57 protein-coding genes and 1 tRNA gene (2 of these 58 running past the window's edge) are annotated in these 55124 nt (G+C 63.5%); 22 read left to right on the plus strand and 36 right to left on the minus strand.

Going from position 1 to position 55124, the window contains the following annotated elements:
- The 3 genes from ACGK9R_RS15495 to ACGK9R_RS15505 all read right to left on the minus strand — a co-directional run.
- On the minus strand, positions 1-41 hold the start of the coding sequence (locus ACGK9R_RS15495; RefSeq protein ID WP_394582921.1) for an isochorismatase family protein. Its footprint begins 625 nt before the window's first position; 41 of the gene's 666 nt are visible here — the first part of the coding sequence; it begins with the start codon at positions 39-41; its stop codon lies beyond the left edge, outside the window.
- A 63-nt stretch (positions 42-104) separates the two neighbouring features.
- Positions 105-998 carry an oxaloacetate decarboxylase gene (locus tag ACGK9R_RS15500; RefSeq protein WP_394582923.1) on the minus strand — a complete coding sequence of 298 codons (894 nt, stop codon included), beginning with the start codon at positions 996-998 and terminating at the stop codon, positions 105-107.
- A 10-nt stretch (positions 999-1008) separates the two neighbouring features.
- On the minus strand, positions 1009-1431 hold the full coding sequence (locus tag ACGK9R_RS15505; protein WP_394582925.1) for a nuclear transport factor 2 family protein: 423 nt from the start codon (positions 1429-1431) through the stop codon (positions 1009-1011).
- 215 nt (positions 1432-1646) lie between these two features.
- Here ACGK9R_RS15505 and ACGK9R_RS15510 point away from each other — a divergent pair, with 215 nt between their 5' ends.
- From ACGK9R_RS15510 to ACGK9R_RS15535, 6 genes are all read left to right on the plus strand, one after another.
- Positions 1647-2438 carry a GntR family transcriptional regulator gene (locus ACGK9R_RS15510; RefSeq protein WP_394582927.1) on the plus strand — a complete coding sequence of 264 codons (792 nt, stop codon included), beginning with the start codon at positions 1647-1649 and terminating at the stop codon, positions 2436-2438.
- A 245-nt stretch (positions 2439-2683) separates the two neighbouring features.
- Positions 2684-4114: a 3-isopropylmalate dehydratase large subunit gene (leuC, locus tag ACGK9R_RS15515; RefSeq protein WP_394582930.1), complete on the plus strand. Its 1431-nt coding sequence runs from the start codon at positions 2684-2686 to the stop codon at positions 4112-4114.
- The gene (gene leuD, locus ACGK9R_RS15520; protein WP_394582932.1) at positions 4111-4734 is read left to right on the plus strand and encodes a 3-isopropylmalate dehydratase small subunit; all 624 of its coding nucleotides are present in this window, start codon (positions 4111-4113) and stop codon (positions 4732-4734) included. Before leuC ends, leuD begins: the two co-directional genes overlap by 4 nt.
- 100 nt (positions 4735-4834) lie before the next feature.
- Positions 4835-5833 carry a TRAP transporter substrate-binding protein DctP gene (gene dctP / locus ACGK9R_RS15525; RefSeq protein ID WP_394582934.1) on the plus strand — a complete coding sequence of 333 codons (999 nt, stop codon included), beginning with the start codon at positions 4835-4837 and terminating at the stop codon, positions 5831-5833.
- A gap of 80 nt (positions 5834-5913) precedes the next feature.
- The gene (locus ACGK9R_RS15530; protein WP_394582936.1) at positions 5914-6420 is read left to right on the plus strand and encodes a TRAP transporter small permease; all 507 of its coding nucleotides are present in this window, start codon (positions 5914-5916) and stop codon (positions 6418-6420) included.
- The gene (locus ACGK9R_RS15535; RefSeq protein WP_394582938.1) at positions 6417-7730 is read left to right on the plus strand and encodes a TRAP transporter large permease subunit; all 1314 of its coding nucleotides are present in this window, start codon (positions 6417-6419) and stop codon (positions 7728-7730) included. Before ACGK9R_RS15530 ends, ACGK9R_RS15535 begins: the two co-directional genes overlap by 4 nt.
- Positions 7731-7782: 52 nt before the next feature.
- Here the strand turns inward: ACGK9R_RS15535 and ACGK9R_RS15540 are convergent, their stop codons facing one another.
- Positions 7783-8745 carry a LysR substrate-binding domain-containing protein gene (locus ACGK9R_RS15540; protein WP_394582940.1) on the minus strand — a complete coding sequence of 321 codons (963 nt, stop codon included), beginning with the start codon at positions 8743-8745 and terminating at the stop codon, positions 7783-7785.
- 147 nt (positions 8746-8892) lie between these two features.
- Between ACGK9R_RS15540 and ACGK9R_RS15545 the strand changes: the two genes are divergently transcribed.
- Positions 8893-9951: an SDR family oxidoreductase gene (locus ACGK9R_RS15545; protein WP_394582942.1), complete on the plus strand. Its 1059-nt coding sequence runs from the start codon at positions 8893-8895 to the stop codon at positions 9949-9951.
- A gap of 105 nt (positions 9952-10056) precedes the next feature.
- Here the strand turns inward: ACGK9R_RS15545 and zigA are convergent, their stop codons facing one another.
- Positions 10057-11277, minus strand: a complete 1221-nt coding sequence (gene zigA, locus ACGK9R_RS15550) for a zinc metallochaperone GTPase ZigA (protein ID WP_394582944.1) — start codon at positions 11275-11277, stop codon at positions 10057-10059.
- 205 nt (positions 11278-11482) lie between these two features.
- Entirely contained in the window at positions 11483-11845 is a 363-nt protein-coding gene (locus tag ACGK9R_RS15555) for a helix-turn-helix domain-containing protein (protein WP_394582946.1), read from the minus strand.
- A gap of 427 nt (positions 11846-12272) precedes the next feature.
- Here ACGK9R_RS15555 and ACGK9R_RS15560 point away from each other — a divergent pair, with 427 nt between their 5' ends.
- From ACGK9R_RS15560 to ACGK9R_RS15585, 6 genes are all read left to right on the plus strand, one after another.
- Positions 12273-15074, plus strand: a complete 2802-nt coding sequence (locus tag ACGK9R_RS15560; RefSeq protein ID WP_394582948.1) for an EAL domain-containing protein — start codon at positions 12273-12275, stop codon at positions 15072-15074.
- A 70-nt stretch (positions 15075-15144) separates the two neighbouring features.
- Positions 15145-15894, plus strand: a complete 750-nt coding sequence (locus tag ACGK9R_RS15565) for an NAD-dependent deacetylase (protein ID WP_394582950.1) — start codon at positions 15145-15147, stop codon at positions 15892-15894.
- 296 nt (positions 15895-16190) lie between these two features.
- On the plus strand, positions 16191-16496 hold the full coding sequence (locus tag ACGK9R_RS15570) for a nucleotidyltransferase domain-containing protein (RefSeq protein ID WP_394582951.1): 306 nt from the start codon (positions 16191-16193) through the stop codon (positions 16494-16496).
- Complete coding sequence (locus ACGK9R_RS15575) at positions 16493-16756, plus strand: hypothetical protein (RefSeq protein ID WP_394582953.1); 264 nt, start codon at positions 16493-16495, stop codon at positions 16754-16756. The genes ACGK9R_RS15570 and ACGK9R_RS15575 overlap by 4 nt, the downstream gene beginning before the upstream one ends.
- On the plus strand, positions 16753-16971 hold the full coding sequence (locus ACGK9R_RS15580) for a hypothetical protein (protein ID WP_394582955.1): 219 nt from the start codon (positions 16753-16755) through the stop codon (positions 16969-16971). The genes ACGK9R_RS15575 and ACGK9R_RS15580 overlap by 4 nt, the downstream gene beginning before the upstream one ends.
- A gap of 89 nt (positions 16972-17060) precedes the next feature.
- Positions 17061-17807, plus strand: a complete 747-nt coding sequence (locus ACGK9R_RS15585) for a tRNA-uridine aminocarboxypropyltransferase (protein ID WP_394582957.1) — start codon at positions 17061-17063, stop codon at positions 17805-17807.
- Here ACGK9R_RS15585 and ACGK9R_RS15590 read toward each other — a convergent pair.
- The 8 genes from ACGK9R_RS15590 to def form a co-directional block, all read right to left on the minus strand.
- A complete protein-coding gene (locus tag ACGK9R_RS15590) occupies positions 17804-18709 on the minus strand; it encodes a DMT family transporter (RefSeq protein ID WP_394582959.1) in 906 nt (301 codons plus the stop codon). The two genes, ACGK9R_RS15585 and ACGK9R_RS15590, sit on opposite strands and share 4 nt — an antisense overlap.
- Positions 18706-19953, minus strand: a complete 1248-nt coding sequence (locus ACGK9R_RS15595) for a TraB/GumN family protein (protein ID WP_394582960.1) — start codon at positions 19951-19953, stop codon at positions 18706-18708. The genes ACGK9R_RS15590 and ACGK9R_RS15595 overlap by 4 nt, the downstream gene beginning before the upstream one ends.
- Positions 19954-19984: 31 nt before the next feature.
- Entirely contained in the window at positions 19985-21433 is a 1449-nt protein-coding gene (locus tag ACGK9R_RS15600; RefSeq protein WP_394582962.1) for a TrkH family potassium uptake protein, read from the minus strand.
- A gap of 46 nt (positions 21434-21479) precedes the next feature.
- Entirely contained in the window at positions 21480-22853 is a 1374-nt protein-coding gene (gene trkA, locus ACGK9R_RS15605) for a Trk system potassium transporter TrkA (RefSeq protein ID WP_394582964.1), read from the minus strand.
- Between the two features lie 110 nt (positions 22854-22963).
- On the minus strand, positions 22964-23170 hold the full coding sequence (locus ACGK9R_RS15610) for a dodecin (RefSeq protein WP_394582965.1): 207 nt from the start codon (positions 23168-23170) through the stop codon (positions 22964-22966).
- 30 nt (positions 23171-23200) lie between these two features.
- Positions 23201-24544 (minus strand): 16S rRNA (cytosine(967)-C(5))-methyltransferase RsmB, encoded by a 1344-nt coding sequence (rsmB, locus tag ACGK9R_RS15615; protein WP_394582967.1) that lies wholly within the window; start codon positions 24542-24544, stop codon positions 23201-23203.
- A complete protein-coding gene (gene fmt / locus ACGK9R_RS15620) occupies positions 24541-25527 on the minus strand; it encodes a methionyl-tRNA formyltransferase (protein WP_394582969.1) in 987 nt (328 codons plus the stop codon). Before fmt ends, rsmB begins: the two co-directional genes overlap by 4 nt.
- A 115-nt stretch (positions 25528-25642) precedes the next feature.
- Entirely contained in the window at positions 25643-26155 is a 513-nt protein-coding gene (def, locus tag ACGK9R_RS15625) for a peptide deformylase (protein WP_394582971.1), read from the minus strand.
- 244 nt (positions 26156-26399) lie between these two features.
- Here def and ACGK9R_RS15630 point away from each other — a divergent pair, with 244 nt between their 5' ends.
- From ACGK9R_RS15630 to aroE, 6 genes are all read left to right on the plus strand, one after another.
- On the plus strand, positions 26400-27455 hold the full coding sequence (locus tag ACGK9R_RS15630) for a LysM peptidoglycan-binding domain-containing protein (RefSeq protein WP_394582973.1): 1056 nt from the start codon (positions 26400-26402) through the stop codon (positions 27453-27455).
- A gap of 38 nt (positions 27456-27493) precedes the next feature.
- Positions 27494-28615 (plus strand): DNA-processing protein DprA, encoded by a 1122-nt coding sequence (gene dprA / locus ACGK9R_RS15635; protein ID WP_394582975.1) that lies wholly within the window; start codon positions 27494-27496, stop codon positions 28613-28615.
- A 51-nt stretch (positions 28616-28666) separates the two neighbouring features.
- Positions 28667-29224: an L-threonylcarbamoyladenylate synthase gene (locus ACGK9R_RS15640; RefSeq protein ID WP_394582977.1), complete on the plus strand. Its 558-nt coding sequence runs from the start codon at positions 28667-28669 to the stop codon at positions 29222-29224.
- 1 nt (position 29225) lies between these two features.
- Complete coding sequence (locus ACGK9R_RS15645) at positions 29226-30068, plus strand: oxygenase MpaB family protein (protein WP_394582979.1); 843 nt, start codon at positions 29226-29228, stop codon at positions 30066-30068.
- 93 nt (positions 30069-30161) lie between these two features.
- Entirely contained in the window at positions 30162-31097 is a 936-nt protein-coding gene (gene hemF / locus ACGK9R_RS15650; protein WP_394582980.1) for an oxygen-dependent coproporphyrinogen oxidase, read from the plus strand.
- Positions 31094-31912: a shikimate dehydrogenase gene (gene aroE / locus ACGK9R_RS15655; RefSeq protein WP_394582982.1), complete on the plus strand. Its 819-nt coding sequence runs from the start codon at positions 31094-31096 to the stop codon at positions 31910-31912. The genes hemF and aroE overlap by 4 nt, the downstream gene beginning before the upstream one ends.
- Before the next feature lie 28 nt (positions 31913-31940).
- Here aroE and ACGK9R_RS15660 read toward each other — a convergent pair whose 3' ends face one another.
- The 16 genes from ACGK9R_RS15660 to ACGK9R_RS15735 form a co-directional block, all read right to left on the minus strand.
- Positions 31941-32741: a M48 family metallopeptidase gene (locus ACGK9R_RS15660; RefSeq protein WP_394582984.1), complete on the minus strand. Its 801-nt coding sequence runs from the start codon at positions 32739-32741 to the stop codon at positions 31941-31943.
- A 152-nt stretch (positions 32742-32893) separates the two neighbouring features.
- Positions 32894-33508: a hypothetical protein gene (locus ACGK9R_RS15665; protein WP_394582985.1), complete on the minus strand. Its 615-nt coding sequence runs from the start codon at positions 33506-33508 to the stop codon at positions 32894-32896.
- Between the two features lie 231 nt (positions 33509-33739).
- The gene (gene der, locus ACGK9R_RS15670) at positions 33740-35143 is read right to left on the minus strand and encodes a ribosome biogenesis GTPase Der (RefSeq protein WP_394582987.1); all 1404 of its coding nucleotides are present in this window, start codon (positions 35141-35143) and stop codon (positions 33740-33742) included.
- Complete coding sequence (gene bamB / locus ACGK9R_RS15675) at positions 35140-36309, minus strand: outer membrane protein assembly factor BamB (protein ID WP_394582989.1); 1170 nt, start codon at positions 36307-36309, stop codon at positions 35140-35142. The genes der and bamB overlap by 4 nt, the downstream gene beginning before the upstream one ends.
- Positions 36309-36965 (minus strand): YfgM family protein, encoded by a 657-nt coding sequence (locus ACGK9R_RS15680; RefSeq protein WP_394582990.1) that lies wholly within the window; start codon positions 36963-36965, stop codon positions 36309-36311. Before ACGK9R_RS15680 ends, bamB begins: the two co-directional genes overlap by 1 nt.
- Before the next feature lie 42 nt (positions 36966-37007).
- On the minus strand, positions 37008-38303 hold the full coding sequence (hisS, locus tag ACGK9R_RS15685; RefSeq protein ID WP_394582992.1) for a histidine--tRNA ligase: 1296 nt from the start codon (positions 38301-38303) through the stop codon (positions 37008-37010).
- 49 nt (positions 38304-38352) lie between these two features.
- Entirely contained in the window at positions 38353-39468 is a 1116-nt protein-coding gene (gene ispG / locus ACGK9R_RS15690; RefSeq protein ID WP_394582994.1) for a flavodoxin-dependent (E)-4-hydroxy-3-methylbut-2-enyl-diphosphate synthase, read from the minus strand.
- Between the two features lie 8 nt (positions 39469-39476).
- Positions 39477-40406, minus strand: a complete 930-nt coding sequence (locus ACGK9R_RS15695) for a RodZ domain-containing protein (protein WP_394582996.1) — start codon at positions 40404-40406, stop codon at positions 39477-39479.
- A gap of 28 nt (positions 40407-40434) precedes the next feature.
- A complete protein-coding gene (gene pilW, locus ACGK9R_RS15700; RefSeq protein WP_394582998.1) occupies positions 40435-41181 on the minus strand; it encodes a type IV pilus biogenesis/stability protein PilW in 747 nt (248 codons plus the stop codon).
- A 182-nt stretch (positions 41182-41363) separates the two neighbouring features.
- Positions 41364-42545 carry a 23S rRNA (adenine(2503)-C(2))-methyltransferase RlmN gene (rlmN, locus tag ACGK9R_RS15705; protein ID WP_394583000.1) on the minus strand — a complete coding sequence of 394 codons (1182 nt, stop codon included), beginning with the start codon at positions 42543-42545 and terminating at the stop codon, positions 41364-41366.
- Positions 42546-42617: 72 nt separating this feature from the next.
- On the minus strand, positions 42618-43043 hold the full coding sequence (gene ndk, locus ACGK9R_RS15710; protein WP_394583002.1) for a nucleoside-diphosphate kinase: 426 nt from the start codon (positions 43041-43043) through the stop codon (positions 42618-42620).
- Positions 43044-43182: 139 nt separating this feature from the next.
- Positions 43183-43509 (minus strand): HesB/IscA family protein, encoded by a 327-nt coding sequence (locus ACGK9R_RS15715; RefSeq protein ID WP_394583004.1) that lies wholly within the window; start codon positions 43507-43509, stop codon positions 43183-43185.
- Between the two features lie 33 nt (positions 43510-43542).
- Positions 43543-44724: an aminotransferase class V-fold PLP-dependent enzyme gene (locus tag ACGK9R_RS15720; RefSeq protein WP_394583038.1), complete on the minus strand. Its 1182-nt coding sequence runs from the start codon at positions 44722-44724 to the stop codon at positions 43543-43545.
- A 35-nt stretch (positions 44725-44759) separates the two neighbouring features.
- Complete coding sequence (gene iscR / locus ACGK9R_RS15725) at positions 44760-45227, minus strand: Fe-S cluster assembly transcriptional regulator IscR (protein ID WP_394583006.1); 468 nt, start codon at positions 45225-45227, stop codon at positions 44760-44762.
- Positions 45228-45339: 112 nt separating this feature from the next.
- Complete coding sequence (gene cysE, locus ACGK9R_RS15730; RefSeq protein ID WP_394583008.1) at positions 45340-46206, minus strand: serine O-acetyltransferase; 867 nt, start codon at positions 46204-46206, stop codon at positions 45340-45342.
- Between the two features lie 98 nt (positions 46207-46304).
- Complete coding sequence (locus tag ACGK9R_RS15735; protein ID WP_394583010.1) at positions 46305-47063, minus strand: RNA methyltransferase; 759 nt, start codon at positions 47061-47063, stop codon at positions 46305-46307.
- A gap of 164 nt (positions 47064-47227) precedes the next feature.
- Here ACGK9R_RS15735 and ACGK9R_RS15740 point away from each other — a divergent pair, with 164 nt between their 5' ends.
- Positions 47228-48022 carry an inositol monophosphatase family protein gene (locus ACGK9R_RS15740; protein WP_394583012.1) on the plus strand — a complete coding sequence of 265 codons (795 nt, stop codon included), beginning with the start codon at positions 47228-47230 and terminating at the stop codon, positions 48020-48022.
- Between the two features lie 114 nt (positions 48023-48136).
- On the opposite strand, the gene secF is transcribed toward ACGK9R_RS15740, so the two are convergent.
- From secF to queA, 5 genes are all read right to left on the minus strand, one after another.
- On the minus strand, positions 48137-49063 hold the full coding sequence (gene secF / locus ACGK9R_RS15745; RefSeq protein WP_394583014.1) for a protein translocase subunit SecF: 927 nt from the start codon (positions 49061-49063) through the stop codon (positions 48137-48139).
- Between the two features lie 54 nt (positions 49064-49117).
- Positions 49118-50971, minus strand: a complete 1854-nt coding sequence (secD, locus tag ACGK9R_RS15750) for a protein translocase subunit SecD (protein WP_394583015.1) — start codon at positions 50969-50971, stop codon at positions 49118-49120.
- A gap of 125 nt (positions 50972-51096) precedes the next feature.
- Entirely contained in the window at positions 51097-51423 is a 327-nt protein-coding gene (gene yajC / locus ACGK9R_RS15755; RefSeq protein WP_394583017.1) for a preprotein translocase subunit YajC, read from the minus strand.
- A 90-nt stretch (positions 51424-51513) separates the two neighbouring features.
- On the minus strand, positions 51514-52632 hold the full coding sequence (tgt, locus tag ACGK9R_RS15760; protein WP_394583019.1) for a tRNA guanosine(34) transglycosylase Tgt: 1119 nt from the start codon (positions 52630-52632) through the stop codon (positions 51514-51516).
- A 52-nt stretch (positions 52633-52684) separates the two neighbouring features.
- Positions 52685-53716 (minus strand): tRNA preQ1(34) S-adenosylmethionine ribosyltransferase-isomerase QueA, encoded by a 1032-nt coding sequence (queA, locus tag ACGK9R_RS15765; protein WP_394583021.1) that lies wholly within the window; start codon positions 53714-53716, stop codon positions 52685-52687.
- Between the two features lie 112 nt (positions 53717-53828).
- Between queA and ACGK9R_RS15770 the strand changes: the two genes are divergently transcribed.
- Both ACGK9R_RS15770 and ACGK9R_RS15775 read left to right on the plus strand, forming a co-directional pair.
- Positions 53829-53915: transfer RNA gene (locus ACGK9R_RS15770), tRNA-Leu, on the plus strand.
- Between the two features lie 202 nt (positions 53916-54117).
- Positions 54118-54468, plus strand: coding sequence for a RidA family protein (locus ACGK9R_RS15775; protein WP_394583023.1), 351 nt, complete (start codon positions 54118-54120; stop codon positions 54466-54468).
- Between the two features lie 83 nt (positions 54469-54551).
- Here the strand turns inward: ACGK9R_RS15775 and ACGK9R_RS15780 are convergent, their stop codons facing one another.
- Positions 54552-55124, minus strand: partial view of an L-dopachrome tautomerase-related protein gene (locus ACGK9R_RS15780; RefSeq protein ID WP_394583025.1) — the final stretch only. Its footprint extends 612 nt past the window's final position; 573 of the gene's 1185 nt are visible here — the last part of the coding sequence; the start codon falls outside the window, past its right edge; it ends in the stop codon at positions 54552-54554.

Raw genomic sequence — 55124 nt, forward strand, 5'->3', positions numbered from 1 at the left:
TCATGAAAGATCTCTTTGGCTGTCTTGTCCGTCGTTTGCATTGCTGTCTCCTGAATGAGTTGTTGTAAAGTCACTTTTTAACGGGGTCTGCCCGGCGCCTGACCTCAGCGCTCTTCGTAGCGCTGCCCCAGTTCGAGCATTTTTTGGGTGCCCAGGTAGTCGTTGAGCTCCTTGAAGTCGAGCATCCGGTCGCGGAAGGCGTCGGTGGTGCCGTCCTGTTTCAGCGTGGCGAAAAAGCGGCTCGCCATATGGGTGATCGCGCGCACCAACGCCCCCGGAAAGATCACCAGCGAAAAGCCGAGTGCTTCGAGTGCCTGGGCGTTCTGCAGCGGTGTGTCCCCGCCTTCCACCATGTTGGCCATGATCGGCACCTTGCCCTTGAACCGGGACATGATCTTGTCGATATCCTCATCGGTGCGGATGCCTTCGATGAACAGCATGTCGACGCCGGCCTCGAAATAGGCCTGGGCGCGCTCGATGGCGCTTTCGGTGCCTTCCACACCCAGCGCATCGGTGCGCCCGATGATCAGCGTGTCGTCGCTTTGCCGGGCGTCCAGCGCTGCATGCAATTTTCCGACCATTTCACCTTTCGATACCAGGGTCTTGCCGCGCAGGTGACCGCAGCGCTTGGGGTAGGTCTGGTCCTCGAGCTGAATGGCGTTGGCCCCGGCGCGCTCGAGCAGGCGTACGCTCCGCATGACGTTCATGGCGTTGCCAAAGCCGGTATCGCAATCCACGACGACGGAAAGGTTCGTGCGCTCGCGAATGTGTGACATGGCGGTGCAGATTTCGGTAATACTCAAAAGGCCAATGTCCGGCCGCCCCAGCTGGGTGTAGGCGAGGCTGGCGCCGGACAGGTAGACCGTATCGAAGCCGGCCTGCTCGGCAAGCGAAGCACCGAGTGCATCGAAGACGCCGGGAGCGACGACGATCGAAGGGTCCTGTAAAAGGCGTGCAAGGCTAAATGGTGCGGTGGAAGTGGTTTCTTGGCGTGTCATAAGGCTCTCTTCAGGAAGGTAGGGTGCCCGCAGGGGCAAAATGGGGGCGCGCAAGCGCCAGGTCGTTCCAGACTTGTTGACGTATGATCGCGCCATCCTTTAGCTCGAAACGGTCGATGAAACGTACGTTTGAGGACGTCGTGTCATCCTGCCAGATCACCTCGAGGACGCCGTGGCAGACCACGGTGGAGCCCTTAGGCGTGGCGCAGTGATCAACCCCGTGAAGGGTCTTGCTCACTTTCTGGTAACGGCTGCTCGCCCAGGCCACGACCTCCTCGAGGCGCGTCATGGTCGGCGCGCCGGGAAACTCCAGCGTCACGTGCTCGGCGAGAAAACGCCTGGCGTTCGTCAGGTCACGCGATTCCATGGCAGCAAGAAACGCGAGTACCTGCATCTTGTCGTCGTCATGGCGCTCGCTCGAGTTATTGTTCATGGCTTGCCTCATGGCGTTCGATCGCCGTTACGTGATGCCTGTCCACCGTGGGAATCAATGGGGAAATGGCCTCGTTGGCGGCGTATGCTACGAATGAAAGAGTCGTTTAAATGTATTAAATTTGATACATTTTTATGTCTACTATGTGGGGCGCGTCAAGTACGCTTTATAATTTTTGACGATAGGGAGTGAGTAGACGTGGGGAGAACAAGAGGATGAGTGCGTCGCACACCTTTGCCGTAGGGGGGACGAAGTCGCATCGTATCTATCTGCTGCTCAAGGATGCGATTCTCAGTGGCCGGCTTTGCGCGGGCGATAAACTTCCGGGAGAAAACAGGCTGGCCGAGCAGCACGGCGTATCGCGGGTAACGGTGCGCCGCGCCATCAAGGCGCTGCAGGCGAGCGGGCTGGTCGAGCGCAAGGCGGGTGTGGGCACGGTGGTACTCAAGCAGCCGCTGGACGCCACGGTGATGACGGCGAACGTCTCGAATCTGATGCCCAACATGGTGAAGATGAGCCAGGCCTCTCAGGTGCGACTGCTGGAGTTCGGCTATGCGCCGCCGCCGGAGACGATCGCCGAACGCCTCGGCATGGCTCCAAACACCAAGGCGCAGCGTTCGGTACGTGTGCGCCTGGTCGACGGCAACCCGTTCTCCTATCTGATCACTCACGTACCCGAAAACATCGCCCTGCACTACAGCGAGGCGGATTTGGCCAATACGCCGCTGTTCGTGCTGCTCGAGCGCAGCGGCGTCAAGGTGGACCACGCCTCGCAGTCCATCTCCGCGACGCTTGCAAGCCACGATCTCGCTCAGGCGCTGGAGGTGACGGTCGGCTCGCCGCTGATCTCTCTGACACGTGTCGTCTTCGATGAAAAGGGCCAGGGGGTCGAACATCTCGAAGCCTTCTATCGCCCCGACCGCTACCGTTTTCAGATCGATCTCGAGCGAAACGGCGACGACAGTTCGCGCTACTGGGAACCTCGGGTCGGCGGTATGCCGACATGATCGACCTTTTGGATATTGAATCATGCTACGTGGATGTATTATTTTTAATACAGATTTAAAAAATAATAAAATACATTTGACCGGCGATCTGAAACTGCGCTAGTTGTATTGGAAACGACAGCGGGAAACGACAGCGGCGACCTGTTCGACGAAGAAGCTATCGCGACAGACAGAACGACTAGCCGATCACGCAAATATCAAATAATCAGTGCCACTCAATGGCACAGGCCGGGACAGCGAACGTGATGAGCACTCCCCAGACGCTTTTCGACAAGGTGTGGTGCGCCCATGAGGTGCACCGCAGTGATAGCGGTCAAAGCCTTTTATGGATCGATCGCCACTTCGTTCACGAAGGCTCCTTTCACGCCTTCAATAAATTGGGTGAGCGGCACCTTCCGGTGGCCCAGCCCGCCTTGACCTTCGGGATCGCCGATCACTACGTGCCCACGCTTTCGCGCACGCTCAATGAAGTCGATGATCCCAAGGTCCGGTCGATGATCGAGCAGTTGACCGACAATACCGCCCGCCATGGCGTAACACTGTTCGGGCTCGATGATTCTCGGCAAGGGATCGTTCACGTAATGGGCCCGGAGCAGGGACTGACCCAACCCGGGCTGATCATGGTCTGCGGCGATAGCCATACGGCGACCCACGGCGCGTTTGGCAGCATCGCCTTCGGCATCGGTGCCTCGGAAGTGGCGCACGTATTGGCTACGCAAACCCTCTGGCAGACCAAACCGAAAGCGATGCGCATTACCCTGGAGGGGCAGCTATCGCCGGGCGTGACGGCCAAGGACATCGCGCTGACCTGGATTGCACGACTGGGCGCGGACGGCGCTCGTGGTTACGCCATCGAGTATGCCGGCGAGGCGATTCGCGGGCTGTCGATGGAAGCCCGACTGACGCTTTGCAACCTTTCCATCGAAGGGGGCGGGCGTTGCGGCATGATCGCCCCGGATCAAACCACGTTCGAGTACCTCAAGGGCCGCCCCTATAGCCCTACCGGCGAGGCGTTCGATAATGCCTGCGCCTACTGGGCGACGCTTGCAAGCGACCCGGGCGCCGAGTTCGATCGCGAAGTCGTGATCGACGCCGGCGAGATCGTGCCGACCGTAACCTGGGGCGTATCGCCGGAGGAGGCGCTGCCGATCGACCGCTGCGTACCCGAGCCAGACGATGCGGACGATCAGGCCAGAGCGCGCCAGATTCGCGACAGTCTCGACTATATGGGACTCACGCCGGGCCAAAAGCTTACCGACATCGTCATCGATCGGGTTTTCATCGGCTCGTGCACCAATGCGCGTATCGAGGATCTTCGCGCCGCCGCGGCCGTGTTGAAGGGGCATAAAAGTCGCGTACCCGGCGTCGTCTCACCCGGGTCGACCCAAGTGAAAGCCCAAGCTGAAGCCGAAGGGCTTGATCGTATCTTCATCGACGCGGGGCTCGAGTGGCGCCATTCGGGCTGTTCGATGTGCGTGGGAATGAACGGCGACATGGTACCTCAGGGCGAGCGCTGCGCCTCGACCACCAACCGTAACTTCAAGGGGCGTCAGGGACCGGGTGCGCGCACTCATTTGATGTCGCCCGCCATGGTCGCCGCTGCCGCCCTCCAGGGGCGGCTGACCGATATTCGCACGTTGGCGCCAAGCGCTCACACCGACGGGGGGCACGCATGAAACCCATCGAGATTTTAACCACCACGGGCGTCGGCTTGCCGCACGCCAACGTGGATACCGACCAGTTGATCCCCGCGCGTTTCATGAAGGAGCCGCGCAGCGTCGGTTACGGGCAGTTTCTTTTGTTCGACGTGCGTCGCGATGCCCACGGCGCGCCCTCACCTGACTATCCCCTCAACCAGCCCGGCGCCGATGAGGCCGAAGTGCTGGTGAGTCGCCGCAACTTCGGCGCAGGGTCATCGCGCGAAGCGGCGGTTTACGCGCTGGTCGACGGCGGTTTTCGCTGCGTCATCGCGCCGAGTTTCGGCGATATTTTCGCCTCCAACGCGGTCAATAACGGGCTTTTACCGGCGGTGGTCGATGAGAAGGACGCCGAGCGCCTGCTGGCCGCGCTGAGCGACGCTGCCCCGATGACGGTCGATTTGATCGAGCAGCGTATCCGGCTGGGCGATCTCGACGTGGCGTTCACTATCAACCCGGTATGGCGCACCAAGCTACTCAACGGTTGGGACGATATCGACATGACGCGTCAGCACGAAGACGCTATTCATGAATTCGCCGCGCGCTATCACACCCGGTTTCCTTGGGTCGAACCGCCGCGTTTGATCGGCAAGGGATGAACGAGCGCCGAATGCTTCCAGGCGACACAACAACACACGCACGCTTCGCCAGTCACTATAAAAATCGCAACCAACGACACTTACGTGCAGGAGACAGTCAATGAAAAAAGTAGCCTTGAGTCTTGGAGTACTCACCGCGATCGCCTCGAGCCAGGCACTGGCACTCGACCAGATCACCGCGGTCCATGCCTTTCCGCCTTCGCTGATCTATACCCAGAGCTTTCTCGAGTTCGTGGATAAGGTCAACGAGCGGGGCGAGGGCGTGGTGCAGATCAATGTGCGCGGCGGCCCCGAGGTCATCGGACTCTCCGAGCAGCCCGATGCGGTGCGTAACGGCGTCGTCGATATGGCTTACACCGCGGCAAGCTTCTACGCCGGTACCGTTCCCGAGCGCGATGCGATGGTGGCCTCGAATACCAACGCGATCCATGCTCGTGAAAATGGCGGTATCGACCTGCTCAACGAGATTCATCAGGCCAAGATGGGCACCTACTACCTTGGCTGGTTCGATAGCGGCGTCAGCTATAACCTCTATACCATCGAAGAGCCAAAGCTCGACGCAGAAGGCAATCTGAGCATTTCCGGCCTGCGCCTTCGCAGCAACCCGGTGTACGACGCCTTCTTTCAGGATTATCTCGACGCGCAGCCGATCAGCCTGCCTACCACCGACGTCTATTCGGCGCTCGAGCGCAGCGTCGTGAACGCCACCGGCTGGACGCAGATCGGACTAAAAGATCTCAACTGGGACCGCTTTCTCAACTACCGCATCGATCCTGCGTTCTTTTCCACCGATATGGGTGTGATCGTCAACCTGAACAAGTGGAACCAGCTAAGCCCCGAGTCTCAGGAAATTCTTCAGGAAGTTGCGATCGAGCACGAGCGTGACAGCGCCGAGCAGCTGGCCGAGCGCGCCATCGAGCAGCAGGCCGAGCTCGAAGAGGACGGGATGAACGTCGTGACGTTGGAAGGTGAGGCGGCTCAGCGCTATGCCGACGCCGCTCGCGAGGCGACCTGGGCGCGCATGAAAGGCCAGATGGAGCGTCACCCGATGGGCCTTGAGCATTACGATGAGCTGATCGAGAAGTTCAACGATCTGTAACGTAGACGGCCCTTAACGCACGCAAGACGCCGGCCACTACACCGGCGTCTCTTCAGGACGCCAACTGTCTCGGGGTTTCCATGCGCTATGCACAACGCGGCTATCTCTGGCTGCTCAACGGCATGGCACTGCTTGCTGCCATCATGCTGGTATGGCTGATGGTGGCGGTGGTGCTCTCGGTCGTGATTCGTAACCTGGGGCTACAGCCCTCGGCGTGGTTTTTTCTTTCCACCGAGTACGCCATGTTCTACCTGACGCTTTTGGGTGCGCCCTGGCTTGTGCGTCAGAAAGGGCATGTGCATATCGAGCTGCTCACATCGGTACTGCCGCTACCCATGCTCAATGTTCTCAGCCGAGCGGTTGCGCTGGTCTGCGTGCTGGTCAGTGTGGTGCTCGCCTGGAAGGGGCTGGATCTTTTCTTGCTCAATATCGAGCGCAGCGACTACGACGTGCGTGCGTTCTTCGTACCCAAATGGATACTCACCATCGTTTTTCCGGTCAGCTTTACCCTGATGGCGGTCGAGTTCGGTCGTTTCGTCATCGGCCCGGAAATTCTTCACAGCGGCGAAGCGGGGATCAAGGAATGATGGAATGGTATCTGGCGCTGGCGTTTCTCCTCTCGCTGATCCTCTTTTTCATGGCGGTGGGTACGCCCATCGCACTCGCCTTTCTCGCCGCCAACGTGATCGGTGCCTGGCACTTCATGGGCGGGCAGGCGGGCATCACCCAGATGCTCAATAACGGTTTTGGCGCGCTTTCGAGCTTCAACCTGGTGCCGATTCCGCTGTTTCTCTTGATGGGCGAGCTGTTCTTTCGCACTGGGCTCGGCATGAAGATGTTCAACGCCGTGGACCGGCTGATGGGCAAGGTGCCCGGACGGCTTTCCTACGTCACCGTGGTGGGCGGCACCGCCTTTTCCACGCTTAGCGGCTCCTCCATGGGCTCGACGGCGCTGATGGGGTCGCTTCTGGTGCCGGAAATGGAGCGTCGCGGCTACAAGAAGAAGATGGCGATTGGCCCCATTCTGGGCACCGGTGGTCTTGCGATCATCATTCCACCCTCGGCGCTCGCGGTGCTTCTCGCCACGCTTGCCAGAATCGACATAGGGGCGCTGTTGATCGCCGGTATCATCCCGGGGCTGACGCTTGCCGGCTTATACATGGTGACCATCTTCATTCAAACCAGGCGTGATCCACAGGCCGCCCCGGCCTACGAGCTCGAGCCGGTGCCGCTTGCGGCCAAGCTCAAGCTGATCGTTACCGATATTTTGCCCATGCTTAGCGTCATGGTGATCATCGTCGCGCTCATGCTGATCGGTTTCGCCACGCCGTCCGAAGCCGCCGCTTTCGGCGCGCTGGGTGTGATCATTCTGGGATTCGCGTTTCGCTGCATGACCTGGACGGCGTTCACTCAGTCGGTGGTCGGGGCGCTCAAGGTCACGCTGATGGCGTATCTGATCGTGTTCGGCTCGGCGACCTTCAGCCAGCTTCTGGGATTCTCCGGCGCCTCGGGTGGGCTGATCCGTTGGGCGACCGGGTTCGATCTATCGCCGCTTCTGATGCTGTTGGCGATGTTCGCGGTGCTTCTGGTGCTGGGCACCTTCATGGAGCAGATCTCGATCATGATGCTGACCGTACCGATCTTCTTCCCGCTTGCTCAGGCGCTCGGGTTCGATTTGATCTGGTTCGGCGTGGTCGTGCTGCTGGCGCTTGAAATCAGCTTCTCCACGCCGCCTTTGGGACTCTTGCTGTTCGTCATGAAAGGGGTAGCGCCACCCGGCACGACCATGCGGGAAATCTACTCGGCGGCGATTCCCTACATCTTCTGCTCGATGCTGCTCGTCGCTCTGCTGGTCATCTTTCCGGGGCTGGCTACCTGGCTACCTCGAATGCTTTAGAAGCGAAACGTTAAAGAGAGGCGCCAGCCTCTCTTTTTTTGTGATGATGTCTTTATCGGTGAACGTATGGCGGTGTTTCGTTCGCTATTCGCTCCTGCCAGCGATCCCAGGGCGGTACGTCGCCCAGCTCTTCGAACAGGTGCTCCAGAAAGGCGCTGACCTTGGGCGCGGTCAGGCGTCGCTGGCCGTACAGGACGTGGATGTCGCGCCGAGCGGGGGCCACTTCGCCACGCCACGATGGAAGTACGGGAATCAGCGCCTGACGGGCGAGCTCGTCGGCGATCAGCCAGGTGGGAAACATCACCAGCCCCTGGCCCATCAACGCCGCCTGCAGCAGGCTCTCGGCGCTATTGCTGTAAAGCGAGCCTTCTACCTTGCAGATTAGGGGGCGGCTGGCCTTCGGCTGATCGAGGTACCAGCGCTGGCGCCCCATTTCACCCTGGTAGAGCAGGCAGTCGTGCTGGCAAAGCGCCTCGGGCGTCTGCGGCGCTCCGTAGCGTTCAAGGTAGGCAGGGGCGGCGGCCACCACGTAGTTCATGGGCGCCAGGCGCCTTGCCACCAGCGTGGTGTCCGAAAGCTCGCCGACCCGAAAGGTGATGTCGATACTCTCTTTGACCGGGTCGGTGAGCTGGTCGGTCAGCATCAGTTCCGCCTTGATGGCGGGGTAGCGGCGCTGAAAACGGTGCAGGATCGGCACGATTTGGCGCTGGCCGAGGGCGACCGGCGCATTGATGCGCAAAAGCCCGGAAGGCTCGCTGCCCGGCGCTTGAAGTGTCTCCGTCGCCAGATCAAGTTGTCCAAGGATGTCGCGGATATCGCGGTAGTAACGCTCACCGGCCTCGGTCAGGGTTACCGCACGGGTGTGGCGGTAAAGAAGCTGCTGGCCAAGCGACTCTTCCAGCGCCGTGATCTGGCGTGAGATGGATGATACCGCGCGATGAAAGTGGTGGGCGGTCGCCGTGAAGCTGCCGGTGGCGGCAACGCGTTCAAAAACGCGTAGAGCGTTGAGATCCATCGAGTTGCACCTGATGCAATAAATATTTGCGATTTTTCCAATTGTAGCAATTAACGTCTCTTACCAGAATGAAGGCCATCGCTCGCCATGAAAAGGTCGCAAGGCTCGGAGAAAAGCGGGCAGTACACGTTCATCGAAGGAGGCATCATGCGTAAAGGTAATGCGCTCGTAGTAGGCGCCACCGGCATCACCGGCGGCAATTTGGCAAGCTATCTCAACGCCAGCGGCTGGACCGTTTACGGTCTGTCGCGTCGTGCGACCGAGCAAAGCGGCGTCATTCCCGTCACCGCGGATCTGCTCGACCGCGAGGCGACCGACAAGGCGCTGGCCGACCTTCCCATCACTCACGTTTTCTACTGCACCTGGATCAAACGGGACAGCGAAAAGGAGAACGTCAAGGCCAACGGCGCCATGATGCAGAACCTGCTCGACGCCCTGCAGGATAGAAAAATCCAGCACGTCTCGCTGGTCACCGGTACCAAGCAGTACCTGGGCTCTTTCGAGAGCTATGGCAGCGGTAAGGTGGAGACACCGTTTCGCGAGTCCGCACCGCGCGTGCCCGGCGATAACTTTTACTACGCGCTGGAAGACACGATGTTCGCCGCCGCCGAGCGCGACGGGTTCAGCTGGAACGTGCACCGTCCGCACACGGTGATTGGCTACGCGGTGGGTAATGCCATGAACATGGGTACGACGCTGGCCGTCTACGCCTCGATCTGCAAGGAAACCGGCCAGCCGTTCACTTTCCCGGGCTCGCAGACCCAGTGGAACGCGCTGACTGATTTGACCGACGCGCTGGTACTGGCGCGCCAGATGGAGTGGGCGGCCACCACGCCGGGCGCGCACAACGAGGCGTTCAACACCGTCAATGGCGATATCTTCCGCTGGCGCCGGATGTGGCAGGAAATCGGCGAGTTCTTCGAGCTTGAGGTGCCCGAATGCCCCGCCACGCCGCAGCCGCTGGAAGAGCAGATGAAGGATAGCGCCGGTGTCTGGCAACAGATCGCCGAGAAGCACGACTTGGCCGAGCCGGACGTCGCCAGGCTCGCCTCCTGGTGGCACTCCGATGCCGACCTTGGCCGCGAGCAGGAGTGCGTCAACGACGTAACCAAAATGCGCGATTTCGGCTTCGATCACTTCCGCGAAACTCGCGCCGCGTTTTTCGATCTATTCACTCGCCTGCGGGCCGAGCGTCTCATTCCCTGAACTTGATCGGTGCACGAAAGGGGCCTGACGGCCCCTTCTTCGTTTTTTGGTCAGTCCCGAATTTACGACACCGATCGTCATGAGCGCGGCGTTGAGGCCGCGTGCTCAATCCCAGGCTGGAAACGGATCCGGCAGCGCCTTCCAGGCATCGAACCCCTCCAGCAGTTCTTCCTCGCTCAAAAGGCAGTCGTCCAGAGCGGCGCGCATGCGCGCCTGATCCATGTTCTGGCCGATGAACACCAGCTCCTGGCGCATGTCGCCGAAGGGCTCTTCCCATGTTTCCTCGATGAAGCCGCGATACTCCGGATCGGTAGGCCAGCGCGATTCGGGAATCGCTTTCCAGAACATGCCCGCGACGCCGTGATGAGCAATGCCGCCGGCCTGGCTCCACTGGCCCGCCCACTGCGGGCGGCTGGCCAGCCAGAAGAAGCCCTTGGAGCGCAAGAGGCGCTCGCCGAACCACTCTGCGTGCAGCAGATCATGAAGTTTGGCCGGATGGAAAGGGCGGCGCGCGTGGTAGGCGAAACTCGAAATGCCGTACTCTTCGGTTTCCGGCACGTGCTCGCCGCGCATCTCCTTGAGCCAGCCCGGCGAGCGCTGGGCGCGCTCGAAGTCGAATCGCCCGGTATCGAGCACTTTATCGAGCGCGACGCTGCCCTGGCGGATCGGTACGATCTCGGCGTCCGGGTTGAGGGAGGTGAGCACCGCCCTGAGCGAGGCGAGCTCGGACTCGCTCATCAAGTCGGTCTTGCTGATCAGCAGCACGTCGCAGAACTCGATCTGGTCGACCAGCAGGTCCGCCACGTTGCGTTCGTCCTCATCATTCAGGCTTTCGCCGGCCTCGGCCAGGCTCTGGGCATCGCGATACTGGGTCAGGAAGTTGGCGCCGTCGACCACGGTTACCAGCGTATCGAGCCACGCGACCCGGGAGAGGCTCTCGCCGCTTTCGTCCTCGAAGGTGAAGGTTTCGGCGACCGGCAGCGGCTCGGAAACGCCGGTGGATTCGATTACCAGATAGTCGAAGCGGCCTTCGCGGGCGAGCCTGCCGACCTCGATGAGCAGGTCCTCGCGCAGCGTGCAGCAGATACAGCCGTTGCTCATCTCCACCAGTTTCTCGTCGAAGCGATTCAGCGTGACCTCCTCATCCCCGATTTCCGGGCCGCCGCGCACCAGCGCTGCGTCGATGTTGACCTCGCTCATGTCGTTGACGATCACGGCCACGCGGCGCCCTTCGCGGTTGGCCAGAATGTGGTTGAGGACGGTAGTTTTGCCGGCGCCCAGAAAGCCCGACAGCACGGTAACGGGAAGTGGTTTGAATGCAGACATCACGGTCGATCTCGGTCGCTATTGGTAATGTGATAACATAACATTTATATATGGATTTAACCAGCGACCCTGGCGTTAAAGCGCAGGCAAGCTTCCCAACAACATGCCGATCAAGACGTTGTGCCGGGCGATGAAAAACGTTGGATGAATGCAGTCAGCACCCAATGAAGACGCTGCAGGTAAGCGGACCCGGGCCCGAAGATAATCAGCTTTCGCTGGCGGGCGGCTCACGAAAGCGCGCCGCCAGACTTTCGGTGATCTCGATTATCAACTGACGATCTCCATGATCGAGCGGTGCCAGCAGGCCTTTCAGGCGCGTCGTCTGGTCGTGGGTCTGGTCGCTCGCCTCGCCCAGAAGCTCGGCGGTTTCGCAGTCGAAGATGGCCGAGAGCTGCATGAGTCGTACAACGTTGGGGATGACGCGGCCTCGCTCGATGCGCGACACGGCTTCGTTGCCGATCCCTAGTCGCTCGGCCACTTCCTCCTGAGTCAGCCGGCAGCGGATACGTCGTTTGGCGATCGCACAGCCAATGTGGCTGGCTATACGTCTCTGTTCTGTCTTGGTCACTTTATCCTCCCTGTCATGAAGAATAGTTCAGGAGGGCCTTGTTGGCAGGAAGGACCAATAAGGTCGAAAGTCATCCTAAAAGGTTGAAGTTAGCGGTTTAATTCATTGTAATGTTGACGTACGTCAAACGATGGCGCTTTCTCTGGGGCAGGCGTGGTCGGTGGCGTTCGAGCAAAAGAGATAACGCCTTTTTCATGCGTGCAGCGCCACGATGCTGATTTAAACGTTCGATGGCGCTGGGCGCTTGAGTATGAGAGTTTTCATGCCAGTGACACCAGTGGGTGGTTATACTGGAGTTGGACACTTCGTATAGTGGGGGCGGCCCATGGCGTCATGGCCCTCTCTATCAATGACGCTATATCTCGCGTCGGTGACAGGGTACCCGCCTGCGCGCCGTTAATGGATCACACTCAAGGCGTTCGACTTCATGCTCTCTGACTCTGCGCCCGCGATACTGCAGCAGCTCGCCAAAAGTCTTTCGAATAGCGGCTGCGAAGAATTTTTTGAACAGCTTGCGCGCTCGCTGGCGTCGCTTCTGGGCGTGGATCACGTGCTGGTGGGGCGTATCGATGCCCACCAGAGCTTTCTTTCGCCGCTGGCGCTCTATTCGCTCGGCCAGTGGAAGGAAAAAGCCTCTTACCCGCTCAAGGGCACCCCTTGTGGTCAGGTGAGCGCCCACGCCGAGTGCCATGTCGAACGCAACGTGTGCGAGCGTTTTCCCGAGGATGCGCAGCTGGCCGCGCTGGGTGCCGAAAGCTATCTGGGCATACCAATGCTGGACGCCGACGGTAACTGGCTGGGCGTGATCGCGCTGATTCACTCATCACCGCTCGGGCTTCCCGATTTTGCCATCGACATGCTGCGTATCGTCTCAACGCTTGCGGGCTCCGAGCTCTCACGGCGGCTGGCCGGCGCCAACGCAAGCGTCCATATCGCTGGCCAGCGCCGGGCGCTGCAGCTTTTGAGCGAAGGCGGCGAGGCGGTGTTCAACGCCCGCAACGAAATGGCGCTGATGCAGGACTGCTGCGAAGTGGCGGTGGGGACCGGCGGTTACGCCGGCGCCTGGATCAGCCGCCCAAACGCGTTGACGCACACCGACCCGCTGCGCGTCGAGGCAATGGCCGACCGAGACGGCGGCGAAATCGCCTGGTATAGCCCACGTCAGCTGATGATCAAACGCTACAGCCGTGGGCTGACGCAAAAAGCCTTCATGCAGAAACGGCCCGTGTCGATGGGGGATGTCGAAAGCGGCGACGAGCGGTTGGATGACACGCTTTGTGCGCTCGGCGTGAAGTCGTTCATCGCGCTGCCGCTGATGTTTCGCGACATCCCGCTTGGGGTGCTCAGCTGCTACCACGTTCAGGAGACGCGCATTTCCGAACGCGAGCGCAAGACCCTCGGCGATTTGGCCAACGATATCGCGTTCGGGCTGGACAGCATCGCGCGCCGGCAAAGTGAGCAGAGTATTCAACACGCGGTGACTCACGTCGCCACGGCGGTATCGGCGGACCACGGCAAGGCCTTTCTTTCCCAGCTGACCGCCCACATGGCGATGGCGCTCGGCGCCCAGGTCGGGTTTATCGCCACGCTCGATCAGACCGAGCCGGGCGTCGCCGTGATGGTGTCGCTCAACGTCCACGGCGTGGATCAGTCCGGGGTGCGCTACCGCCTCGCCGGGGTGCCCTGCGAAGAGGTCATCGAAAACCGGGAGTGCGTAGTGCTCGAAAATGCCTCGATTCGCATGCCTTCTGAGGCTAACGGCGCGCTTGGCTGGGTAAACGGTTATATCGGCCGCCGGCTCGATGATGCCCGCGGCCAGCCGATCGGTATCGTCGGGGTGATGTACGAGCACCCGCTGAGCGAGACCCATATTGCGCGCACGGTGCTACAGATTTTCGCCGCGCGCGTCGCCTCGGAGCTCTCACGCCAGCAGGACGAAAACCGCATTCGTGAGCTGGCTTATTGCGATGAGGGCACGGGCCTTCCCAACCGCGCGGATTTCATGTGCCAGCTGGCGCTGCACACGGGCATGAAACCGCCCCGGCCGCTGGCGCTTTTACTGCTGGGGCTCAACCACTTCAAGGAGATTAACGACACCGCTGGCCACTACGTTGGCGATCTAGTGCTGCGCGAGGTCGCGCGGCGCTTCTCCAGGGTGCTGGGCGAGGGCCACTACCTGGCGCGGCTCGGCGGTGATGAGTTCGTGGTGATCTGCCGCGACACCGACCAGAACGGCGCGCTCGAGATCGCCGGCCGCCTTCAGGCTTGCCTCGAGGCGACCTTCGAGATCGAAGAGCACTCGGCGGAAGTCAGCGTAAGCGTCGGCCTTTCGCTGTTTCCGGATCAGGCGGTTTCAGCACCAGGGCTTTTGAAGTACGCCGATATCGCCCTGTACCAGGCCAAGCGCTCGCTGTCGAGCGCGCGCCTGTTCGAGCCCTGGATGGAGCAGGTGGTGCGTGAAAAGCTCGACTTGGCCAAGCGGCTGGCCGAGGCCATCGCCAACGCCTCCCTGAGTCTGCATTTCCAGCCCCAGGTGGATATACAAGATGGCGCGCTGATCGGCGCCGAGGCGCTGTGCCGCTGGCACGACGAGGTGCTGGGCGATGTCTCTCCCGGCACTTTCATACCGCTTGCCGAGGAGCGCGGCATGATCGTGGCGCTGGGGCGCTGCGTGATCGAGAAGGCCTGCCAACAGCTCGCTGACTGGCAGGCCCGGGGGCTGTCACTTCCCGGGCAACTGGCGATCAACGTCGCGGCGGATCAGTTCGACGATAGTGACCTGGTCGATACGCTGTTCGACACCTGCCGCCGCTACCACATTGCGCCCTCGATGCTGAGTCTGGAGCTGACCGAAAGCGGCATCATGGTCAACCCGGAGAAGGCGGTAGCCATGACCCGCTACTGCAAGGAGCAGGGCATGGGGCTGGCGATCGACGATTTCGGCACCGGCTACTCATCGCTGGCCTATTTGAAGCGCTTTGCCGTGGACAAGATCAAGATCGACATCTCGTTCATTCGCGACATGCTGGTCAGCGACAACGACCGGGTGATCGTTGCCACCATCATCGCCATGGCGCGCACCCTGGGGCTGGAAACCATTGCCGAAGGGATCGAAAGCGACGCCCAGATCGCACCGCTGATCGCCATGGGCTGCACCCAGGGCCAGGGCTATCACTTCGACCGGCCGCTGCCGCCGGAGGTCTTCGCGCGGCGCTGGCTATGCGACTGACGCGAGCAGCGAGCGCTTTACAAGGCGTATCCGGCGGGCTACAACGGGGCAAGCTTACAAGGAGAGCGTCATGTTGGCAGGCGAACCCGCGGACAACAGCCACCTTCAAGCGGTAACGTTGCCGCATCTGGTGGTCTTCACCGGCTCAGGTATCAGTGTCGAAAGCGGCATCAAGACCTTTCGCGCCAGCGACGGTCTGTGGGAAGAGCACCCTGTCGACAAGGTGGCCACCCCGGAAGGCTTTCGCGCCGACCCCAGGCGAGTGCTCGACTTTTACAACCAGCGCCGCGAACAGATTCGCCGCGCCAGGCCCAACGCGGCTCACAAGGCGCTGGCCGCCCTCGAGCAGGACGGCTTCACGGTGTCGATCATCACCCAGAACATCGACGACTTGCACGAGCGGGCGGGCTCGAAAAACGTGCTGCATCTGCACGGCGAGATTCTCAAGGCGCGCTCCAGCATCGATGCGCGCCTGCGTTACCCGGTCAAGGGCGATATACAGCTCGGTGACGTTTGCGACAAGGGCAGCCAGCTGCGCCCGGACGTGGTCTGGTTCGGTGAGTCGGTGCCGCTATTCGACCAGGCCTGCGAATTGGCAAGCCAGGCGGATTTCTTTTTAGTGGTGGGCACCTCGCTTGCGGTGATGCCCGCCGCCTCGATTTTGTCCTACATCGGCGTGGATACCCCCTGCGCGCTGGTCGACCCGGACGCGGACGCCCTGACCCCGCCCGGGGTGTTGGCGATCAACACCACCGCCGGCGAAGGTGTGCCGGCGCTGGTCAATCAGTGGCGCCGGCAGAAAAGCTTCGCGCTTGATTAAATCGGCTGCGACCCGTGGCACAACGAGCCCGGTATGACGGCGATCAGCCGAGGAAAATGAGGAGCCATGCATGCGGGATGACACAGTGGACGCCGAAGCGTTGCAAGACCACGAAGCCGAGCGCGCGACGTTCAACACGTGTGAGCCTTGATCCGGTCGTTCATGCCCTCCAGCACGCTGATGATGGAGCTAGTATGTCAACTTAAAGAGTTGACTTGGCTTACAATTAGCTGGTTGAGAAACCGTCTTTCATCGAACTATGCTAGCTTCGGAAGAAAAAGCGGAAGGGCATGGTTATGCGTTTGAATCTCTACCAGCGCCAAACCATTATCAATGCGGTAAAAGCGTGTTTTGGCCCTCGTGCAAAAGTGAAGCTTTTTGGTTCGCGTACCGACGATGCGGCAAAAGGCGGCGATATCGATCTGCTGATCAGCACGGACATGTATGAGGTACAGGATATTATTCGGGCCGAGCTTCGCTGTCAGATGAAGCTGCAACAGGCATTGGGTGAGCAGAAGATCGATATGCTGATCGATTATCCCGGCCGCAGTTTCCATCCTCCCATTTTCAGCATCGCTGAGCAGTCGGGGGTGCCACTATGATTCCAGGTGCCGATCAGCAGCGTCTGTTGGATGCATGGCGCGAGTGCCGGCGACATCATCACTTTATCGATTACGCGATAACCTCTTTGGAGCGCGTATTGCCACTTACTGGCGAGCGGCTTGCATCGCTGGATGATGCCCATATGCAAAGCCTGGATCAGTTTGTTCTCGTTTCGGGAAGTTGCAGGACGCTATCGGGGCGCGCCTTTTTCCTGCCGTATTACTTTATCTTCAGGAGCCTTTCGAAGATCGCCCGATGATCGACAAGCTCAACCGCCTGGAAAAGCGGGGGTATCTTGAAAATAGCGAACAGTGGCAAGCGCTGCGTATGCTGCGAAATCGTTTTGCTCATGAGTACCCTGACGACCCTGATAAAAATGCGGGCATTTTAATGGTGGCCATTAAGGCGGTATCGAGCCTGAGCGACATATTACAGCGCATTGGCCACAAGCTTTCTTTTCTGGAAACGAATTAAACGTTCTCGCATTTTATCGTCAATCGCTATACTGCATCGCAAAGTTGACTGCTTTATACTCGGCGCCCTTTGAACGATTGGGTGCCTTGATGCCTGCCTCTGATACTTCCCCTGAACCGGCTTCGCCTGTAGAGCAACCGCGCCCGGCGCGGCGCGAGTTCAAGGCGCGCGGAAGCTTCGTGATTCGCTGCCCGGGGTGCAACCTGCCCAAACTCAACTGCCTTTGCCCCTACAAGGTGAGCGTGGCGAGCCACGCCCAGGTGTGGCTTTTGACCCACTCGATGGAGCATTTGAAGCCCACCAACACCGGGCGGCTGATCAGCGATGTGTTGAGCGATACGAAAGTCTTCACCTGGTCGCGTACCGCGCTCGACCCCGAGTTCGAGGCGCTTTTACAGTACTCGCGCTACGCGCCGTTTCTGATCTTTCCCGACGATCAGCCGGATTACGCCGAACGGGTGGTCGGCATCGACGCGGTTCACGCGGCAAAAGCGAACGAGCGGATACCGGTTTACCTCATTCTCGACGGTACCTGGCGCCAGGCGCGGCGCATGTTTCGCAAGAGCCCGTATCTGGACGCGCTGCCGGTATTGCCGCTTCGCACCGAGCGCGAAACCCGCTATCGGCTGAGAAAGCCCGCCTCGAAGGCGCATCTTTGCACCGCCGAGGTCGCCACCGAGCTTCTGCGCCAGGGCGGCGATAGTGATGCGGCAAGTGTGCTCGACGACTACTTCGACGTGTTCAACGAAAGCTACGCGGCGAGCCGCTTCTATCGCAGGATCGACGAGCCTACCTCGGCCATGCAGCGCCTCTTGAAGCGCCGCCTTGAAAGCTAGGACTCGGGCGTGACCGGCAGCCGGCGGCGCAGAAGCTTGCGCACCCAGTACCAGCGGTTGATCAGAAGCGCTACGAAGATCAGGCTGCAGCCGGTGAGCTGAAGCGGCGTCATGGTCTCATTGAACCACCAGGCGGCGAGCAGCGCCGCCCACACCGACTCGAGCATCAGAATTACCGAGGCGTGGCTTGGCGTCGTCATGCCCTGAGCCTTGACCTGGAGAAAATAGCGCAGCGAGCTCGAAACGATGACGCTCGCCATCAGCCAGCCCAGAATCGAGGTATCGAGCGCCATGGGCGCTCGCTCGAACAGTAGCGAAGCCAGTGATAGCACTGCGCCCACCGCCAGCAGCTGCAGCGTGGTGAGCGGCAGTGCCGCAACGTGGCGCACCACCCGCGTATTGACGTTGACCAGCAGCGCAAAGCCGAGCGCGGCGCACAGCATTAGAAGCTGGCTCGGTTCGACGCGAAACCCCGCGTTGAGCGACAAAAGCCCGAAGCCGAAAAGTGCCACGGGAAGCGCTATCCAGGTGGTGCGCGGCGGCGTATCGCCAAACAGGATGCCCATTACCGGCACCATCAGAATCCCGAGGCTCGTGATAAAGGCGCTTTCGCCCAGGTGATTCGAGGCGTTGAGCCCGAGAATCCAGAAGCCGGTAGCGACGCTAAACAGAAGCCCGACCAGACACCCGCGGCGAATGCGCCTGGCCGGCATCCGTGAAAGCGCAGGCCAGGCGAAGCCCAGCAGGATCAGCCCCGCGAGCAGAAAGCGGCTGCCGATGAACAGAAGCGGCGGCATACCGGTCAGCGCCTCCTTGGAGAATATCCAGCCGCCGGCGGCCATCAGCGTGACCATCAGCAGCAGGACGTCCGCCTGCCAGGGCGCGCGCGAGGCCTGCGTCACGCACCGCTCCCGAACAGCGCCCCGGCGATGCGAAAGCCCGCCACCCAAGTGCCCACCGCCGAGCCGAGCGTGGCCAGGATGAACACTAAAAGTGTGCGCGAGACGCGGTTTTTCCACCACCCCTTGAGCGCGGTGACGTCGTGTCTGAGCGAGGAGAAGTCGCGCACCTTGGGCTTGCGCATGTAGAGCTCGACCCCGGCGGCGACGAACCCGGCGCCGATGGTCGGATTGAGCGAGGTGAGCGGGGCGGCGAAGAAAGTGGAAATCACCGTCACCGGGTGGGCCAGCGCCACAATCGTGGCCCCACCGGAAAGGATGCCGTTGATCAAAAACCACTCCAGCACCAGCTGCCAGCCAAGCTCGGTGTTACGCGAAAAGCCGATCGCAAAGCCGGTGATCACCAGCGCGGTGATCAGCCAGGGCAGCGCCTTCCAAAGTCTAGAGGGCGGCGGGGTATGCTCGAGGGCGGCGCGCTCGGTAGCCGGCTCCTCGGGCAGCGGCGCTTCGAGGTGTTCGGCGGTGCCCTTGAGGTGCCCCGCGCCGATCACTACCAGCACGTTTTTATAGCGCCCCACCGGCGCCTGCTCGGCAAGGCGCAGCGCCATGTAGCGGTCGCGCTCGCGAATCAAGGGCGTGTAGAGGCTCTCGGACTCGGCGGCGAACTCGCTGAAGGTCGCCTCCAGCATGTCGCCCTCCTTGAGCTTTTCGATCTCCTCCTTGGAGACGTCCTGGCGCGACATGACGCTGCCGATCAGCCCGGTGAACAGCGACATGCGCTGCCACCAGGGCACGTTGCGGTAGATCCGCTTGAGCGTCACGCCGACATCGCGGTCGATCATCAGTAGCGGCAGGCGGTGGGTCTGGCTCGCCGTGACCGCCGCGCGCATTTCGGCGCCGGGCTGAATGCCGGACTGCTCGGCGATACGCTGTTGAAAGGCACCGAGTGCCAGACTCGCCGCCACCATGCCCGCCTTGCCCTGTTTGAACACCTGGAAAAGGTCCTGCTCGCCCATGGCATCGGGGTTGGTCATGCTCTGATGGCGCGCGTCGCAGAGCTCGATGGCCACGGCGTCGAAGGCGCCACTGTCGAGCAGCCGCGTCACGTCGTCAGCGCTTTCGGCGGAGACGTGAGCGGTACCCAGCAGCGTATAGCGGGTCTCGCCGACCTGAATGGCCTTCAAGGGCCCGCTGGTGGCGGGCAGCGCTTCGAACTCGGCGGCGGAAGAGGGGGAAGCATCTGTCATGGTGATCTCGCTAAAAAAAGGCCCCGCATGCCTAGCGGCGCCAGAACGCCGGGGTGAACAGAACCAGTACGGTAAATATTTCGAGCCGGCCCAGCAGCATGGCCAGCACCAGAATCCATTTGGCCAGATTGGGTAGATCGCCGTAGTTGTCGCTCGCCTCGCCCAGCGCCGGACCCAGGTTGTTAAGCGCCGAGCCCACGGTCGACCAGGCGGTGATCTGATCGACGCCGGTGGCCATCACGCCGACCAGCATCAAAAAAAACAGCATCACGTAGGCGGAGAAGAACCCCCATACGGCCTGGGCGATGCTGTCAGGGACGCTCACCTTGCCGACCTTGACCGCCATCACCGCGTTGGGGTGGATCAGACGCATCACCTCACGCATGCCCTGTTTCAGGATCAATATGATCCGGATGACCTTCATACCGCCGGCGGTGGAGCCGGAGCAGCCGCCAACGAAGGCGGCGATGAACAAGAGAAACGGCAGCGCACCCGGCCAGCCGGAGAAATCCGCCACCGCAAAGCCCGCGGTGGTCGCCACCGACACCACTTCGAACAGCGCGTGGCGCAGCCCGTGCAGAGTATCGTAGGTCTCGGTGAACCAGAGCGTGGCGGTGGCGATGAGCACCAGCGCCGCCAGAAACAGCATCAGAAAGCGCGCTTCCGGATCCTCGAAATAGTGCAGCAGGCGTTTTTCCCGCCAGGCGATGAAGTGCAGGCTGAAGCTGAACGCCGAGATCAGCATGAAGGCGACACAGATCAGCTCGATGGCGGCGCTGTTGAAATAGCCGATGCTGGCGTCGTGGGTCGAGAAGCCGCCGATCGCCACGGTCGAGAAACTGTGGCTCAGCGCATCGAACCAGTTCATGCCCGCCAGCATATAGGCGACCAAACAGGCGATGGTCAGCGTGGCGTAGATGTACCAGAGCGCCTTGGCGGTTTCGGTGATGCGCGGGGTGAGCTTGGAGTCCTTGAGCGGGCCCGGGATCTCGGTGCGATAGAGCGCCATGCCGCCGACGCCCAGGGTGGGTAGAATCGCTACCGCCAGCACCACGATCCCCATGCCGCCAAGCCACTGAAGCTGTTGGCGGTAGTAGCGAATCGACTCGGGCAGAAAGTCGATGCCGGTGATCACCGTGGCGCCGGTGGTGGTCAGCCCGGAAAACGACTCGAACACCGCGTCGGTGAAGTGCAGCGCGTTCTCGCCGAACAGCATCAAGGGAATCGAGCCGAAAAACGCCAGCACCGTCCAGAACATCGCCGCGATGATGAAACCGTCACGAATGCGCAGCTCCTTGCGCTCGCGCCGGTTGGGCAGGTAGAGCAGCAGGCCGGTGACGACGGTAATGGCGATACCGCTGGCGAAGGCGTACCAGACGCCGTCGCGAAACCACAGCGACATCAGCATTGGGGGCAGCATGGTGAGGCTGAACAGCATCAACAAAAGCCCCAGAATGCGTAGAATGACCCGCAAACTCATGGAATTAGGCGGCTCCTGAAAAAGTGGGGAATGCGATTCGCGGCGCTCAAAAGAACGTCAGCCCGACCTGGAACAGCCGCTCGACGTCGCGAATCCGGCGCTTGTCGATCACGAACAGGATCACGTGATCGCCGCTCTCCACCACCACCTCGCCGTGGGCGATGATTACCTCCTTGCCGCGCACCACCGCCCCGATGGTGGTGCCCTCGGGCAGGTCGATGTCGCGCACCGCCCGGCCCACCACTTTCGATGACTGCTTGTCGCCGTGGGCGATCGCCTCGATCGCCTCGGCGGCGCCGCGGCGCAGCGAGTGCACGTTGACGATGTCGCCCCGGCGCACGTGGGTGAGCAGGCTACCGATGGTCGCCTGCTGGGGGGAAATCGCGATGTCGATTTCGCCGCCCTGAACGAGATCGACGTAGGCGGCGTTGTTGATGAGTGTGAGCACCTTCTTGGCGCCGAGCCGCTTGGCCAGAAGCGACGACATGATGTTGACCTCGTCGTCATTGGTCAGCGCGCAGAAGATGTCGCAATCCTCGATGTTCTCCTCTTCCAGCAGCCGCTTGCTGGTGGCGCTGCCGTGCAACACCACGGTGCGATTCAGACGCTCGGAAAGCGTGGTGCAGCGTTCGAGGCTGTGCTCGATGATCTTGACCTGGTGGCTGTGCTCGAGATGCTCCGCCAGGCGCTCGCCGATGTTGCCGCCGCCGGCGATCACCACCCGGCGAAAGCCACGCTCGATACGCCGAAGCTCGCTCATCACCGCGCGGATGTCGCGCCTGGCGGCGAGAAAGAACACCTCGTCGTCGGCCTCGATGACGGTGTCGCCGCGCGGGATGATCGGCCGGTTGCGGCGGTAGATCGCCGCCACACGGGTGTCGACGTTGGGCATGTGACGGCCCAGAAAGGCGAGATCCTGGCCCACCAGCGGCCCGCCGTAGAACGCCTTGACCGCGACGAGCTGAACCAGCCCACCGGCGAACTCGAGCACCTGAAGCGCACCGGGGTGCTCGATCAAGCGGCGCACGTGGTCGGTGACCACCTGCTCGGGGCTGATCAGGACATCGATGGGAATCGCCTCGTGGGCAAACAGGCCCTTGCGGGTGAGGTAGGGCGTGGCGCGTACGCGGGCGATCTTGGTGGGGGTGCGAAACAGCGTGTGGGCGACCTGGCAGGCGATCATGTTGACTTCGTCGGAGTTGGTGACGGCGATCAGCATGTCGGCGTCCTCACAGCCGGCCTGGCGCAGCACGATAGGGTAGGAGCCGGCGCCGGTGACGGTGCGGATATCGAGCCGGGTGTGTAGCTCTCTAAGCTTGGCCGCGTTGGTATCGACCACGGTGATATCGTTCTCTTCACGCGCGAGGTGTTCGGCCAGCGTGCCGCCGACCTGACCGGCGCCAAGAATGATGATTTTCATGGCTGAATCGAATCCGTTGAAAGCGCCGGTAACGGGTCAAACGCGCAGAGGGCGCTGCAATAAAGACGGCGGCCAGTGTAAACCAGCCGCCGTCGAAAAGCAGTGGGCAATTACTCGAGCGTAAAGCCGACCTTCGCCGTCACCTGCCAGTGGGCGACCCGGCCGTTTTCGATGTGCCCGCGAGTGTCGGTCACTTCCAGCCAGCGCATGTGGTCGATGGACTCGGAGGCCTTGGCCAGGGCGTTTTGTACCGCGTCCTCGATGCTGGTCTCGGAAGAGCCGGTAATCTCTACGTGCTTGTAGATATGATTGCTCATAGTCAAATCATCCTTGTGGTTAATGAACGGCTACGCCCCGCTATCGACAGGGCGCTTCTCCAGCCTGGCATAAAAAAAGCCATCGTGACTGTTTTGCTGTGAAAAGAGCTGGCGTCCGTGGCCGCGCGCCTCGCCCCAGGCCACGTCCGTGGGCGTGGTCACGCGGGCATCCGCGGTGCGCGCAACGAACGCCTCGAGCTGGCGCTCGTTCTCCTCGGGCAGCACCGAGCAGGTGGCGTACAGGAGCGTACCGCCCGGGCGCAGAAGCCCCCACAGGTTGTCCAGAAGGGCGGCCTGGAGCTTTGTCAGCTTGCCGATGTCGCTTTTGCGGCGCAGCGTCTTGATGTCCGGATGGCGGCGGATCACGCCGGTGCCGGAGCAGGGCGCATCAAGCAGGATGGCGTCGAACAGCGTGCCGTTCCACCAGTCGCGCTTGGCGGCGTCGGCGTGGATCAGCTCCGCCTCCAGGTGGAGCCGGCCGAGCGTATCGTCGACCCGCGCCAGGCGCTGGTTATCGCTATCCAGCGCCGTCAGGGCGATATCGAACTGCTCGAGCAGGTGCGCGGTCTTGCCGCCGGGCGCGGCACAGGCGTCCAGCACCCGGGCGCCGGGGCGCGGCGCGATCGAAGGGCCCAAAAGTGTGGCGCACAGCTGGGCCGCCTCGTCCTGCACGCTGACCAGACCTTGCTCGAAGCCGGGAAGCGTCGTCACATCGCAGGGCGTTTCCAGGGTGATGCCGTCCGGCGCGTGGGGGCACAGATGCGCCTCGAGCCCCTGGTCGAGCAGTTTGCCCAGATACGCCTCACGGTCGTTTTCGCGCTGGTTGACGCGCAGCGTCATCGGCCCCGGCTCGTTGTTGGCGGCGACGATCCCGGGCCACTGCTCGGGCCAGGCGCTCTTGAGCGCGCTCAAAAGCCAGGCCGGGTGTTCGAGCCGGGCGCTCTCGTCGCGGTCGACTTCTTCGGTCAGCGTCTCGCTTTCGCGCTGCAGCCGGCGCAGGCAGCCGTTGAGCACCCGCGTGGCCCACTCCTTTTTCAAAAGCCTGGCAGCACCCGCGGTTTCACCCACCGCCGCGTGGGCGGGAATGCGCATATAGAGAAGCTGGTAAATGCCGATCAACAGCAGCGCCTGAACGTCCTGATCGCGCTTCTTGAACGGCTGCTTCAGAAGTTTTGCGGCGATCGCTTCGAGACGCGGCAGGCGCCGGCAGCTACCAAAACAGAGTTCCTTGAGCAGGCCGCGGTCGCGGGCGATGACGCTGTGCTCGTCGAGGGAAGCCAGCGAGCCGCGCTCGCCGAGTACGATGGCAAGCGCGCGGGCGGCGGCGGCGCGCACTTCCTGGCCGCTGCCCTTCTGGGGGCGTTTGGCGCTCATGAGCTCTCCCCAATGGGTGTCTTCTCGCTGCCCAGCCGGCTGCCCGGGGCCAGGCGCGGGTGGTGGGCGTTGATCAGCGCGCTGGCCGACAGGCGCTTGCCGCCGGGCAGCTGCACTTCGCTGACGCACAGCATTTGCTGGCCGCTTTCGCCGCAGGCGATGCGCAGGTGATCCGGGCCGTGGTCGAGTAGCGTGCCCGGCAGCGAGGCGTCTGCCGTGCGCTCACCGGCGCGCGCCATGTAAAGGCGCAGACGCTCGTCATTCAGCGCAGCCCAGGCGACCGGCCAGGGGTTGAAGGCGCGCACCTTGCGCGCCAGCATCTCGGCGCTCTGGGTGAAATCGAGCTCGGCCTCGGCCTTGCTCAGCTTGGCGGCGTAGGTCACGCCCTGCTCCGGCTGAGGCGCTGCGGAGAGTGCCCCCCTGGCCAGACCGTCGAGCGCGTCGATCAGCGCCTTCGCGCCCTGCTCGGCGAGCCGGTCGTGCAGCGTACCGCCGGTGGTCTCCTCATCGATCGGCGTTTCGATCTCGAGCAGCATGGCGCCGGTATCGAGCCCGGCGTCCATCTGCATGATGGTCACGCCAGAGGCGGCGTCGCCGGCTTCGATCGCCCGCTGGATGGGCGCGGCGCCGCGCCAGCGCGGCAACAGTGAGGCGTGCACGTTGATGCAGCCCAAACGCGGGGTGTCGAGCACCGCCTGGGGCAGCAGAAGCCCGTAGGCGACCACCACCATGATGTCGGCCTCGAGTGCGGCGAGCTCGGCCTGGGCGTCGGCGCTTTTGAGGCTTTCCGGCTGATACACGGCAAGGCCGTGCTCGAGGGCCAGCCGCTTGACCGGGCTTGGGGTGAGCTTGCGCCCGCGGCCCGCCGGGCGGTCGGGCTGAGTGTAAACGCCCACCACCTGGTGGTCGCTTGCGAGCACGGCGGCAAGGTGTGCTTCGGCGAACTCCGGGGTGCCCGCGAAGACGACGCGCAGTGAGGACATGGGGCTTCCTGTGTGAAATGCGATGAAATGCGTTCGAGGCTCGGCCTTGCGATCAGCGTGCGAAAACGCCGCGCGAGAGGCGACGAAGCCGCCCGGTGGGCGGCTCGTCGAGCGCTCAGGCGTCCTGCATCAGCTTGTGGCGCTTTTGCATCTTCTTGGCGATACGCTCGCGCTTCAAGGGCGAGAGATAGTCGACGAAGAGCACGCCCTCCAGGTGGTCGTACTCGTGCTGGATGCAGTGGGCCAGAAGCCCTTCGGCCTCGAGCTGGTAGGGCTCGCCGTTGCGATCGAGCGCATCGAGCTTGACCTTCAAAAAGCGCGGCACCTCGGCGTACTGCTCGGGAATCGACAAACACCCTTCGGAGAGCGGCTCTTTCTCTTCACCCAGCGGCTCATAGCGCGGGTTGATCATCACCAGCGGCTCGTTGCCGTGTTCCGAGACGTCCATCACCACCACGCGGCGGTGAACGTCGATCTGGGTGGCGGCAAGGCCAATGCCGCGGGCGTCGTACATGGTTTCCAGCATGTCGTCGACGAGGGTCTTGATCTCGTCATCGACGGTGTCGACCGGCTGCGCTTTGGTTCTCAGGCGCTCATCGGGAAATTCGAGAATGGGACGTTTGGCCATGGCGTTACAATTACCGTTGTTGAATCGATGCTTTTCGATCGACGCTGCTCGATCAGGGCCGGGTAACATCGGCGATCAATGGCATCGACGCTTGAATGAGGTGTTGACTGAATGGGCGTGTAGCCAAGTGCGATTAGGCCGGCGCCATCATGTGCTTTACTATAGGCCACTATACCACGCTGGCGGTACTGCGGGCATGCACGCGGGCGTGTCGTCTACCGCCGCACCGCTTTGGGGAACCGTCATGCTCGTTCAGAAAACCCTGCGCCACGGCGCGCTTTTCGCGCTCTTGCTCGGCTCGCTTGCCGCCGGCGCCGCTCATGCCGCCAACGGCTGGGAGCGCATCCGCGACGACGCCCCCGAGCGCTATGTGGTGGTGCGCGGCGATACGCTCTGGGACATCTCGGCGCGCTTTCTCACCTCCCCCTGGCAGTGGCCCACGCTCTGGCAGGCCAACCCGCAGATACAGAACCCCCACCGCATCTACCCCGGCGACACCCTGGTGCTGCGCGACTGCGAAGGCGCCCCCTGTTTTGCGCTTGAAACCGGCCAGCCGGTGGTCAAGCTTTCGCCTCGGGTACGCACCATCGAGCCGCGCGAAGCCGTGGCGGCGCTGCCGCTCGAGGTGGTCAACGTGTTTCTACGCCAGCACCGCCTGCAGGAAGCGGGCCGGGCGCTCAATGAGCTTGGCTACGTAATCGGCGGTGAGAACCAGCGCTTCATCAGTGGTGCCGGCGACACGCTCTACGTTCGTGGCGTGCTGCCTGCCGATACCCCGATGGGCTTTTATCGTCCCGGCGAAGAATACCTTTCCGCCAGCGGCGAGCCCCTGGGGCAAGAGCTCGTTTATATCGGCGAGGCGCGGTTTATCAGTCAGCAGGGCGATATCGCCCGCGTCGAGGCGCTCAGCGCCCGCCAGGAGGTGCGTAACAACGACATCGTGCTGCCTCTGGACGAGCCGATCGAAGCGGATTTTCAGCCGCGCGCGCCGTTGAACGATGTGGCCGGTCATCTCATTGCCGCGCCGGGCGGGGTGCGCTTCATCGGCCGACTGCAGGTCGTCGCCCTCGATCTCGGCACCGAAGATGGCCTGCAGCCGGGCCACGTCCTGCAGGTCGACCAGCAGGGGGAGCTGATCAGTGACCCGCGCAGCGGCGAGCTGACTCAGCTGCCCAGTACCCAGGGGGGGCTGATGATGGTGTTCAAACCCTATAGCCGCATGAGCTACGCGCTGGTGATGCAGGCCGCCAACGTGCTGTCGATCGGTGACGTGGTGCGCTCGCCCGAGCGGCAGCGCTAAGCGGCGCCAACGCTTATTCCTGACCAAGGAGGGCTCCAATGGACACGAACGCATGGCTTGCTCTGGCGGCGCTACCCGGCATGGGCGCTCATCGGCTCAAAACATTGACTGACCATGCGCCCGACTGGCCCTGGGGTTTTCTCGCTGCGCTGCCGGCGCCGGCGGCAAGCGCTCTGCGGCTCTGGCTCGATCACCCGGACAAGAGCCCGCTGCAGGCGTCTATCGACGCTGCGCGGCAATGGCTCGAGGCCGGTCCCGACCGCCACCTGCTGCACCGGGGTCACCCCGCCTGGCCTGCGCTTCTGGACGAGCTGCCCGACCCGCCGCCGGTGCTGTGGGCGCTGGGTGATCTCGCGGCGCTTTCCGGGCCCGGTATCGCCATGGTGGGCACCCGCAAACCGACCGCCGACGGCGGGCGCAACGCACGCGGCTTCGCCAATGATTTCGCCAGCCGCGGCTGGTGCGTGGTCAGCGGCATGGCGCTGGGCGTCGATGGTCTGGCCCAGCAGGCCGCGCTCGATGCCGGTGGTGCCACCGTTGCGGTGCTCGGATGTGGGGTAGACGTCATCTACCCGGCGAGCCATCGTGCGCTTTACCAGCAGCTCACCCAGGCGCCCGGGGCGCTGGTGCTCTCGGAGCACCCGCCGGGTACCCCGGCGCGGCCGGCCTACTTTCCGCGGCGCAATCGCATCATCACCGGGCTATCGCTTGGCACGTTAGTCATTGAGGCCACCGAGAAAAGCGGCAGTCTCGTCAGCGCGCGGCTGGCGCTGGAGCAGGGGCGCGAGCTGTTCGCGCTGCCGGGCTCGATCCACAACGTGCAGGCCGCCGGGTGTCTGTCGCTTTTGCGAAACGGCGCCACGCTCGCGCGCGGCGTCGACGACGTACTCGAAGAGCTTGGCCACTGGGCCGAGGCCTATCTGCCGCGCCGCGCTGAACCCCAAGCCGCCGCCCCGGTCCAGATAAGTAGCGTGCCCGACGCTCCGCTTGAGCGCGAACCGGATGCGCTGCTCGCCGCGCTCTCCACGACTCCGACGCCGATCGACTGGCTGGTCCAGCAGACGGCGCAGAGCGTGAGCGAGTGCCAGCAGCGGCTGTTGATGCTGGAACTCGACGGGCGGGTCGCTCAGCAGGCGGGCGGCTGGGTGCGGCTTCGCTAGGGCGTGATAAAATATCTCGATGACCGACCCCTACCGCCAGGAGGATGCCCCATGACATCGACCCAGGAACTTCAACGCGTGGCCCAGGCCCTGAGGGCAGGTCAGGTCATCGCTTGCCCGACCGAGGCGGTCTGGGGTTTGAGCTGCGACCCGGACAACGACGAAGCGTTGACCCGGCTGATGCGTTTGAAAGAGCGCGACCCGGCCAAGGGCGTGATTCTGGTTGCCGCCAGTATCACGCAGTTTGCCCCCTGGCTCGAGGCGCTGCCGCTGGCGCTGCACGCCCCGCTCGCCGCAAGCTGGCCAGGCCCCAATACCTGGCTCGTACCGGACAACGGCCGCAGCCACGCGCTGGTGCGCGGCGCCCACCAGAGCGTGGCGCTGCGGGTCACCGACCACCCGGTCATGGCCGCGCTGTGCAAGGCCTTCGGTGGCCCGCTGGTGTCGACTTCGGCCAACCGCGCCGCCGAGCCGCCGGCGATGAGCGCAGACGAAGTGCGCTCGATCTTCGGCGACGAGATCAATGCCGTGCTCGAAGGCGAGCTGGGCGGGCAGACGCGCCCCAGCACCATCCGCGATCTTGCCTCGGGCAAGGTGCTGCGCGCCTGACATGAGCCGCTTTCTGCGTGACGCCATGGAGGCCAGGCTCGGCGCAGCGCGGGCCGATGAGAACCCTGGCCCGTTTCCGGAAGGTGGTCTCGTGCGCCGCATTCACGGCGACTTCACGCCGATGATGTGCGGCGGCATCAGCGCGCTGCTTCTGCAAATGCTGCACCCGCTGGCGCTGGCCGGCGTGTGGGATCACTCCAACTTTCGTCACGACATGGTCGGGCGTCTGCGGCGCACCAGCGATTTCATCGCCACCACCAGCTTCGCCGATTTCGCCCAAGCGGAAGAGGCAATCGCCCGGGTACGGCGGGTGCACGCGAAGGTGCGCGGCCACGCCGCGGGTGGCCAACCCTACGCCGCCGACGACCCGGCACTGCTCACCTGGGTGCACGTGGCGGAGATGAGCCGCTTTCTGGCCGGCCATCTGCGCTACCGAAACCCGCAGCTCGGCCCCGCCGAGCAGGATCGCTACTTTTTCGAAACCGCCTGCATCGCCGAGGCGCTGGGGGCGCAAGACGTACCGGACAGCCGCGACGCGGTGGCGGCGTATCTCGAGGCGAAACGCGCCGAGCTCGTGATCGATGAGCGCACCCGCGACGTGGTGCAGGTGCTTTTGAGCGCGCCGCCGCGCCACCCGGTGCTGCGCCCGGCCGGGGCCCTGTTCATGCGCGCCGGTATCGACCTTCTGCCCGAGTGGGCCGCCGAGATGCTCGGGCTTGCCATGCCCGGGGTTCAGCGCCGGCTGGTGCGCGCAGGTATCAAAAGCGCAATGCCGATGATCAGCCGCGCGGTGCGAAGCGGCGCCTACCGCCGCGCGCTGACGCGCTATCAGCGCACGCCCTGAGGCGGCGGCTTCACCCTCGGCGGCTTACCCCTTACCATGAACGTCTTCATGCGCCCGCCCGCGCATCAACCCGAACACTGCCCTGGAGAGACCGTGGCTCACGAGCACCTTGATGACGTCAAACAGTACCTGCAACACCTTCAGGAGCGGCTCTGCGAGGCGCTGGCCGCCGAGGATGGCCGCGGCACGTTTCGCGAAGAGAGCTGGGAGCGCGAGGCCGGTGGCGGCGGGCGCTCGCGAGTGATCGAAAACGGCGCGCTGTTCGAGAAGGGCGGGGTCAACTACTCCCATGTGTATGGTGAAACGCTGCCGCCGTCGGCCACCGCCTCGCGCCCGGAGCTTGCCGGGCGCAGCTTTCACGCCGTGGGTGTCTCCTGGGTGCTGCACCCGGAAAACCCCCACGTGCCCACGAGCCACGGCAACGTGCGCTTTTTCATCGCCGAGAAAGAGGGTGAGCCGCCGGTATGGTGGTTCGGCGGTGGCATTGACCTTACGCCCTACTATCCGGTGTTCGAGGACGTGGTGCACTGGCATCGCGTGGTGCGCGATGCCTGCGCGTCCTTCGGCGACGACGTCTACCCGCGCTACAAGGCCTGGTGCGACGAGTACTTCTACCTGAAACACCGCGACGAAACCCGCGGCGTGGGCGGGCTCTTCTTCGATGATCTGAACGAGCCGGACTTCGCCACCGCCTTCGCGCTGCAGCGTGCGGTGGGCGACAGCTTTCTGGATGCTTATATTCCGATTCTCAAACGCCGGCGTGATACGCCCTGGGGTGAGCGCGAGCGCGACTTCCAGCTCTACCGGCGCGGGCGCTATGTCGAGTTCAACCTGGTGTGGGATCGCGGTACGCTGTTCGGCCTGCAAAGCGGTGGGCGTACCGAATCCATTCTGATGTCGATGCCGCCATTGGCGCGCTGGGAGTACGGCTATACGCCCGGGGCGGGCAGCCCCGAGGCGCATCTCGATGACTACCTCGTCCCCCGCGACTGGCTGGCCGAGGCCGACAAGCTGGGAGTAACCCCATGAGCGAGCGTTACTGCGTACTGGGCAACCCGGTCGCGCACTCCAAATCACCGCTGATCCACCAGGCGTTCGCCGCGCAGACCGGCCAGCTGCTGGAGTACACCGCAGAGCTCGCGCCGCTCGATGGTTTCGAGGCGGCCTGGCGTGCGTTTTGCGAAAGCGGCGGGCGCGGCGCCAACGTCACCGTGCCTTTCAAGCAGGAAGCCTTTGCACTTTGCGACACCCTGAGCGAGCGCGCCCGGCGCGCCGGCGCGGTGAACACACTGATCAATGGCCAGAACGGCCGCATTTACGGCGATAACACCGACGGTATCGGCCTGCTACGTGATTTGACCGCGCACGATGTCGCCCTCGCCGGCAAGCGCGTGCTGGTGTTGGGGGCCGGCGGCGCGGTGCGCGGTGCGCTCGCGCCTTTATTGGCAGAGCGCCCCGATGAGCTTTTGATCATCAATCGCACCGGTGCCAAAGCCGAAGCGCTGGCGCGGGATTTCGCGGACGTGGGCGCGGTGCGCGGGGGCAGTTACGACGCTTTGGAGGGGACCTTCGATCTGGTGATCAATGCGACCAGCGCGAGCCTTTCCGGCGAGCTTCCGCCGCTGCCCGAAGGACTTTTTACCCCCGGGGGCGTCGCCTACGACATGATGTACGGTGTTGAGCCCACGGTATTTCTGCAGTGGGCGAAAACGCAAAAGGCCGCCACGGTGGACGGCCTGGGAATGCTGGTCGAGCAGGCGGCGGAGGCGTTTTTTCTCTGGCGTAACGTGCGCCCGGAAACGGTGCCGGTGCGCGCGCTGCTGCGCGAAACGCTCACCCGTTGAGTCCGGCATGCGGCCGGACTCGCTCCACTTAAGGGCGCGGGCAGTTGGGCGCGCGGCCCTGGCTCCGGGCCTGCTCATAGCTTGCCATGGCCTGGCCCATGGTGGCCTGAAGCCCTTCGATACGCTGACCCTGACTTGGGTGGGTGGACATCCACGCCGGCGGCGCACCGCCGCTGGACGCCGCCTGCATGTTTTCCCAAAGCGTGACGCTTTCGCGCGGGTCGAAGCCTGCCTGGGCCATCAGGTTCTGGCCGATGGTGTCAGCTTCGCTTTCGTGACGGCGCGAAAAGGGCAGCGCGATGCCGTACTGCGCGCCCATGCCCAGCACGCCCATGAGCTGCTGGCCGCCGGCGGATTGCCCCGCAGCGCCGGAGATCACCGATAGCCCAAGCGAGGTGGCGCTTTGGGTCGAGGCGCGCTCGTTGGCGTGGTTGGCCAGCACGTGGCCGATTTCGTGGCCCACGACCGAGGCGAGCTGGTCCTGGTTGGTGGCGATATCGAGCATGCCGGTGTTCACGCCCATGTAGCCACCGGGCAGGGCGAAGGCGTTGGGCTGCTCGGATTCGAATACGCGCACCTGCCAATCCATGCTGCGCTGGCGCTCCGGCAGCACGTCGACGATGGCGTTGGTGATGCACTGCACGTAGCGCAGGCTCGCCTGATCACCCATCGGCACGTCCTGCTGATACTGGGCAAACGCCTGCTGACCCATCTGATTCAGCTCGGCGTCCGACAACAGTAACAGCTGCGAGCGACCGGTGGGGGAAGTGCTACAGGCGGCGAGCGAGACGCACAGTGTGGTAACGGCAAAAGGACGAAGCCAGCGCATAAAAAATCCTTGTCGGCGAAAAAAGCCGTATGAAAATGAAAGATCCGTTTCGGAACGATCCGTTTCGAGTAGTTTTATCATAACGCAGCGCGCGGGCAAATGCGGGCAGCGAATCCGCCAGACCGCACGTTTGGGGCCGCCGCGCCGCTGAGTTAGCGTGTCTGAGTGAGTTGGCCGTCGGGGCCGACGTTGAACCGCAGTGTCGGCGTCAGCACCCCGGCGGGGAGGGTCACGCCCAGCCCGCTCAGGCTTCCCGGCGTGATCGCAAGCTCGCTGCCCTGGGGCAGCGCGCCCCGCTCGGCAAGCTGTCGGGCCAGGTCGATCATCGGGCGCAGGCGCTGGGGGTCGGTGGCGAGAACATCCAGGGATAGCGGCAGACGAAGGTTCGGCCCCGCCCCCGGCGTTAGCGACACGGTTTCACCGTAGCGCCCGGTGACCGGGTCTGCCCCGGGCATGTCCACTGCCCAGTTGAAGCCCGCCATGTTCACCGCCGGCATCCCCCGAGGCAGGTCCAGCCCGAGTGCGAGAGTGGCCTGAATCGGCAGGCTGCCCGAGCGCAGGCTCGAGGCCAGCATGTTGGGCAGGCCGGCCGCGTCGAATCCGCTATTCAGGTCATAGGAGCCGACCCGGACGTTTTCGACCGTCGCGGAGGTCACCGACAGGCGAAAGGCGTTGAAAGCGGTTTGCGGCATGGTCATGCAGCCGGTGAGCAGGGCGGCCACGCTGAAAAGGGTCAGCCAGCGAAAGCGGCGCACGAAATACGACATGACGTCCCTCCTGTGAAGGGCGAGTAGAAGTGGATCAACCCGGGTTATTTGAGGTAGGGCGCCGGTTTTTGTCAATCTTATTCGAAACGCACCGCATCATGGATGAGGGCTGTAGGAGCAGGCGTTAGCCAGCGATGCAGCGCAAAGCGCTGCCGGGGTTGAGCAGGCACCATAAAAAACGCCCGTCTCGTGACGAGGCGGGCGCTGTTCGAGCGGGTATACGGCTTCCAATCAGCGGCGCTTCTGGCGCGCCTCTTTGGTGCGGTTGAGCTCGCGCTTTTTGGCCTTCTCCTTGTCGCTGGCGCCGGCCATCTGATCGAAGGGGTTGTCGCCGGAGCGGAACTCGAAGCGCATCGGCGTGCCGCGCACCTTGAGCACCTTGCGGAAGGTGTTGGTCAAGTAGCGCCGGTAGGCTTCCGGCAGCGAGCTCGTCTGGTTGCCGTGAACCACGATGATCGGCGGGTTGCTGCCGCCCTGGTGGGCCATGCGCAGCTTGATGCGCCGGCCGTGGACCATGGGCGGCGGGTGCTGGCTCACCGCGTCCTGCAACAGCGTCGTCAGGCGGTTGGTCGACCAGTGGGCGTTGGCGGCCTCGAACGCGCGCTCGATCGAGGGGTAAAGATCGCCCACCGCGGTGCCGTGCAGCGCCGAGATGAAGTGCATCTCGGCGTAGTCGGCAAAGCCCAGCCGGCGCTTGATCTGGCTGCGCATCTTCTCGCGCGCCTCGTGCTCCAGCCCGTCCCACTTGTTGACCGCCAGCACCAGCGCCCGGCCGGTAGTCAGCACGTAGTCCAGAAGGTGCAAATCTTGCTCGACCAGCCCGCTTCGAGCATCCAGCACCATGATGGCGACGTGGCACTCCTTGATCGCCTCCAGCGTCTTGATGATCGAGAACTTCTCGGCGATCAGGCTGACGTTCTTGCGCCGGCGCACACCGGCGGTGTCGACCAGTACGAACGGCTTGCCGCGGCGCTCGAAAGGAATCTCGATGGCGTCGCGGGTGGTGCCGGCTTCGTCGAACACCACCACGCGCTCTTCGCCGAGCAGCCGGTTGACCAGGGTGGATTTACCCACGTTGGGGCGGCCGATGACGCCGATGCGAATCCCCTTGCTGCCAGTGTCGGCGGGGATGTCGGCGTCGCGCTCGGGAAAGGGCTCGAGCACGGTGTCGATCAGCTGGGAAACGTTGCGCCCATGGGCGGCGGCGATCGGCCAGGGATCGCCGAGGCCCAACCCCCAGAAGTCACCCATCGCCGAGTGCTCTTCGAGCCCGTCGGTCTTGTTGACTACAAGCCAGGTCTTTTTCTGGTTGACCCGCAGGTGGTTGGCGATCGCCTCGTCGGCGACGTTGAGCCCGGCGCGGGCGTCGACCAGAAACAGCACGATGTCGGCTTCGTCGATGGCGGCGAGCGACTGCTCGGCCATCGCCGCGTCGATGCCTTCCTCGTCGCCGCTGATGCCGCCGGTGTCGATGACCGTGTAGGTCTTGTTACCCAGCAGGCCGTTACCGTACTTGCGATCGCGGGTCAGACCGGGAAAGTCGGCCACCAGCGCGTCGCGGGAACGCGTCAGGCGGTTGAACAGCGTCGATTTGCCCACGTTGGGCCGACCGACCAATGCAATGACGGGTGTCATGGAGCGATTTCCAACGTTTGCAGCCGGCCGTTGTTGGCCTGTACATGAAGCGTGCTGCCTTCGCTGACCGGGCGCAGGCTTATGCCGGATTTATGGACCCGGGTGCGGCCGACGATGTTGCCTTCGCGAGCGTCGATCAGGTGCACGTAGCCTTCGAAGTCGCCCACGGCCAGGCGGCCGTTGGCGAAGGCCGGCGCGGTCAGCTTGCGATCTTCGAGTGCGGCGTTGCGCCAGATTTCCTGGCCGCTGCCCGCGTCCAGCGCCACGACTTGACTGTCGTCGGTGACGACGAACAGAGCGTTGCCGACCAGCACCGGCGTATGGCGGCTGGAAAGATTGGTTTCCCACAGCACGCCGCCTTGGGTCGCTTCGAGCGCCACGACGCGGCCGTTATAGCTGGTCACGAACAGGCGACCGTCCGGGCTCAGCACCGGCTGGCCGGCGAGATCGACGAGCCGTTCGACTTCGCTGCGCCCGCGCGGGGTGGCGATCTGCTGCTCCCACAGCGGCTGGCCGCTGCGGTTATCCAGCGTGGTCAGGCGGCCGTTGGCCTGGCCGACGAAGGTGACCGGGTCGATGACCATGGGGGTGCCGGTGCCGCGAAGCGTCAGCGCCGGCTGGGAGCTGGTATAGATCCAGCGCTCGGCGCCGGTGGCCCGGTCGAGCGCGGTGACCTGGCCATCGACGCTTTGCACGATGAGAAGCTGCTGGTTGGCCTGCGGAGCCGCCAGTACTTCGCTGGAAACCCGCGAGCGCCAGTTGACGCTGCCATCGCTTTGATCGATCGAGATGACTTCGCCGTTGCGCGTGCCGAGATAGAGCTGGCCGGCGATGGCGTTGAGCGCGCTCGACAGCGGCGTGTCGAGGTCGATGCGCCACTGGCGGTTGCCGTTTTGCGCGTTGAACGCCATCACCACGCCCTGGGCGTCGGCGGCGAACACGGTGTTGCCTTCACGCGCGGGCTCGATGGGGTAGCGGGCGCGGCCCAGCCCATCACCGACGTTCTGGTGCCAGGCGCTCGACACCGTGGTGGTCTCGTTGAAGCTGGTCAGCGGCGTGGGCACGTGGGTAGGCTCGCTTTTGCTGGCACAGCCGGCCAGAAGCGCGATGGCCGCGGCGCCGAGCGCCGTTTTCATGGAACGGGAGTTCAGGAGTCTGGTCGTCATCAGGAGGTCGCCTCCTCGGCGCCAAGGTCGTCTAACTTGAACTGTATGCCGTAAAGCGACTGGTTCTGCTCGTCGGCAGCCAGCGCTTGTTGCCAGGCCTCGCGCGCGCCCTGGGTATCGCCCAGCGCGGCGAAAGCGTCGCCGCGAGCGTCAAGGCGCTGGGCGGCGAGGGAGTCGGCCATCGGCTCGTCGAGTAGCGTAATCGCCTGCTCCGGGTTGCCCTGGGCGATTTCGACGCGCGCCAGGCGCAGCCTTGCAAGGCTCTGCAGGTAGTCGTGGGAGGCGCCGTCGACGGCGCGCTCCAGCGCCTCGCGCGCGGCGTCCAGATCGCTTTGATCCACGGCCAGGCGCGCCTCGATCAAAAGCGCAAGCTCGGCGTAGAGCGTGCTGCCGTAGTCGTCGTTGATCTCGTTGACCAGCCGCTGCGCGGTCTGGAACTGCTCGGCGCTCTGCTCCGGCGCGGCGCTGATGGTGACCAGCTGCTGGTAGCGGGCCGACGCCGCCGCGGACTGTCCCTCCTGGTAGTTCTGCCAGGCGTGCCAGCCAAATACGCCCGCCGCGGCGATCACCGCCCCCGCGATCAGCGAGGTACCGTTCTCTTTCCACCAGCGCTTGATCACATCAAGCTGTTCTTCTTCGCTTCTCAGCTCCGCCACGGGCGGTCTCCTTGTTCGGGTTGTCGATTCGAGGGCGTCGAATCAGCCGTCGAGCAGCGCGTCGAGCGTGGCAGGTAGCGCACGCTGCTCGACGGTTTGCTGCTCGCGCGCGTCGCGCAGGAACTTGATCGTGACCGTCTGGTTGGCCACTTCGTCTTCGCCGAGCAGCAGCGCCAGGCACGCCGTGCTCTTGTCGGCTTTTTTCATCCGGCTCTTGAAGCTGCCGCCACCGCAGTGAAGCGCAAGCTTGAGCGTAGGCAGCTCGCCGCGCAGCGTTTCGGCAAGGGTCAGCGCGGCGGTAGTGGCGCTATCGTCCAGCGCCATGAGGTAGACGTCGCTTCCGCCAAGTGCCTCATCGGGGACGAGTTCGAGAGTTTCGAGCAGCAGAATCAGCCGCTCGATGCCCATGGCGAAGCCCACCGCCGGGGTGGGCTTGCCGCCGAGCTGCTCGACCAGGCCGTCGTAGCGCCCGCCGGCGCACACCGTGCCCTGGCTACCAAGCGCCGTGGTGGTCCACTCGAACACCGTGCGCGAGTAGTAGTCGAGCCCGCGAACCAGGCGCGGGTTGACCACGTAGTCGATACCGGCGGCCTCGAGCATCGCTTTCAGCGACGCGAAGTGCTCGATGGAGGTCTCGTCCAGATGATCCAGAAGCTGCGGCGCGGCGTCGAGCATCTCGGCCATCGCCGGGTTCTTGGAATCCAGAATGCGCAGCGGGTTGCTCTCGAGGCGGCGCAGCGAATCCTCGTCGAGCAGCGCCTTGTGCTCGTTGAAGTAGGCTACCAGGGTGTCGCGGTAGGCGGCGCGCGCCTCGAGCGAACCCAACGAGTTGAGCTCGAGGGTGACGTGCTCGTAAAGCCCAAGCTCTTTCCAGAGCCGAGCGGTGAGCAGGATCAGCTCGGCGTCGATGTCCGGGCCTTCGAAGCCGTAGGCTTCGACACCCACCTGATGGAACTGGCGGTAGCGGCCTTTCTGCGGGCGCTCGTGGCGAAACATCGGCCCCTGGTACCAGAGCCGCTGGGTCTGGTTGTACAGAAGGCCGTGCTCCATGGCCGCGCGCACGCAGCTCGCGGTGCCTTCCGGGCGGAGGGTGAGGCTGTCGCCGTTTCTGTCCTCGAAGGTATACATTTCCTTTTCGACGATGTCGGTCACTTCGCCGATGGAGCGAGCGAACAGCGCGGTCTGCTCGACGATGGGCATACGAATCTCGTCGAAGGCGTAGCGCTGCATCAGTGCGCGCACTTTCTCTTCGAAAAACTGCCAGCGCGGGCTTTCGCCGGGCAGCAGGTCGTTCATGCCGCGAATCGCCTGGATCTTTTTACTACCGGACTTGCTCAATGAAAACTCCTTGTCAGCACGGGACGCCAGGCGCCCCGCCTTGCGCGCGTTACACGCTTTTGGTGATAACGGCGTCCTGCTGCTGCTGTTTAAGGCGCACCTTCTCGCGGATCAGGGCTTCGAGGTCGTCGACCAGATGGTCGTTGCGCAGCTTGCTCGCGGGCTTGCCGTCGATGTAGACCAGGTTCGCTGGCGACCCGCCGGTCAGGCCGATATCGGTCTCCTTGGCTTCACCGGGGCCGTTGACCACGCAGCCGATCACCGAGACGTCCAGCGGCGTCATGACGTCTTCCAGACGCTCCTCGAGCTGGTTCATGGTGTCGATGACGTCGAAATTCTGGCGCGAGCAGCTCGGGCAGGCGATGAAGTTGATGCCCTTGGCGCGCAGCTTCAGGCTCTTGAGCATGTCGAAACCGACCTTGATCTCTTCCACCGGGTCGGCGGCGAGCGACACGCGAATGGTATCGCCGATGCCGTCCATCAACAGCATTCCGAGGCCAATCGAGGATTTTACCGTGCCCGAGCGCAGCCCGCCGGCTTCGGTGATCCCCAGATGCAGCGGCTGCTCGATGCGGGCGGCGAGATCGCGGTAGGCAGCGACCGCCATGAACACGTCCGAGGCCTTGACGCTGACCTTGAACTCCTGGAAATCGAGTCGGTCGAGGTAGTCGATATGGCGCATGGCGGATTCCACCAGCGCCGCCGGGGTCGGCTCGCCGTACTTCTTCTGCAGGTCTTTCTCGAGGGAGCCGGCGTTGACGCCGATGCGAATCGGAATGCCGTGGTCGCGGGCGGCGTTGACCACCGCCTTGACGCGGTCCTCGCGACCGATGTTGCCCGGGTTGATGCGCAGGCAGTCGACGCCGAGCTCCGCCACTCGCAGGGCGATCTTGTAGTCGAAGTGGATGTCCGCCACCAGCGGCACGTCGACGCGGGCCTTGATGCGCCCGAACGCCTCGGCGGCGTCCATGTCCGGCACGGAGACGCGCACGATGTCGGCACCGGCCTTTTCCAACTGCTGGATCTGGCCGACGGTGGCGTCGACGTCCAGCGTGTTGGTGTTGGTCATGCTCTGTACCGCGATGGGTGCATCGCCGCCGACGGCGACCTTGCCAACGTGAATCTGGCGAGACGGACGGCGCTTGATTGGAGAAGGGGCGTGCATAGGACGGATCACTCTCCCAGAGTAAAGCGGGCAACGTTGTTGGCACCGGCGCGAGCCGCCAGGTCGACGACGCCGCCCTGGTAGATCAGCTCTACGCCGGTGGCGTTACCGATGGTGAGTCGAAAGGGCGGCTGGCCCTCAACCGTGGCCGTGGTGCCCGGGGTTTGCAGGCCCACGAATACGCGCTGATTGGTGGCATCGAAAATTTCGGTCCAGGACTGCTCCGAGAAGGTCAGCTCCAGGGTGTTGGGGTCGACGTCCGCCGCGGCCAGTGCATCAACGAGCGACTGGGCGGCGGCGATGGCCTCATCGGAGACGACCGGGTCGGGCTCGCTAACCGGCGCTTCGTTTTCGTCTTGCGCGTTTGCGCCGGCGTTCGGGGCTTGCCCGGCGGCGCTCGGCGCTTCGCTGGGCGCGGCGGTCGGCGTATTCGGCAGCGCCGGGGTGGCGTCCGGGTTAGACGCCGCGAGCTCGCTCTGCTCCTCGGCAGTGGGGGCGGCGCCCATGCTCGGCGGCTCGCTGCCGCCGCGGCTTTGCCACCACATCACCGTGACACCGATCAGCCCGACCACGACCAGCAGGGTGACGAGTTTGAAAAGCCAGGCGCCGACCTTCGAAGGCGGGCGGGACGTGGTGACCGGCGTGACCTTACGCTCGGCCTCGGCGGTACCGAAGCGCGCCTTGTAAGCGTCGAGCACCGCCTGCTCGTCCATACCGAGGTATCGGGCGTAAGCGCGCAGGTAGCCGCGACGATAGGCGGCGACGGGGATTTCGTCGTACTGGTCGCGCTCCAGGCCATCGACCACGGCGGGGCGCAGATTGAGCGCCTGGGCGGCTTCGGCCAGCGGTACACCCAGCTGCTCGCGCTGGTGGTTCAAAAGCTCGCCCGGCGAGGCGGTAGCGGTGGCGGTATTCTCGTGTAAGTGCATGTCGCTCATGGCTGAGCATCCTTCAATAATTAGGTGGTCAGGGCGCGGACGCGGCCATCGACTGGCGCTGATACTCGGCGGCGGCGCTTTCATCGCCGCGCTCGCGGGCGACCGAAGCGGCGAGCCTTAGCGCCTGCGGGTCGGGACCTGCCAGCTGCAGATAACTTTGCAGCGGCGCCCAGGCGCGGTCGAAATTACCCTGAGAAGCTTCCAGTTCGGCTAACATTAAATACCCGCGCGGACTCCGCGGGTCGATACTTTGGGCGCGGGCGAAACGCTCGCGTGCGCGCTCGACATCGTCGAGCGCCATGTAACACTGCCCCAGGTTGGTGAAAAGCTGGGCGCGATTGGCATACTGCGCGTCCTGAGACGCGATTTCCAACTGTTCGCAGGCCTCGCTGAACCGGGCCTGCTGGTATAAAAACGCGGCGTAGTTGTTACGCGCGCGGGTAAAGTTCGGCTCGGCGCTGACCGCCTGTTGAAAGTAGCGCTGGGCGAGCTGATTTTCGCCCTGCTGTTGATAGACCAGCGCCATGCCCTGGAGCGCCTCGGCGTGGCGCGGGTCGATCTCGATGGCGCGGTCCAGCGCATTGAGCGCGCGCGCCAGATTGCCGCGCTCGAGGTACGCCACCCCGAGCTGGCTGTAGGCATCGGCGGCGCTTTCCCCGGTCGACGGCGAGGGCGAAGTGCTTTGGGTAGCGCACCCGGCGAGCATCACGCTGCCCAATAGCAGGGACAAAAGCGGTACTCGAAAAGCGGTGGTGCGCCTGGCGTAGCCAATCATTATCGCCCTCGTGAATGAGTGTTCATCCGCCGTATGAGTCGGCGCTGCCGGGTATTGCACACCGCGCACCGGTAAACGGTATGTCGATGAACGGTATGTCAATCAATCAAATGTCGGTGAACAGTATGCCGGTAAAAACCAGGGTTCATCAAAGCGCTGTGTCGGGTGGAAGTCAAGGCGCGTTAGTCGGCGTCGAGCTGGACCGACTGGATGTAGCGCGCGCTGCGCTTGGTGCGGTCCTTGACCCGACCCACCAGCTGCCCGCAGGCGGCGTCGATATCGTCGCCGCGCGTCATGCGAACGGTGGCGTTGTAGCCCAGATCGTAAAGCCACTGCTGAAAGCGCATCACCTGATTGCGTGACGGCTTTTCGTAGCCGGAATTGGGGAACGGGTTGAACGGAATCAGGTTGATCTTGCAGGCCAGCTCCTTGAGCAGCTCGGCGAGCTGTTCGGCGTGCTCCTGCTGATCGTTGACATCCTTGATCAGCGTGTACTCGATGGTGACCTGGCGGTTCTCCGGCGCCTTGGCCAGATACCGGTGGCAGGCATCCAGCAGCGCGCGGATGTTGTACTTGCGGTTGATCGGCACCAGCTCGTTTCGAAGCTCGTCGGTCGCGGCGTGCAGCGAAATCGCAAGGCTTACGTCGATCTCGTCGCCGAGTTTGTCGAGCATCGGCACCACGCCGGAGGTCGAGAGCGTCACGCGACGCTTGGAGAGACCGTAACCGCTGTCGTCGAGCATCAGCTTCATCGCCGGCACGACGTTGTCGAAGTTCAAAAGCGGCTCACCCATGCCCATCATCACCACGTTGGTGACCGGGCGATTGGCGGTGTCGCGGCGCGGGCCGACGCTTCTTTGCGCGACCCACACCTGGCCGATGATCTCGGCGGCGGTGAGGTTGCGCTGAAAGCCCTGCTTGCCGGTGGAGCAGAAGCTGCAATCCAGCGAGCAGCCCACTTGCGATGACACGCAGAGCGTGCGCCGCTTGCCGTTTTCCGCCGGGATCAGGACCGTTTCCACGTAGCTGCCGTCTTCCACCTCGAGCACCCACTTGCGCGTGCCGTCACTGGAGGTGCCTTCGTACACCACGCGCGGCCCGCGAATTTCCGCCACCTGGCCGAGCTTCTCACGCAGCGCCTTGGAGAGGTTGGTCATCGCGGTGAAGTCATCGATGCCCTCCTGGTGGATCCACTTCATCAGCTGGGCGGCACGGAACTTCTTCTCGCCAATGGAGAGAAAGAACGCCTCCATCTGCGCGCGGGAAAGCCCCAGCAGATTGGTCAGTGCCGGTGCGGTATCAGCGGTTGAGTGGGAGGCGGCGTGCGCGCTCGGCGTGTGTTGGGCTACGGTGGTGGTCGTCATGGCTCGGCGCTTGGAAAGGGCGGGGGCGAACCCCCGCGAAAGTGGCCAGCAACGCGGTTCGAGACGGCGCGCTTAGCGCGGGCAGATCTCGTCGTTGCCGAAGAAGTAAGCGATTTCGCGCTCGGCGCTCTCGGCGGAGTCGGAGCCGTGAACGGCGTTGGCGTCGATGGTTTCGGCGAAGTCGGCGCGGATGGTGCCGGCTTCGGCTTCTTTCGGGTTGGTCGCGCCCATCAGGTCGCGGTTTTTGGCGATCGCGCCTTCACCTTCGAGAACCTGAACGACGACCGGGCCGGAGGTCATGAAGCCGACCAGGTCCTTGAAGAAGGGACGCTCCTTGTGCTCGGCGTAGAAACCGCCGGCTTTCTCCTCGGAGAGGTGCAGCATTTTGGCGGCAACGACCTTGAGACCGGCCTTTTCGAAACGCGCGATGATCTCACCGATCGCATTCTTGGCAACGGCGTCGGGCTTAATGATGGAAAGAGTGCGTTCAGTCGCCATGGGAATCTCCTTGAGGGCTAAAACAGAAAGGGCCGCTTCTTTGGAAGCGGCACACTTGAGGATCGCTCTTGGCCGGCGGGACCCCCGGCCGAGTGGGCGCGATTATAGCGCCTCCCAGCGGGGATGAATACCGATTCGACTAAACCGTGAAGCTCTCGCCGCAGCCGCACTCGTCCTTGACGTTGGGGTTGTTGAAGCGAAAGTAGCGATTGAGCCCTTCGCTGACGTAGTCGACTTCGCTGCCGTCGAGCATCGCCAGCGCCTCGGGGTCGACGTAGACGCAGGCGCCGTGCTCTTCAAAGCGCACTTCGTCGGCCTTTGCTTCATCGGCGAAGTCGAGCACGTAGCTGTAGCCCGAGCAGCCGCTCGGCTTGACCGCAACGCGAAGGCCAAGGCCCTGACCTCGCTCGTCCAGCACGTGGCGAATCTGTTGGGCGGCGTTGGGCGTGATCGTGAGTGTTGCCATTACATGTTCCTTTTGAAGTCGAATCTGACCGGCTCAGTGGGCGGCGGCCGGCGCGCGCAGGCCGCTCACGGCATGGTGGATCAGATCCAGCGCATGATCGATGTCATGGTCGGTGGTAAAGCGGCCAAAGCTGAAGCGAAGCGACGCGTGGGCGAGCTCGCGCGGGGTACCCACTCCGAGCAGTACATAAGAGGGCTCCACGCTTGCCGAATTGCACGCCGACCCGGTCGAGACCGCCAGGTCGCGCAGCGCCATCAGCAGCGCCTCGCTATCCACGCCTTCGAAGGCCACGTTGACGATGTTGGGTACGCCGTGCTCGGCGGGCGAGTTGACGTGAATGCCACCCACCTCGTCGAGCCCGGCCAGAAAGCGCGCGCTCAGTTCGGCGATACGCGCTTGATCCGGGCCGCTGTGCTCGCCCATCATCGCGAACGCCTCGCCCATCCCGGCGATCTGGTGCGTGGGCAGCGTGCCTGAGCGCATACCGCGCTCGTGGCCGCCGCCGTGAATGAGTGCTTCGACCCGAATATCCGGGTGGCGTTTCACGTAGAGCGCGCCCACACCTTTCGGCCCATAAGCCTTGTGGGCGGAGAGCGACATCAGATCGACCTGCTGGGCGGCAACGTCGAGCGCGATGCGACCCACCGCCTGGGCGGCGTCGGTGTGAAACGCCGCGCCGAAGGCGTGGGCGGTGTCCGCCAGCGCCTTGAGATCATTGACCGTGCCCAGCTCGTTGTTCACCGCCATCAGCGAAACCAGCGTGGTGTCGTCGCGTAGCGCGCTTTCAAGCTGTGCGGGGCTGATGCGACCGTCGCGCCCCGGGGTGAGCCAGGTCACCTCGAAGCCTTCGCTTTCGAGCGCTTTGGCGGTGTCCACGACGGCCTTGTGCTCGATGATCGAGGTCACCAGGTGCATGCCGCGTTCGCGGTTGGCGCGCATGAAGCCGGTCAGCGCCAGGTTGTCGGCCTCGGTGGCGCCGCTGGTCCAGACGATCTCCCGCGGGTCGGCGCCGATGGTGTCGGCCACCTGGCGGCGCGCCTGCTCGACCGCCTGCTCCGCCTGCCAGCCGAGCATGTGGCTGCGCGACGCCGGGTTGGCGAAGAGCTGATCCACCGTCAGGTAGCGCTGCATGACCCGAGCCACGCGCTCATCCACCGGCGTGGTGGCGGCGTAATCCAGGTATACGGGGAGCGGGGGAGCGGTCGGTGTCGGCATGGTGTCCAGCGGCTGATTCAGCGTTGAAAGGGCAGTCATTGAGACGAGGCGAGAATGCTCGCATCGACCCGGTGGCGCTGACGGCTTGCGGTGTGCAGCACGTCCGGGCGCTTGGCGAGCTCTGCAAGCGTTACATCATCGAGAAACCGACGAATCTGGCTGGAAAGCTCGCACCATAGATAGTGAGTCAAGCATATATCGCCCTGTTGGCAATCCGACATGCCCTGACAGCGCGTGGCATCGACGCGCTCGTCCACCGCGTCGATCACCTGGGCGACGCTGATGGCGTCGAGCTCGCGCGCGAGCAGATAGCCGCCGCCGGGGCCGCGCACGCTCTTGATCAGCCCCGCCCGGCGAAGCCGTGCAAAGAGCTGCTCCAGATACGAAAGCGAAATCTCCTGACGTTTGGAAATATCGCCCAGACACGTCGGGCCCTGCTCGGCGTGCAGCGCCAGATCGAGCATTGCCGTAACGGCGTAACGGCCTTTGGTGGTCAAACGCATAGGGTATCCCGGTGCCAACCTTGGGCGCATTGACGAAAGTGTGGCCCCATTATGGGAAATCCCGAGTACTTTGGTCAACTATTACGCGGCGAGCCGACAGCAGGCACCCGGCTCAGCGTTTGGGCTGCTCGGTATCGGCGGGCTCGACGCGTGGGGCGGGCTTTTGCGGCTCGGGGCTCACGCCGTCACAGCCGGTGTCGCGCTCGTCGAGAAGCCCGGCGAAATCCTCGCTGTTGAGCTCGGGCAACTGGCCTTCACGGTAGCCGGCGTCGAGCTTTCGCAAAGTGGCGCACATGCGCTCAAGCCGCCCGTCGACGGCGTGCATATGATCGAGCATCGCCTGCATCGAGCGCGCGACCGGATCGGGCATGTCCTGGCTGACGCCGTAGGCGTCGAAGCCGAATTTCTGGCAGATCGCCTCGCGCCGGGCCGGATCGACCTCGAGCGCGGCTTCGACGTCCGGCTCCGGGCGCTTGACGATTTTGCCGGGGATGCCGACCACCGTGGCGCCAGCGGGCACCTCCTTGGTGACCACCGCGTTGGAGCCGATCTTGGCCCCGGCGCCCACGGTGAAGGGGCCGAGAATCTTGGCGCCGGCGCCGACGATCACGCCGTCGCCCAAGGTCGGATGGCGCTTGCCCTTGTTCCAGCTGGTGCCGCCCAGGGTCACGCCCTGGTACAGGGTGACGTTATCGCCGACCAGCGCGGTTTCACCGATCACCACGCCCATGCCGTGGTCGATGAAAAAGCGCCGCCCGATGGTCGCGCCCGGGTGGATCTCGATGCCGGTCAGCCAGCGCCCGAAGGTGGAGATGCTGCGCGCCAGCCACTTGAGGTTCTTCTTCCACAGCCAGTGGGCGCCGCGATGCAAAAGCAGTGCGTGAAGTCCCGGGTAGTTGGTCAGCACTTCGAGGAAGTTGCGCGCCGCGGGGTCGCGGTCGAACACGCTGTTGATATCTTCACGCAAGCGTTCAAACATGAAAGGTCCTTCGTTTGGGCGACAGCGCCGCGCCTCGATGGGTCATCGAACGCAGGCGGTGGGGGAGAGTAGCGTTGTGGGGGCTGCCGCCCCGGGATTCAAGTCCGCTTCCAGTCCAGCGCTTTGTCAACCGCCGCTTTTTCCGTGGCGGTGAGCACGCCGCGCAAAATGCTCATTTCCATTTTTTCCACCCGCGCGCGCAGATAGAGCCTTCTGAGCCGGGCCATCAGCTGGCGGGGTTTATCCGGGTCGTGAAAGTCGATCGCGATCAGGGTGCGCTCCAGATGCTCGAAGTAACGCTCGAGCTCCTCGTGGGTCGCGAGCTCGTCGTCGCCTTCTGGCTCGGCGGGCGCGCTCTGGCTATCGAGCCAGGCCAGGCGGCACTCGTAGGCGACGACCTGCACCGCCGCGGCCAGGTTCAGCGAGCTGAAATCACTGTTGGTGGGGATGTGCACGTGGGCGTGGCAGCGCTGAAGCTCGGCGTTGGTCAGCCCGCTGTCCTCGCGGCCAAACACCAGCGCCACCCGGGCGTTGTCGGCCCGGCACTCGTTGGCAAGCCGGCCGCCGAGCTCGCGCGGGGCCAGCATCGGCCAGGGCAGCGCGCGTGAGCGGGCGCTGGCGCCCACGGCCAGGGTGGTATCCGCCACCGCCTCTTCCAGCGTGTCGACCACCCGGGCCTGGTGCAGCAAGTGATCCGCACCGGAGGCCCGCGAGATGCTCTCCTGGGTGATCACCTCGCAGCGCGGCGCGACCAGGCGAAGATCGCCAAGGCCCATGTTGTGCATGGCGCGGGCAACGGCGCCGATGTTGCCGGGGTGACTGGTGCCGATAAGCACGATGCGGATGCGCTCAAGCATGACAAGGCTCGGTGGTGATGAAAAGGCGCAGTTTAGCATGAGTCGATAGCAAGCCCGAGGGGGCTCTGTTAGAATTGCGCGCCAAAGGTTCGCCCACCCTCCGTTTACCTGACGCTCTCCGGGCGGCCCACCGTTCTTTAACATCACCGTGACAAGGTTTGATCATGACTCCAGTGGTCCAGTTTGCGCTGCGCGCCGCGCGCAGCGCCGCCGAACAATTTCTTCGCGTTCGTGAGCGCATCGAAAACGCTCACGAAGAAGCCAGCCTCGAGCGCATTCTCGACGACGCCGCGCGCAAGGCAGAAGCCACGATCGTGCACCAGCTCGAGCGCGGCTATCCCCAGCATGGCATCACCGGGCGCTACACCGCCCATAAAGCCGGCGAAGGCGACGGCGCCGAGACCCTCTGGAAGATTGAACCGCTTCACGGCTACTCCAACGTCGCCGTAGCGGGTAAAGGCTTTGCACTCACGGTGGTGTGTCTGATCAAGGGGCGGCCCGAGCACGCCGTCATCATCGCGCCCTTCGGCGACGACGAGTACATCGTCAGCCGCGGCGGCGGCGCCCAGCACAACGACAAACGCATGCGCGTGAGCAAAGCCACCGCGCTTGCCGGTACCCGTATGGCGATGAGCCTGCCGCCCGCCTGGCTGCGCGACAAGCACCTGCCCGCCTATCTCAGCGTCATTCAACACATCGCCCCGCAAACCGATACCCTGATCGCCACCGGCAGCGGCCTGCTGGATATCTGCGAACTCGCCTGCGGGCGCGTCGACAGCGTCTTCGTGCTGGGCCTCGAAGAGCAGGACCTGCACGTCGGCTCGCTGCTGCTGAAAGAAGCCGGCGCTCTGACCGGCACCCTGCAAGGCCAGCCCGCGATCAAGCCCGAAGGGCAGCTCATGGCCGCCGGCCCGCGCCTTTACAAGGCGCTGATCAAGCAGCTCGCGCCGCACGTTTGACGGTGGGTGATTCGTGATTCGTGAATCGTAAGTTGTGAATCGTGAACGATAAAAGCCCCTGCCGGGTTCACGGCAGGGGCTTTTTTGTCGAGAGCGAGGGGGCGAAAAGCGCCGTTACGGCAGCTCCTCTTCCTCTTCGTCGGTCGCCTTTTTTGTGGGAATCAAATCTTCCCGCGAGAGCTTCAAGGGCAGCAGCAGCGCACCCGAGATGTAGATCGAGGAGAAGGTGCCCACGCCGATGCCGACCAACAGTGCGATGGCGAAGTTCTGAATCATGTCGCCGCCGAGCACCAGCAGCGCCACCAGCACCAGCATGGTGGTACCTGAGGTTGCCAGCGTGCGCGACAGGGTGGCGTTGATCGCTTCGTTGAAGATCTGCGGCATGTCGTCGATGCGTGAGGTACGAATCGACTCGCGGATGCGGTCGTAGACCACGATGGTGTCGTTGAGCGAGTAGCCGATGACCGCCAGGATCGCTGCCAGCACGGTCAGGTCGAAGTCGAGCTGGAACAGCGCGAACACGCCGATCACGATGATGACGTCGTGAATCAGCGCCAAAAGCGCCCCGATGGCGAACTTGTACTGAAAGCGCAGCGCCACATACAGCATGACCACGCCGAGCGCGACCATCAGGCCCATGCCGCTCTGATCGCGTAGTTGATCGCCCACCTGGGCGCCGACGAACTCGGCGCGAATCAGATCGACGCTTTCGCCGTTTTCGCGCAGCAGATTCACCACGGTGGTGCCTACTTCCGGGTCAAACGCCTGCTGCAGGCGAATCAGCACCTCGGTGGAGGCGCCAAAAGTCTGCACCGAGACATCCTGAAAACCACTGGATTCGAGCAGCTGACGCACGGCGTCAAGCGAGGGAGCCGCGCCGTAGCGCACCTCGATGAGCGTGCCGCCGGTGAAGTCGAGCCCGAGGTTCAGCGAGAACACGGCAATGGCGATAATCGACACGACCAGCATGACGGCGGAGGCGATGAACGCCAGCTTACGCCGCCCCATGAAGTCGATGTATAAATGCGTCAGGGGTTTCATGACCACCTCTTGAAGTCGGGGCGAAGCGCAGGCATCTGAAGAGTATTCATGGCGTCAGATCCAGAGCTTTTTGACGGGTTTGCTGCCGTAGGTCAGGTTGACCATGGCGCGCGTCACCATCAGCGCGGTGAACATCGACGTCAAAATGCCGATCGAGAGCGTCACGGCGAAGCCTTTCACCGGCCCGGTGCCGATCGAGAACAGAATCACCGCCACCAGCAGCGTGGTGATGTTGGCATCGACGATCGAGGTAAAGGCGCGCTCGTAGCCGGCGTTGATCGCCTGCTGGATCGACAGCCCGTTTCTCAGCTCCTCACGTATGCGCTCGAAGATCAGCACGTTGGCGTCCACCGCCATGCCGAGCGTCAATACGATACCGGCGATACCCGGCAGGGTGAGCGTTGCACCCAGCATCGACATCACCGCGACCAGCAGTGTCAGGTTCAAGCCCAGTGCCACGGTGGCGAACACGCCGAACACCTTGTAGCGAGCGAGCATGAACAGCACCACCAGCAAGAGGCCGATTTGCACCGACAGAAGCCCGCGCTCGATGTTCTCGGCGCCCAGGCTTGGCCCAATGGTGCGCTCCTGAACGAAGTAGATGGGCGCGGCGAGCGAGCCCGAGCGCAGCAGCAGCGCAAGTTCCGCGGCTTCTGTCGGGGAGTCCAGCCCGGTGATGCGGAAGCTGTTGCCCAGCGCGCTCTGGATGGTGGCGAGGCTGATGATGCCGCGCTCCACGTAGGGCTCGCGCTCGATGGTCTCTTCGCCGGTTTCCGGGTCGGTGACCACCGTGTCTTCGCTCTTGTGCTCGATGAACAGCACCGCCATGTTGCGCCCGATGTTGGTGCGCGTGGCGCGGTTCATCAGCGTGCCGCCGGTGCCGTCCAGGTTGATGTTGACCTGGGGGCGGCCGTTTTCATCGAAGCTGTTGCTCGCGCTCGAGACGCTGTCGCCGGTGATGATCACATCACGCATCAGCACGGCATTGCGCCCCGCCTGGTTGCGGAATACGTGGCTCTCGGTTTCCTGATCCGGCGTGTCGTTGCGTGCTTCCAGGCGAAACTCCAGATTCGCGGTGGCGCCGACGATACGCTTGGCGGCCACAGTATCCTGAATGCCGGGCAGCTCCACTACGATCTGGTTCGGCCCCTGGCGCTGAACCATCGGCTCCGCCACGCCCAGCTCGTTGACCCGGTTACGCAGCGTCGTCAGGTTCTGGTTGATGGCGTAGTCCTGGATTTCGCTCACGACCTGGTCGCTGAGGGTCATCACCAGACTCGCCGAGCGGCCGCTGCCTTCGCTTGCGTAGTCGAAGTCCGGGAAATCACGGCTGATCAGGCGCCGCGCCGCGTCACGGTCCTCGCTATTGGCGAAATCGAGTGAAAGCGTTTGGCCCTCGATCTCGGTATTGCGATAGCGAATGCGCTCGCCGCGCAGAAGTTCGCGCATGGCGCTGGCGTTGACTTCCAGCCGCTGGGTGATCGCCGCGTCCATGTCCACTTCGAGCAGAAAGTGCACACCGCCGCGAAGATCGAGGCCGAGGGTCATCGGCGAGGCGGAAAACGCTTCCAGCCAGCCCGGCGTCGCTTCGGCCAGGTTCAGCGCTACGGTGGCGTTCGGGCCGAGCACGTTGGCGGCCACGTCGCGGGCATCGAGCTGGTCGTCGTCGCTTGCCAGGCGAATCAGCCACTGGCCGTTCTCCTGCTCGACCTGGGTGACCGCGATGCCGTCTTCGTCGAGCGCGTCGCGCACGCGGTTGATATCGCGTTCGCTCACGGCGTCGCCCTGGGCGTTACTGACCTGAATGGCGGGGTCGGCGGGAAAAAGATTGGGAAGCGAGTAGATAAGGCCAACGATCAGGACGACCAGTATCAGTAGATACTTCCACAGGGGGTAACGGTTGAGCATGTAAGCCCTGCCTTCAATGACATACGGAATTGCCGTACGCGGGGAGCCCGCGTACGGCAACGTTTACCATCATCGATCGCACCCATGCCGGGGTGGCGGGCACTGTCGGCAGGGTGGCGTAAAGATCAGATGGACTTGATAGTGCCCTTGGGCAGTACCGCGGCCACGGCGTTTTTCTGCACGTTCACTTCGGTGCCTTCGGACACTTCCAGGGTCAGGAATTCGTCGGTGACCTTGGTCACCCGACCGACCAGACCGCCGCCGATGACGACTTCATCGCCCTTGTCCAGGCTCGTCACCAGCTGCTTGTGCTGCTTGGCGCGTTTGGCCTGGGGGCGCCACAGCAGGAAGTAGAAGATCAGTACGAAACCGACCAGCATGACGATTTGGGCAATGCCCCCGCCGGTAGCGGCTTCCTGGGCATGCGCCGGTGAGATGAAGAAATCCAGCATCGAGCGAACTCCTGGGTTAACGACGTTAAGGTTGATGGGAAAGGGGCTAGCGCCACGCGCCTAAGCGCGTGGCAATCGGTTCGTTAGCCGTCAATCTGCAAGCGGCGGCACGGCAAGGCCGCGCTGGGCGTAAAAGCCCTCTACAAAGGCGGTCAATGTACCCGCTTCGATAGCCGCGCGCAAATCCGCCATGACCCGCTGATAGTACCGCAGGTTATGGATCGTATTGAGCATCGAACCGAGCATCTCGTTGCAGCGATCCAGGTGGTGCAGGTAGCTTCTGGAGAAGTTCTGGCAGGTATAACAGTCGCAGCTTTCATCCAGTGGGCGGGTGTCATGGCGGTGTTTGGCGTTACGAATCTTGACCGTGCCTTCCGGGGTGAACAGGTGGCCATTTCGCGCGTTGCGGGTCGGCATCACGCAGTCGAACATGTCCACACCCCGGCGCACGCCCTCTACCAGATCCTCGGGCTTGCCCACGCCCATCAGATAGCGCGGCTTGTCGTCCGGCATCCAGGTGGGCAGGTAGTCGAGCACCTTGATCATCTCTTCCTTCGGCTCGCCCACAGAAAGCCCGCCGATCGCCAGACCGTCGAAGCCGATCTCCAACAGGCCCTTCAGCGAGCGCTCGCGTAGCTCCGGGTGCATGCCGCCCTGGATGATGCCGAAAAGCGCCGAAGGCGAGTCGCCGTGGGCGTTTCGGGAGCGCTTGGCCCAGCGCAGCGACAGCTCCATGGACTTCTCTGCTTCCTGGTAGGTGGCCGGGTAGGGCGTGCACTCATCGAAGATCATCACCACATCCGAGCCCAGCGAGCGCTGCACCGCCATCGACTCCTCCGGGCCCATGAACACCTTGCTGCCATCCACCGGCGAGCGAAAATGCACACCCTGCTCGGTGATTTTGCGCATCTCACCCAGTGAAAAAACCTGAAAACCGCCGGAGTCGGTGAGAATCGGCTTGTCCCACTGAGCGAAGTCGTGCAGGTCGCCGTGGGCCTCGATCACCTCCGTGCCCGGGCGCAGCCACAAATGAAACGTGTTACCCAGGATGATCTCGGCGCCGATCTCCTTGACGGATTCCGGCGTCATCCCCTTGACGGTGCCGTAGGTGCCCACCGGCATGAACGCCGGGGTCTCCACGGTGCCGCGGGGAAAGTGCAGGCGGCCCCGGCGCGCACGGCCGTCTTCCGCCAGGCGCTCGAAGCGCATGAAGCATTCGTTTCGCATATCCAGTACTCGTATCTCTATTTCGTAGGCGGCGTCAGCGGGTCAAGAACATCGCGTCGCCGTAGCTGAAGAAGGCGTAGCGCTCGCTGACCGCTTCCTGGTAGGCGCGCATGATCTGCGCGTAACCCACGAAGGAGGCGACCAGCATCAAAAGCGTCGACTCGGGCAGGTGGAAGTTGGTGATCAGACCCTCCACGCAGCGCCACTCGTAACCGGGATAGATGAAGATGTCGGTATCGCCCTGGTAGGGGGCGATCCGGCCGTCCGCGCTTTTCTGGCAGGCGCTTTCCAGGCAGCGCACGCTGGTGGTGCCCACGGCGATCACCCGCCGGCCCGCGGCTTGCGCCTTGCGCACCTTGCTGCAGGTATCTTCACCCACCTCGAACCACTCGCTGTGCATGTGGTGCTCGAGGATGTTATCCACCCGCACCGGCTGGAAGGTGCCTGCGCCCACGTGCAGGGTGACGAAGGCGCTCTCCACGCCTTTCTTGGCCAGGGCGTCGAGCAGCGGCTGATCGAAGTGAAGCCCGGCGGTGGGGGCGGCGACCGCGCCGTCGCGGCGAGCGTACACGGTCTGGTAGCGCTCGCGATCAGAGTGCTCGTCGTCGCGGGTGATGTAGGGCGGCAGCGGCATGTGGCCGTGCGCTTCCAGAAGCTGGATCATCGGCGTCTCGCCTAAAAAGCGCAGCTCGAACAGCGCGTCGCGGCGGCCTTCGACCACCGCGCGCACGCCCCCTTCGAAGATCAGCTCGGTGCCGGGCTTGGGCGATTTGCTCGAGCGGATGTGCGCAAGCCCGCGGTGTTCATCCAACGGGCGCTCCAGCAGCATTTCCACCTTGCCACCGCTCGCCTTGTGGCCGTGCAGCCGGGCGGGGATCACGCGGGTGTCATTGAACACCAGTAGATCCCCTGGTGCCAGAAGCTCGAGCAGGTCGTTGAATTGGCGGTGCGCGAGCGCGCCTTCCTCGGCGTCGACGCACAGCAGCCGGCAGTCGCTGCGCTGCTCCGACGGGTAGCGAGCGATCAGCTCATCGGGTAACTCGAAGTGGAAGTCCGCGCGCTGCATGAAAAGGCTCTTTTGGCTGGTCAAACGGGCGGCCTAGGATAGCGCTTTCGCGCCACAAAGTCAGTCGATGCGATTGACCTGGCAGGGATTGTCCGTATAATACGCTGCCATTGCCGGTGTGGCGGAATTGGTAGACGCAGCGGATTCAAAATCCGCCGCTGTAAAAGGCGTGCCAGTTCGAGTCTGGCCACCGGTACCATCTTTGAAAGGCTCAGCGTTTTGCGCTGGGCCTTTTTTCGTTGCCCATACTTTTGGCCATGCCTTTGTCAAACGACGGGCTTCCGCACCCACTCGCGTATAGGCGTCATGGTGGCGAACGCGAACACGCCAACCAGAACAAGCATTTTCGCTTCGAATATCGTAGTCTCGAAACGTTATCCCTTTATACACGGAGAGACTCGATGAGCGTCACCTACCACGACAGCAACGCCCGCATGAGCCAGATCGCGATCCACAACGGCACCGTTTATCTCGCAGGCCAGGTGCCCGCCGACGCTACCGCCGATATGAAAGGCCAGACCGAGCAGGTGCTCACGCGTATCGACGAGCTGCTGGAAAAAGCCGGCTCCTCGAAAGCGCAGCTGATTTCCGCCCAGGTCTGGGTGACCGACATGGCCGAGTTCGACCAGATGAACGCCGCCTGGGAAGCCTGGCTCGATGGCCACACCCCGCCGGTACGCGCCGCCCTAGAAGCCAAACTCGCCAAACCCGAGTGGAAGGTCGAGATCATGGTGGTCGCTGCCCAAGGGTGAGGTGGGTCTACGTTGTTGCGTAAGCTCTAGCTCTATATACAAGAACCCCGGCTCAGGCCGGGATTCTTGTATGGGGGAAGCGATCAATGGCCGTTTTGCGGCATGGGCGAGGCGACGGCGCCGCCCAGCTCGTGGCCGTCGAGCTCGTCGGGCAGCTGGATCGCGAAGATCTCGAAGGGTGCGGAGAGCGCATCCTCGCCGCCGTTATGCTGGGGCAGGTCCTCGAGCTGCGGTGCAGGCACGTAGAGGCGGCGGCGGGCGTCGATGAAGATCGCATCGGGGCTGTTCAGGCGCTCGTTGTGGGCGAGCGGCAGAATGTCGCCTTCCGGGGTAAGCACGTCGATGCGCCGCTCTTCGGCGTTCGAGAGATAAAGGTTGCCGAGGCTATCGATGGCGCTGCCGCCGATCGGCGGAATCTCGGCAACCGTTTCGATCTGTTCGGCGCGCTCTTCCTCGCTGAGCGAGTCGTCCCACAGCGCGGCGGTAGGGATGCGGCTGAACGGGCCGGTGGGCATCGCCCAGTAGAACCACAGGCCGTCGGCGCTGACTTCGATCTGATCGGAGTGCACCGTGGGCTTTTCGCCATCGCCATCGACGAATACGCGGCCATCGGTGCCAACCTGCTCGCGCCCCGGGCGCTGCTGGAGTTCCGGGTG

This window comes from Halomonas sp. HNIBRBA4712 (assembly GCF_043558675.1).
Taxonomy (GTDB): domain Bacteria; phylum Pseudomonadota; class Gammaproteobacteria; order Pseudomonadales; family Halomonadaceae; genus Vreelandella.

Excerpts from the sequence above, each read along its gene's own strand:
- ACGK9R_RS15565 (WP_394582950.1), top strand. The coding sequence starts at position 15,145 with ATGTTGGCAGGCGAACCCGCGGACAACAGCCACCTTCAAGCGGTAACG.
- iscR (WP_394583006.1), bottom strand. The coding sequence starts at position 45,227 with ATGCGTTTGACCACCAAAGGCCGTTACGCCGTTACGGCAATGCTCGAT.
- ACGK9R_RS15740 (WP_394583012.1), top strand. The coding sequence starts at position 47,228 with ATGACTCCAGTGGTCCAGTTTGCGCTGCGCGCCGCGCGCAGCGCCGCC.
- rlmN (WP_394583000.1), bottom strand. The coding sequence starts at position 42,545 with ATGACGACCACCACCGTAGCCCAACACACGCCGAGCGCGCACGCCGCC.
- tgt (WP_394583019.1), bottom strand. The coding sequence starts at position 52,632 with ATGCGCTTCGAGCGCCTGGCGGAAGACGGCCGTGCGCGCCGGGGCCGC.
- ACGK9R_RS15545 (WP_394582942.1), top strand. The coding sequence starts at position 8,893 with ATGCGTAAAGGTAATGCGCTCGTAGTAGGCGCCACCGGCATCACCGGC.
- ACGK9R_RS15610 (WP_394582965.1), bottom strand. The coding sequence starts at position 23,170 with ATGAGCAATCATATCTACAAGCACGTAGAGATTACCGGCTCTTCCGAG.
- dctP (WP_394582934.1), top strand. The coding sequence starts at position 4,835 with ATGAAAAAAGTAGCCTTGAGTCTTGGAGTACTCACCGCGATCGCCTCG.
- ACGK9R_RS15660 (WP_394582984.1), bottom strand. The coding sequence starts at position 32,741 with ATGCGCTGGCTTCGTCCTTTTGCCGTTACCACACTGTGCGTCTCGCTC.
- ACGK9R_RS15645 (WP_394582979.1), top strand. The coding sequence starts at position 29,226 with ATGAGCCGCTTTCTGCGTGACGCCATGGAGGCCAGGCTCGGCGCAGCG.
- bamB (WP_394582989.1), bottom strand. The coding sequence starts at position 36,309 with ATGACGACCAGACTCCTGAACTCCCGTTCCATGAAAACGGCGCTCGGC.
- ACGK9R_RS15575 (WP_394582953.1), top strand. The coding sequence starts at position 16,493 with ATGATTCCAGGTGCCGATCAGCAGCGTCTGTTGGATGCATGGCGCGAG.
- ACGK9R_RS15530 (WP_394582936.1), top strand. The coding sequence starts at position 5,914 with ATGCGCTATGCACAACGCGGCTATCTCTGGCTGCTCAACGGCATGGCA.
- ACGK9R_RS15570 (WP_394582951.1), top strand. The coding sequence starts at position 16,191 with ATGCGTTTGAATCTCTACCAGCGCCAAACCATTATCAATGCGGTAAAA.
- yajC (WP_394583017.1), bottom strand. The coding sequence starts at position 51,423 with ATGCTGGATTTCTTCATCTCACCGGCGCATGCCCAGGAAGCCGCTACC.
- ACGK9R_RS15630 (WP_394582973.1), top strand. The coding sequence starts at position 26,400 with ATGCTCGTTCAGAAAACCCTGCGCCACGGCGCGCTTTTCGCGCTCTTG.
- aroE (WP_394582982.1), top strand. The coding sequence starts at position 31,094 with ATGAGCGAGCGTTACTGCGTACTGGGCAACCCGGTCGCGCACTCCAAA.
- ACGK9R_RS15500 (WP_394582923.1), bottom strand. The coding sequence starts at position 998 with ATGACACGCCAAGAAACCACTTCCACCGCACCATTTAGCCTTGCACGC.
- ndk (WP_394583002.1), bottom strand. The coding sequence starts at position 43,043 with ATGGCGACTGAACGCACTCTTTCCATCATTAAGCCCGACGCCGTTGCC.
- ACGK9R_RS15720 (WP_394583038.1), bottom strand. The coding sequence starts at position 44,724 with ATGCCGACACCGACCGCTCCCCCGCTCCCCGTATACCTGGATTACGCC.
- pilW (WP_394582998.1), bottom strand. The coding sequence starts at position 41,181 with ATGATTGGCTACGCCAGGCGCACCACCGCTTTTCGAGTACCGCTTTTG.
- ACGK9R_RS15585 (WP_394582957.1), top strand. The coding sequence starts at position 17,061 with ATGCCTGCCTCTGATACTTCCCCTGAACCGGCTTCGCCTGTAGAGCAA.
- ACGK9R_RS15735 (WP_394583010.1), bottom strand. The coding sequence starts at position 47,063 with ATGCTTGAGCGCATCCGCATCGTGCTTATCGGCACCAGTCACCCCGGC.
- ACGK9R_RS15595 (WP_394582960.1), bottom strand. The coding sequence starts at position 19,953 with ATGACAGATGCTTCCCCCTCTTCCGCCGCCGAGTTCGAAGCGCTGCCC.
- ACGK9R_RS15540 (WP_394582940.1), bottom strand. The coding sequence starts at position 8,745 with ATGGATCTCAACGCTCTACGCGTTTTTGAACGCGTTGCCGCCACCGGC.
- queA (WP_394583021.1), bottom strand. The coding sequence starts at position 53,716 with ATGCAGCGCGCGGACTTCCACTTCGAGTTACCCGATGAGCTGATCGCT.
- ACGK9R_RS15665 (WP_394582985.1), bottom strand. The coding sequence starts at position 33,508 with ATGTCGTATTTCGTGCGCCGCTTTCGCTGGCTGACCCTTTTCAGCGTG.
- zigA (WP_394582944.1), bottom strand. The coding sequence starts at position 11,277 with ATGTCTGCATTCAAACCACTTCCCGTTACCGTGCTGTCGGGCTTTCTG.
- secF (WP_394583014.1), bottom strand. The coding sequence starts at position 49,063 with ATGAAACCCCTGACGCATTTATACATCGACTTCATGGGGCGGCGTAAG.
- leuD (WP_394582932.1), top strand. The coding sequence starts at position 4,111 with ATGAAACCCATCGAGATTTTAACCACCACGGGCGTCGGCTTGCCGCAC.
- ACGK9R_RS15715 (WP_394583004.1), bottom strand. The coding sequence starts at position 43,509 with ATGGCAACACTCACGATCACGCCCAACGCCGCCCAACAGATTCGCCAC.
- rsmB (WP_394582967.1), bottom strand. The coding sequence starts at position 24,544 with ATGAGCGCCAAACGCCCCCAGAAGGGCAGCGGCCAGGAAGTGCGCGCC.
- ACGK9R_RS15640 (WP_394582977.1), top strand. The coding sequence starts at position 28,667 with ATGACATCGACCCAGGAACTTCAACGCGTGGCCCAGGCCCTGAGGGCA.
- fmt (WP_394582969.1), bottom strand. The coding sequence starts at position 25,527 with ATGTCCTCACTGCGCGTCGTCTTCGCGGGCACCCCGGAGTTCGCCGAA.
- ACGK9R_RS15600 (WP_394582962.1), bottom strand. The coding sequence starts at position 21,433 with ATGAGTTTGCGGGTCATTCTACGCATTCTGGGGCTTTTGTTGATGCTG.
- ACGK9R_RS15535 (WP_394582938.1), top strand. The coding sequence starts at position 6,417 with ATGATGGAATGGTATCTGGCGCTGGCGTTTCTCCTCTCGCTGATCCTC.
- ACGK9R_RS15505 (WP_394582925.1), bottom strand. The coding sequence starts at position 1,431 with ATGAACAATAACTCGAGCGAGCGCCATGACGACGACAAGATGCAGGTA.
- cysE (WP_394583008.1), bottom strand. The coding sequence starts at position 46,206 with ATGTTTGAACGCTTGCGTGAAGATATCAACAGCGTGTTCGACCGCGAC.
- ACGK9R_RS15560 (WP_394582948.1), top strand. The coding sequence starts at position 12,273 with ATGCTCTCTGACTCTGCGCCCGCGATACTGCAGCAGCTCGCCAAAAGT.
- ACGK9R_RS15580 (WP_394582955.1), top strand. The coding sequence starts at position 16,753 with ATGATCGACAAGCTCAACCGCCTGGAAAAGCGGGGGTATCTTGAAAAT.
- ACGK9R_RS15510 (WP_394582927.1), top strand. The coding sequence starts at position 1,647 with ATGAGTGCGTCGCACACCTTTGCCGTAGGGGGGACGAAGTCGCATCGT.
- trkA (WP_394582964.1), bottom strand. The coding sequence starts at position 22,853 with ATGAAAATCATCATTCTTGGCGCCGGTCAGGTCGGCGGCACGCTGGCC.
- ACGK9R_RS15775 (WP_394583023.1), top strand. The coding sequence starts at position 54,118 with ATGAGCGTCACCTACCACGACAGCAACGCCCGCATGAGCCAGATCGCG.
- leuC (WP_394582930.1), top strand. The coding sequence starts at position 2,684 with ATGAGCACTCCCCAGACGCTTTTCGACAAGGTGTGGTGCGCCCATGAG.
- ACGK9R_RS15695 (WP_394582996.1), bottom strand. The coding sequence starts at position 40,406 with ATGAGCGACATGCACTTACACGAGAATACCGCCACCGCTACCGCCTCG.
- def (WP_394582971.1), bottom strand. The coding sequence starts at position 26,155 with ATGGCCAAACGTCCCATTCTCGAATTTCCCGATGAGCGCCTGAGAACC.
- ispG (WP_394582994.1), bottom strand. The coding sequence starts at position 39,468 with ATGCACGCCCCTTCTCCAATCAAGCGCCGTCCGTCTCGCCAGATTCAC.
- dprA (WP_394582975.1), top strand. The coding sequence starts at position 27,494 with ATGGACACGAACGCATGGCTTGCTCTGGCGGCGCTACCCGGCATGGGC.
- secD (WP_394583015.1), bottom strand. The coding sequence starts at position 50,971 with ATGCTCAACCGTTACCCCCTGTGGAAGTATCTACTGATACTGGTCGTC.
- der (WP_394582987.1), bottom strand. The coding sequence starts at position 35,143 with ATGACACCCGTCATTGCATTGGTCGGTCGGCCCAACGTGGGCAAATCG.